This is a genomic window from Halorubrum salinum, from assembly GCF_024494575.1.
In the GTDB taxonomy this organism is placed as follows: domain Archaea; phylum Halobacteriota; class Halobacteria; order Halobacteriales; family Haloferacaceae; genus Halorubrum; species Halorubrum salinum.
This window is the reverse complement of sequence record NZ_JANHDO010000005.1, coordinates 1-54,662: the sequence shown is the minus strand read 5'-3', so window position 1 is coordinate 54,662 and position 54,662 is coordinate 1. Positions and strand designations below refer to the sequence as shown.

General features: G+C 63.8%; 62 protein-coding genes, 1 tRNA gene and 1 other RNA gene. 36 read left to right on the top strand and 28 right to left on the bottom strand.

Annotated elements, in window-relative coordinates; genetic code table 11:
* Window positions 1-98: 98 nt before the first annotated feature.
* From NO930_RS12540 to NO930_RS12530, 3 genes are all read right to left on the bottom strand, one after another.
* A complete protein-coding gene (locus NO930_RS12540; RefSeq protein WP_256403718.1) occupies window positions 99-872 on the bottom strand; it encodes a DUF4382 domain-containing protein in 774 nt (257 codons plus the stop codon).
* Window position 873: 1 nt separating this feature from the next.
* On the bottom strand, window positions 874-1,176 hold the full coding sequence (locus tag NO930_RS12535; protein ID WP_137784334.1) for a hypothetical protein: 303 nt from the start codon (window positions 1,174-1,176) through the stop codon (window positions 874-876).
* A 605-nt stretch (window positions 1,177-1,781) separates the two neighbouring features.
* Window positions 1,782-1,856 (bottom strand) — tRNA-Arg (locus NO930_RS12530).
* A 210-nt stretch (window positions 1,857-2,066) separates the two neighbouring features.
* On the opposite strand from NO930_RS12530, the gene NO930_RS12525 reads away from it, so the two are divergent.
* From NO930_RS12525 to NO930_RS12510, 4 genes are all read left to right on the top strand, one after another.
* A complete protein-coding gene (locus NO930_RS12525; protein WP_137784381.1) occupies window positions 2,067-2,669 on the top strand; it encodes an RAD55 family ATPase in 603 nt (200 codons plus the stop codon).
* Window positions 2,670-2,741: 72 nt separating this feature from the next.
* Window positions 2,742-3,164: a CoA-binding protein gene (locus tag NO930_RS12520; RefSeq protein WP_256403717.1), complete on the top strand. Its 423-nt coding sequence runs from the start codon at window positions 2,742-2,744 to the stop codon at window positions 3,162-3,164.
* 81 nt (window positions 3,165-3,245) lie between these two features.
* Window positions 3,246-5,234 carry a threonine--tRNA ligase gene (gene thrS, locus NO930_RS12515; RefSeq protein ID WP_256403716.1) on the top strand — a complete coding sequence of 663 codons (1,989 nt, stop codon included), beginning with the start codon at window positions 3,246-3,248 and terminating at the stop codon, window positions 5,232-5,234.
* 87 nt (window positions 5,235-5,321) lie between these two features.
* Window positions 5,322-6,494 carry a pyridoxal-phosphate-dependent aminotransferase family protein gene (locus NO930_RS12510; protein ID WP_256403715.1) on the top strand — a complete coding sequence of 391 codons (1,173 nt, stop codon included), beginning with the start codon at window positions 5,322-5,324 and terminating at the stop codon, window positions 6,492-6,494.
* A 178-nt stretch (window positions 6,495-6,672) separates the two neighbouring features.
* On the opposite strand, the gene NO930_RS12505 is transcribed toward NO930_RS12510, so the two are convergent.
* Both NO930_RS12505 and NO930_RS12500 read right to left on the bottom strand, forming a co-directional pair.
* Window positions 6,673-7,413 (bottom strand): SDR family oxidoreductase, encoded by a 741-nt coding sequence (locus NO930_RS12505; protein ID WP_256403714.1) that lies wholly within the window; start codon window positions 7,411-7,413, stop codon window positions 6,673-6,675.
* Window positions 7,414-7,540: 127 nt separating this feature from the next.
* Entirely contained in the window at window positions 7,541-8,245 is a 705-nt protein-coding gene (locus NO930_RS12500; protein WP_256403713.1) for a haloacid dehalogenase type II, read from the bottom strand.
* A 78-nt stretch (window positions 8,246-8,323) separates the two neighbouring features.
* On the opposite strand from NO930_RS12500, the gene NO930_RS12495 reads away from it, so the two are divergent.
* A complete protein-coding gene (locus NO930_RS12495) occupies window positions 8,324-9,349 on the top strand; it encodes an aldo/keto reductase (RefSeq protein WP_256403712.1) in 1,026 nt (341 codons plus the stop codon).
* A 42-nt stretch (window positions 9,350-9,391) separates the two neighbouring features.
* Here NO930_RS12495 and NO930_RS12490 read toward each other — a convergent pair whose 3' ends face one another.
* A complete protein-coding gene (locus NO930_RS12490; protein WP_137784167.1) occupies window positions 9,392-9,850 on the bottom strand; it encodes a DUF7992 family protein in 459 nt (152 codons plus the stop codon).
* Between the two features lie 115 nt (window positions 9,851-9,965).
* On the opposite strand from NO930_RS12490, the gene NO930_RS12485 reads away from it, so the two are divergent.
* From NO930_RS12485 to NO930_RS12475, 3 genes are all read left to right on the top strand, one after another.
* Window positions 9,966-10,379, top strand: a complete 414-nt coding sequence (locus NO930_RS12485) for a DUF7548 family protein (protein WP_256403711.1) — start codon at window positions 9,966-9,968, stop codon at window positions 10,377-10,379.
* A 48-nt stretch (window positions 10,380-10,427) separates the two neighbouring features.
* An RNA gene (ffs, locus tag NO930_RS12480) (signal recognition particle sRNA) lies at window positions 10,428-10,739 on the top strand.
* Between the two features lie 100 nt (window positions 10,740-10,839).
* Window positions 10,840-11,259, top strand: coding sequence for a TRAM domain-containing protein (locus tag NO930_RS12475; RefSeq protein ID WP_137784165.1), 420 nt, complete (start codon window positions 10,840-10,842; stop codon window positions 11,257-11,259).
* A gap of 24 nt (window positions 11,260-11,283) precedes the next feature.
* Here NO930_RS12475 and NO930_RS12470 read toward each other — a convergent pair whose 3' ends face one another.
* On the bottom strand, window positions 11,284-12,051 hold the full coding sequence (locus tag NO930_RS12470; RefSeq protein ID WP_256403710.1) for a class I SAM-dependent methyltransferase: 768 nt from the start codon (window positions 12,049-12,051) through the stop codon (window positions 11,284-11,286).
* 254 nt (window positions 12,052-12,305) lie between these two features.
* Between NO930_RS12470 and NO930_RS12465 the strand changes: the two genes are divergently transcribed.
* From NO930_RS12465 to NO930_RS12430, 8 genes are all read left to right on the top strand, one after another.
* Entirely contained in the window at window positions 12,306-12,578 is a 273-nt protein-coding gene (locus tag NO930_RS12465) for a MarR family transcriptional regulator (RefSeq protein ID WP_137784247.1), read from the top strand.
* Between the two features lie 97 nt (window positions 12,579-12,675).
* On the top strand, window positions 12,676-13,686 hold the full coding sequence (locus tag NO930_RS12460; RefSeq protein WP_256403709.1) for a glycosyltransferase family 2 protein: 1,011 nt from the start codon (window positions 12,676-12,678) through the stop codon (window positions 13,684-13,686).
* 46 nt (window positions 13,687-13,732) lie between these two features.
* A complete protein-coding gene (hisF, locus tag NO930_RS12455; protein WP_256403708.1) occupies window positions 13,733-14,551 on the top strand; it encodes an imidazole glycerol phosphate synthase subunit HisF in 819 nt (272 codons plus the stop codon).
* 125 nt (window positions 14,552-14,676) lie between these two features.
* Entirely contained in the window at window positions 14,677-14,859 is a 183-nt protein-coding gene (locus NO930_RS12450; RefSeq protein WP_137784700.1) for a DUF7511 domain-containing protein, read from the top strand.
* 109 nt (window positions 14,860-14,968) lie between these two features.
* Entirely contained in the window at window positions 14,969-16,063 is a 1,095-nt protein-coding gene (hisC, locus tag NO930_RS12445; protein WP_256403707.1) for a histidinol-phosphate transaminase, read from the top strand.
* Entirely contained in the window at window positions 16,060-16,629 is a 570-nt protein-coding gene (locus NO930_RS12440) for an adenylate kinase family protein (protein WP_137784714.1), read from the top strand. Before hisC ends, NO930_RS12440 begins: the two co-directional genes overlap by 4 nt.
* On the top strand, window positions 16,626-17,228 hold the full coding sequence (locus NO930_RS12435) for a CDP-alcohol phosphatidyltransferase family protein (RefSeq protein WP_256403706.1): 603 nt from the start codon (window positions 16,626-16,628) through the stop codon (window positions 17,226-17,228). The genes NO930_RS12440 and NO930_RS12435 overlap by 4 nt, the downstream gene beginning before the upstream one ends.
* Window positions 17,229-17,284: 56 nt before the next feature.
* Entirely contained in the window at window positions 17,285-17,521 is a 237-nt protein-coding gene (locus tag NO930_RS12430; RefSeq protein ID WP_049982502.1) for a DUF7120 family protein, read from the top strand.
* A 34-nt stretch (window positions 17,522-17,555) separates the two neighbouring features.
* Here NO930_RS12430 and NO930_RS12425 read toward each other — a convergent pair whose 3' ends face one another.
* Complete coding sequence (locus NO930_RS12425; protein WP_256403705.1) at window positions 17,556-18,740, bottom strand: MFS transporter; 1,185 nt, start codon at window positions 18,738-18,740, stop codon at window positions 17,556-17,558.
* A 105-nt stretch (window positions 18,741-18,845) separates the two neighbouring features.
* Window positions 18,846-20,027 (bottom strand): M24 family metallopeptidase, encoded by a 1,182-nt coding sequence (locus NO930_RS12420; protein WP_256403704.1) that lies wholly within the window; start codon window positions 20,025-20,027, stop codon window positions 18,846-18,848.
* A gap of 305 nt (window positions 20,028-20,332) precedes the next feature.
* On the opposite strand from NO930_RS12420, the gene NO930_RS12415 reads away from it, so the two are divergent.
* From NO930_RS12415 to NO930_RS12405, 3 genes are all read left to right on the top strand, one after another.
* Complete coding sequence (locus NO930_RS12415) at window positions 20,333-21,304, top strand: transcription initiation factor IIB (protein WP_256403703.1); 972 nt, start codon at window positions 20,333-20,335, stop codon at window positions 21,302-21,304.
* 170 nt (window positions 21,305-21,474) lie between these two features.
* Window positions 21,475-21,948 (top strand): NUDIX hydrolase, encoded by a 474-nt coding sequence (locus tag NO930_RS12410; RefSeq protein ID WP_137783977.1) that lies wholly within the window; start codon window positions 21,475-21,477, stop codon window positions 21,946-21,948.
* A 92-nt stretch (window positions 21,949-22,040) separates the two neighbouring features.
* Complete coding sequence (locus NO930_RS12405) at window positions 22,041-24,302, top strand: DUF7527 domain-containing protein (protein ID WP_256403702.1); 2,262 nt, start codon at window positions 22,041-22,043, stop codon at window positions 24,300-24,302.
* A 74-nt stretch (window positions 24,303-24,376) separates the two neighbouring features.
* On the opposite strand, the gene NO930_RS12400 is transcribed toward NO930_RS12405, so the two are convergent.
* The gene (locus tag NO930_RS12400; RefSeq protein WP_004045854.1) at window positions 24,377-24,682 is read right to left on the bottom strand and encodes a hypothetical protein; all 306 of its coding nucleotides are present in this window, start codon (window positions 24,680-24,682) and stop codon (window positions 24,377-24,379) included.
* Between the two features lie 278 nt (window positions 24,683-24,960).
* Between NO930_RS12400 and NO930_RS12395 the strand changes: the two genes are divergently transcribed.
* Complete coding sequence (locus tag NO930_RS12395; RefSeq protein WP_256403701.1) at window positions 24,961-26,313, top strand: adenylosuccinate synthase; 1,353 nt, start codon at window positions 24,961-24,963, stop codon at window positions 26,311-26,313.
* A 16-nt stretch (window positions 26,314-26,329) separates the two neighbouring features.
* Here NO930_RS12395 and NO930_RS12390 read toward each other — a convergent pair whose 3' ends face one another.
* Window positions 26,330-27,193 (bottom strand): aldo/keto reductase, encoded by an 864-nt coding sequence (locus NO930_RS12390; RefSeq protein WP_256403700.1) that lies wholly within the window; start codon window positions 27,191-27,193, stop codon window positions 26,330-26,332.
* Window positions 27,194-27,311: 118 nt separating this feature from the next.
* Between NO930_RS12390 and NO930_RS12385 the strand changes: the two genes are divergently transcribed.
* Window positions 27,312-27,710 carry an OsmC family protein gene (locus NO930_RS12385; protein WP_137784280.1) on the top strand — a complete coding sequence of 133 codons (399 nt, stop codon included), beginning with the start codon at window positions 27,312-27,314 and terminating at the stop codon, window positions 27,708-27,710.
* A 67-nt stretch (window positions 27,711-27,777) separates the two neighbouring features.
* Here the strand turns inward: NO930_RS12385 and NO930_RS12380 are convergent, their stop codons facing one another.
* Both NO930_RS12380 and NO930_RS12375 read right to left on the bottom strand, forming a co-directional pair.
* Window positions 27,778-30,348: a PAS domain S-box protein gene (locus NO930_RS12380; RefSeq protein ID WP_256403699.1), complete on the bottom strand. Its 2,571-nt coding sequence runs from the start codon at window positions 30,346-30,348 to the stop codon at window positions 27,778-27,780.
* 58 nt (window positions 30,349-30,406) lie between these two features.
* The gene (locus NO930_RS12375) at window positions 30,407-30,592 is read right to left on the bottom strand and encodes a hypothetical protein (RefSeq protein ID WP_256403698.1); all 186 of its coding nucleotides are present in this window, start codon (window positions 30,590-30,592) and stop codon (window positions 30,407-30,409) included.
* A gap of 146 nt (window positions 30,593-30,738) precedes the next feature.
* Between NO930_RS12375 and NO930_RS12370 the strand changes: the two genes are divergently transcribed.
* The 3 genes from NO930_RS12370 to NO930_RS12360 all read left to right on the top strand — a co-directional run bounded on the left by NO930_RS12370 (window position 30,739) and on the right by NO930_RS12360 (window position 34,159).
* A complete protein-coding gene (locus tag NO930_RS12370; protein ID WP_256403697.1) occupies window positions 30,739-31,284 on the top strand; it encodes a hypothetical protein in 546 nt (181 codons plus the stop codon).
* 68 nt (window positions 31,285-31,352) lie between these two features.
* The gene (locus NO930_RS12365) at window positions 31,353-32,951 is read left to right on the top strand and encodes a tryptophan--tRNA ligase (RefSeq protein ID WP_256403696.1); all 1,599 of its coding nucleotides are present in this window, start codon (window positions 31,353-31,355) and stop codon (window positions 32,949-32,951) included.
* 140 nt (window positions 32,952-33,091) lie between these two features.
* Window positions 33,092-34,159, top strand: coding sequence for a type II glyceraldehyde-3-phosphate dehydrogenase (locus NO930_RS12360; RefSeq protein WP_137784497.1), 1,068 nt, complete (start codon window positions 33,092-33,094; stop codon window positions 34,157-34,159).
* A 100-nt stretch (window positions 34,160-34,259) separates the two neighbouring features.
* Here NO930_RS12360 and NO930_RS12355 read toward each other — a convergent pair whose 3' ends face one another.
* From NO930_RS12355 to NO930_RS12345, 3 genes are all read right to left on the bottom strand, one after another.
* Window positions 34,260-34,436 carry a hypothetical protein gene (locus NO930_RS12355; protein ID WP_256403695.1) on the bottom strand — a complete coding sequence of 59 codons (177 nt, stop codon included), beginning with the start codon at window positions 34,434-34,436 and terminating at the stop codon, window positions 34,260-34,262.
* Window positions 34,437-34,556: 120 nt separating this feature from the next.
* Entirely contained in the window at window positions 34,557-34,886 is a 330-nt protein-coding gene (locus NO930_RS12350) for a WNWW family protein (RefSeq protein ID WP_486608172.1), read from the bottom strand.
* Entirely contained in the window at window positions 34,883-35,842 is a 960-nt protein-coding gene (locus tag NO930_RS12345; RefSeq protein ID WP_256403693.1) for a hypothetical protein, read from the bottom strand. Before NO930_RS12345 ends, NO930_RS12350 begins: the two co-directional genes overlap by 4 nt.
* A 131-nt stretch (window positions 35,843-35,973) precedes the next feature.
* Here NO930_RS12345 and NO930_RS12340 point away from each other — a divergent pair, with 131 nt between their 5' ends.
* The gene (locus NO930_RS12340; protein ID WP_256403692.1) at window positions 35,974-36,336 is read left to right on the top strand and encodes a DUF5518 domain-containing protein; all 363 of its coding nucleotides are present in this window, start codon (window positions 35,974-35,976) and stop codon (window positions 36,334-36,336) included.
* A 270-nt stretch (window positions 36,337-36,606) separates the two neighbouring features.
* Here NO930_RS12340 and NO930_RS12335 read toward each other — a convergent pair whose 3' ends face one another.
* The 5 genes from NO930_RS12335 to NO930_RS12315 are packed head-to-tail and all read right to left on the bottom strand — an operon-like array spanning window position 36,607 to window position 38,999.
* Window positions 36,607-37,632, bottom strand: a complete 1,026-nt coding sequence (locus NO930_RS12335) for a tyrosine-type recombinase/integrase (RefSeq protein ID WP_256403691.1) — start codon at window positions 37,630-37,632, stop codon at window positions 36,607-36,609.
* Window positions 37,629-37,937 (bottom strand): hypothetical protein, encoded by a 309-nt coding sequence (locus NO930_RS12330; protein ID WP_256403690.1) that lies wholly within the window; start codon window positions 37,935-37,937, stop codon window positions 37,629-37,631. Before NO930_RS12330 ends, NO930_RS12335 begins: the two co-directional genes overlap by 4 nt.
* Complete coding sequence (locus NO930_RS12325) at window positions 37,934-38,248, bottom strand: hypothetical protein (RefSeq protein ID WP_256403689.1); 315 nt, start codon at window positions 38,246-38,248, stop codon at window positions 37,934-37,936. Before NO930_RS12325 ends, NO930_RS12330 begins: the two co-directional genes overlap by 4 nt.
* Window positions 38,245-38,658 carry a hypothetical protein gene (locus NO930_RS12320; RefSeq protein WP_256403688.1) on the bottom strand — a complete coding sequence of 138 codons (414 nt, stop codon included), beginning with the start codon at window positions 38,656-38,658 and terminating at the stop codon, window positions 38,245-38,247. Before NO930_RS12320 ends, NO930_RS12325 begins: the two co-directional genes overlap by 4 nt.
* Window positions 38,658-38,999 carry a PadR family transcriptional regulator gene (locus NO930_RS12315; RefSeq protein ID WP_256403687.1) on the bottom strand — a complete coding sequence of 114 codons (342 nt, stop codon included), beginning with the start codon at window positions 38,997-38,999 and terminating at the stop codon, window positions 38,658-38,660. The genes NO930_RS12320 and NO930_RS12315 overlap by 1 nt, the downstream gene beginning before the upstream one ends.
* Window positions 39,000-39,491: 492 nt before the next feature.
* On the opposite strand from NO930_RS12315, the gene NO930_RS12310 reads away from it, so the two are divergent.
* From NO930_RS12310 to NO930_RS12290, 5 genes are all read left to right on the top strand, one after another.
* On the top strand, window positions 39,492-39,746 hold the full coding sequence (locus NO930_RS12310) for a winged-helix domain-containing protein (protein ID WP_256403686.1): 255 nt from the start codon (window positions 39,492-39,494) through the stop codon (window positions 39,744-39,746).
* 227 nt (window positions 39,747-39,973) lie between these two features.
* On the top strand, window positions 39,974-40,414 hold the full coding sequence (locus NO930_RS12305; protein WP_256403685.1) for a hypothetical protein: 441 nt from the start codon (window positions 39,974-39,976) through the stop codon (window positions 40,412-40,414).
* Between the two features lie 26 nt (window positions 40,415-40,440).
* Complete coding sequence (locus NO930_RS12300) at window positions 40,441-40,644, top strand: hypothetical protein (protein ID WP_256403684.1); 204 nt, start codon at window positions 40,441-40,443, stop codon at window positions 40,642-40,644.
* A gap of 73 nt (window positions 40,645-40,717) precedes the next feature.
* Window positions 40,718-40,921, top strand: a complete 204-nt coding sequence (locus NO930_RS12295; protein ID WP_256403683.1) for a type II toxin-antitoxin system HicB family antitoxin — start codon at window positions 40,718-40,720, stop codon at window positions 40,919-40,921.
* On the top strand, window positions 40,918-41,169 hold the full coding sequence (locus tag NO930_RS12290; protein ID WP_256403682.1) for a type II toxin-antitoxin system HicA family toxin: 252 nt from the start codon (window positions 40,918-40,920) through the stop codon (window positions 41,167-41,169). Before NO930_RS12295 ends, NO930_RS12290 begins: the two co-directional genes overlap by 4 nt.
* Before the next feature lie 5 nt (window positions 41,170-41,174).
* On the opposite strand, the gene NO930_RS12285 is transcribed toward NO930_RS12290, so the two are convergent.
* From NO930_RS12285 to NO930_RS12270, 4 genes are all read right to left on the bottom strand, one after another.
* Window positions 41,175-41,444, bottom strand: a complete 270-nt coding sequence (locus NO930_RS12285) for a hypothetical protein (protein ID WP_256403681.1) — start codon at window positions 41,442-41,444, stop codon at window positions 41,175-41,177.
* A 207-nt stretch (window positions 41,445-41,651) separates the two neighbouring features.
* Window positions 41,652-41,975 carry a hypothetical protein gene (locus tag NO930_RS12280; RefSeq protein ID WP_256403680.1) on the bottom strand — a complete coding sequence of 108 codons (324 nt, stop codon included), beginning with the start codon at window positions 41,973-41,975 and terminating at the stop codon, window positions 41,652-41,654.
* A gap of 68 nt (window positions 41,976-42,043) precedes the next feature.
* Window positions 42,044-43,048: a Cdc6/Cdc18 family protein gene (locus NO930_RS12275; RefSeq protein ID WP_256403679.1), complete on the bottom strand. Its 1,005-nt coding sequence runs from the start codon at window positions 43,046-43,048 to the stop codon at window positions 42,044-42,046.
* Between the two features lie 55 nt (window positions 43,049-43,103).
* The gene (locus NO930_RS12270; RefSeq protein WP_256403678.1) at window positions 43,104-43,418 is read right to left on the bottom strand and encodes a hypothetical protein; all 315 of its coding nucleotides are present in this window, start codon (window positions 43,416-43,418) and stop codon (window positions 43,104-43,106) included.
* A 475-nt stretch (window positions 43,419-43,893) separates the two neighbouring features.
* Here NO930_RS12270 and ftsZ point away from each other — a divergent pair, with 475 nt between their 5' ends.
* The 4 genes from ftsZ (at window position 43,894) to NO930_RS12250 (ending at window position 48,721) form a co-directional block, all read left to right on the top strand.
* Entirely contained in the window at window positions 43,894-45,042 is a 1,149-nt protein-coding gene (gene ftsZ / locus NO930_RS12265; RefSeq protein WP_256403677.1) for a cell division protein FtsZ, read from the top strand.
* A gap of 169 nt (window positions 45,043-45,211) precedes the next feature.
* Window positions 45,212-47,245 (top strand): KAP family P-loop NTPase fold protein, encoded by a 2,034-nt coding sequence (locus NO930_RS12260; RefSeq protein ID WP_256403464.1) that lies wholly within the window; start codon window positions 45,212-45,214, stop codon window positions 47,243-47,245.
* Between the two features lie 244 nt (window positions 47,246-47,489).
* On the top strand, window positions 47,490-48,287 hold the full coding sequence (locus NO930_RS12255) for a hypothetical protein (protein WP_256403465.1): 798 nt from the start codon (window positions 47,490-47,492) through the stop codon (window positions 48,285-48,287).
* Between the two features lie 68 nt (window positions 48,288-48,355).
* Window positions 48,356-48,721 (top strand): hypothetical protein, encoded by a 366-nt coding sequence (locus NO930_RS12250; RefSeq protein WP_256403466.1) that lies wholly within the window; start codon window positions 48,356-48,358, stop codon window positions 48,719-48,721.
* 116 nt (window positions 48,722-48,837) lie between these two features.
* On the opposite strand, the gene NO930_RS12245 is transcribed toward NO930_RS12250, so the two are convergent.
* Both NO930_RS12245 and NO930_RS12240 read right to left on the bottom strand, forming a co-directional pair.
* Complete coding sequence (locus tag NO930_RS12245) at window positions 48,838-49,083, bottom strand: hypothetical protein (RefSeq protein WP_256403467.1); 246 nt, start codon at window positions 49,081-49,083, stop codon at window positions 48,838-48,840.
* A gap of 493 nt (window positions 49,084-49,576) precedes the next feature.
* On the bottom strand, window positions 49,577-52,642 hold the full coding sequence (locus NO930_RS12240) for a restriction endonuclease (protein WP_256403468.1): 3,066 nt from the start codon (window positions 52,640-52,642) through the stop codon (window positions 49,577-49,579).
* A 190-nt stretch (window positions 52,643-52,832) separates the two neighbouring features.
* Here NO930_RS12240 and NO930_RS12235 point away from each other — a divergent pair, with 190 nt between their 5' ends.
* Complete coding sequence (locus tag NO930_RS12235) at window positions 52,833-53,420, top strand: site-specific integrase (RefSeq protein ID WP_256403469.1); 588 nt, start codon at window positions 52,833-52,835, stop codon at window positions 53,418-53,420.
* Window positions 53,421-53,769: 349 nt separating this feature from the next.
* Here NO930_RS12235 and NO930_RS12230 read toward each other — a convergent pair whose 3' ends face one another.
* The gene (locus tag NO930_RS12230) at window positions 53,770-54,036 is read right to left on the bottom strand and encodes a DUF8053 family protein (RefSeq protein WP_256403470.1); all 267 of its coding nucleotides are present in this window, start codon (window positions 54,034-54,036) and stop codon (window positions 53,770-53,772) included.
* A 245-nt stretch (window positions 54,037-54,281) separates the two neighbouring features.
* Here NO930_RS12230 and NO930_RS12225 point away from each other — a divergent pair.
* A partial coding sequence (locus NO930_RS12225) for a hypothetical protein (protein WP_256403471.1) occupies window positions 54,282-54,662 on the top strand: 381 nt, incomplete at its 3' end.

The window sequence follows — 54,662 nt, the reverse complement described above, 5'->3', positions numbered from 1 at the left end:
CGAGGGGCGCACACCTCGTTCGCGGAGTGCAGACGAGACGCTCGCGGCCGACGCGACTCGACCGCGAGCGTGCCGCCGCGTCCGCGAGCGCGCCGGCGTCAGCTCTCGTTTCCGTCGGTGTCGCCGCCGTCTGCGTCTCCGTCGCCGCTTTCGGTGTCGTACGAGACCTCGATCCCGCTCGGGACGGGACGGAGCAGATACGAGCCCGTGCCCCGGCGGACGGGGGCGAAGTCGGCGGTGAAAGTCGTCTGGGTGTTCTCGCGCACCTCGAACGTCTCGTTGAACGTGAGCGGGGCGTTTCCCGGGAGATCGACCGTCGCCTCGTCGCCGCCGGAGAGCGTTCCGTCGACCGCCGAGACGTCGAGCTGGAGGAACTGATAGGTGCCGACCGACAGCTCGCGCTCGTCGATCAGCCGCGTCTCGCCGTCCTGTAGCCGGACGAGATCCGCCTCCTGTGGCTCGTCGAACTCGAGGTACTCGCGGCCGGCCGGTTCGCTCTCGTCGTCGCCGTCGTCCGTCTGATCTCCGCTGTCGTCCGTCTGATCTCCGCTGTCGTCCGTCTGATCTCCGCCGTCGTCCGTCTGATCTCCGCCGTCGTCCGAGTTGGCCGCACCGTCCGCGTCGCCCGTCTGGTCTCCGCCGTCGGCACCGCTTTCCGCGCCTTCGGGACCGAGCCAGATTCCCTCGATGGTGACGACGAGCGACTCGAAGTCGGCGATGTCCGCCGGCTGGTCCGTCACCCGAGTCGCCAGCGTCCCGGTCGCCGTGCCGACGCAGCCGGCGAGGCCGGCGGTCGCGAGCGCGGCGGCACCGGTGGCCTGCAGATAGCGCCGCCTGCCGAGCCCGTCGGCGGCGAGCGGTCGATCAGACACGCTAGGCACCCCCGTCGTCCTGCTCGTCGCCGGGGGCCGCGTCACCCGCGATGTCGCTCACGGTGTCGCCGAGACCGTCGACGTCGCCGGAGAGGAAGTCGGTGACGCCGCCGAGGATCTCACCGACGAAGTCGGGGACCGGATCCGGGAGGTCGCTCGGCGGGCCGGCGGCGGTCGCGTCCGCCCCGCCGCCCGGGGCGTCGGAGGGCCCGGGCGCGGCAGCGACGGCACCGGCCGCCACGCCGGCTCCGATCAGTGCGGTCGCGGCGAGCGCGGCGAAAAGCGTCGTTCGGATAGCGTTCATGTGCACCTCCCGCTCGGGGCGCTACCACCTTCAATACCGCAAGCCGTTCGCCCGATTTTCGCCCGATTAACTCGGTTTAACGGTTAAAACGCGGGCGAACGCACGATCGAGCGGATCCGGTCGCGAAACTCCCCGGGTCGCGGGCGCTGCGATCCCCTCCGCGCGGTCGCGTCCGAGCCGCGGCCGCGGCGGGGGTCACCGACCTCCGAGTCGGTCGGCGGGCTCGGTAGGATATCCGCAGTCGCATGTCAAGACCCTCTCTCGATCAACAGCAGGCGGAGTTGGACACCGGGGAGCGCGAGCACCTCGAAGACGTCGTCGCCGAGATGCGCGAGCGCGAGGACCTCCACGGCACCACACCGCTGGGTCGAGCTGTTTTCGGACCGTTAACGGTAACTGACAGTCGGAAGTGGACCCCGAGCCGAGACTCACCGCAGATCGCCCCGATTTGCGGAGTGAATCGCCGGACTGCGAGGTGCCGTTTTGTAGGACCAATTGGTCGCACAAAATACGGCGAATTTGAGGGACGCGAATCGGCCGAATTGGGAGCTATGGACGGCTCTAAAAGCGGATTTTATTTTGCTCCAATCCGACGTAATTTCGGATGGGCGCTGCAGGATTTGAACCCGCGACAGCTTGGTCCGAAGCCAAGCACTCTATCCAGACTGAGCTAAGCGCCCCTGTATCCGGTACTTGCTGTGTTGGTGTTAAGTCCCGCGATTTTGTATGGATCCGGGGTGGGTGGTGTCGGTCGTTCCGGCCATCGCTGGCGATCAAAAAGAATATTATTCGTACTGGGGATTATTCCTGTAGTTAGATGTGTCTTGGTCGTACGGCGTCACAGCCGAATGAGCGGCCCGAATTTCTTCAGTCGTCCCTGAGGTGCGCCCATGTATGACCTGAGGCCCCACTTCGAGGAAGAAGTGGAACTCGGCACGAATCTTCTGTTGATGGGGCCGCCACTGAGCGGCAAGCGGTCGTTGATGTTGGATATGTTGGCAGACGGAACTGACGACGGGGACGGAGCCATCGTCGTCACGACGAAAGACGGGGGTGAGCGCGTTCTGAAAGACTACGCGAAGCGGACGCCCTACGAGGGGAAACCCGTCGCCGTCGTCGACTGCGTGACTCGCCAACAGGGCGTGAGCGATCCGGGTGAGTCGGACCGGATCAAATACGCGTCGTCGCCCGTCGACATGACCGGGATCGGGATAAAGCTCTCCGAGTTCTTACAGGCGTTCGGCGACCGCGGCATCGACCGAAACCGCGTGATGGTACACTCGCTGTCGACGCTGTTGATGTACTCGGACTTACAGACCGTGTTCCGGTTTCTTCACGTGTTCACCGGCCGGATCCAGAGCGTGAACGGGCTCGGACTGTTCAGTATCGACTCGACCGCACACGACGATCAGGCGATGAACACGATAAAACAGCTCTTCGACGGCGTCATCACGCTTTCAGAAGACGGCGAACCCGAGATCCGGCTCGCCTGAGGCTCGGGCCGACAGGCCGGGTGACGTCGAACCTCGGGATGATTTACGGTGTCGCAGTGCGTACCCCGACGCATGCCCATCACTGATGACGCCGAACTCGACGCCGTGTTCGACGCCGACACTATCGCCGTCGTCGGCTGTTCGACGACGCCCGGCAAGGCCGCCCACGAGGTGCCGGCGTACCTCCAGCGAGAGGGGTATCGCGTTATTCCGGTGAACCCCTTCGCCGACGAGGTTCTCGGCGAGCCCGCCTACGACGCGATCGGCGACGTCGACGCCGAGATCGACGTGGTCGACGTGTTCCGCCCGAGCGACGAGGTGCCGGAGATCGCCGCGGCCGTCCGCGACCGGCACGCGGCGCGGGGCGACGCCGGAACGATGTGGCTCCAGCTCGGCATCAGCCACGACGAGGCGGCGGGCGAGACGGAGGCGGCGGGGATCGACGTGGTCCAGGACCGGTGTATGAAGGTCGAACACGAGCGGCTGCGCGGCTGACCGCAGAGCGGACCTCGCCGGGAAGCGGCGGCAAAAACCGCGTCACGAACCGGTCGCCGAAACCGCGGATCGAACACACTTATGCCGTTCGTCCGGCTTCGAAGAGGTATGAGCGAGACCGATGCGGAGGCCGATGACGCGGCCGCGGTGACGGTCGTCCTCCCGGACGGATCAGAACTCGACGTGCCGGCGGGGGCGACTGTCGAAGACGTCGCCTACGAGATCGGCCCCGGACTCGGCCGCGACACCGTGGCGGGGAAGATCGACGGCGAACTCGTCGAAAAGCACGCGACGGTCCACGACGGCGCACAGATCGAGATCGTCACGGACCAGTCCGACGAGTACCTCACCGTGTTGCGCCACTCCGCCGCCCACGTGTTCGCGCAGGCGCTCCAGCGGCTCCATCCCGAGGCGACGCTCACCATCGGTCCCCCGACCGACGAGGGGTTTTATTACGACGTGACCGACGTCGACCTCGACGAGGACGACCTCGACGCGATCGAAGCCGAGATGGAGGCGATCATCGAGGCCGACTACGAGATCGAGCGCGAGGTCCGCTCGCGCGAGGACGCCAAGGCGATCTACGCCGACAACGAGTACAAACGGCAGATACTGGAGGAGGAGGCCGACGACGAGGAGGTCACCTTCTACGTGCAGGACGGCTGGCGGGACCTCTGTCAGGGGCCGCACGTCGACTCGACCGGCGAGATCGGCGCGGCGACCCTACTGGAGGTGTCGGCCGCCTACTGGCGCGGCGACGAGGACAACGACACCCTCACCCGCGTGTACGGGACGGCGTTCGCCTCCGAGTCCGACCTCGAAGAGCACTTGGAGCTGCGCGAGCAGGCCAAAGAGCGCGATCACCGGAAGATCGGACAGGAGATGAACCTCTTTTCGATCCCGACGGTGACCGGTCCCGGACTCCCGCTGTATCACCCGCCGGGGAAGACGGTGCTCCGCGAGCTGTCGAACTTCGCGAACGAGCTGAACCGCGAGAACGGCTACGAGGAGGTCGAGACGCCGCACGTGTTCCGGACTGAGCTGTGGAAGAAGTCCGGCCACTACGAGAACTACAAAGACGACATGTTCCTCCTCGACGTCAACGACGAGGAGTACGGCCTGAAGCCCATGAACTGCCCGGGCCACGCGACGATCTTCGATCAGCAGTCGTGGTCGTACCGCGACCTGCCCCAGCGCTACTTCGAGAACGGGAAGGTGTATCGGAAAGAACAGCGCGGCGAACTCTCCGGGCTCTCCCGGGTCTGGTCGTTCACCATCGACGACGGGCACCTGTTCGTGCGACCCGACCAGATCCGTCAGGAGATCGAGTCGGTGATCGAGATGATCTTCGAGGTCGTCGAGACGCTCGATCTCGAGGTCGAGGTCGCGCTGGCGACCCGACCCGACAAATCCGTCGGCGGCGACGAGATCTGGGAGTCCGCCGAGGACCAGCTCCGCGACGTGCTCGAATCCGGCGGCTACGACTACGACGTCGAGCCGGGCGACGGGGCCTTCTACGGCCCGAAAATCGACTTCGGCTTCGAGGACGCCCTCGGTCGCGTCTGGGACGGGCCGACCGTCCAGCTCGATTTCAACATGCCGGAGCGGTTCGACCTGACCTACACCGGCGAGGACAACGAGGAGCACCAGCCGGTGATGATCCACCGGGCGCTGTACGGCAGCTACGAGCGCTTCTTCATGGTGCTCATCGAGCACTTCGACGGGGACTTCCCGCTGTGGCTCGCCCCGGAGCAGGTCCGCATCCTCCCCGTCTCCGACGAGACGCTGGGGTACGCCCACCGCGTGAAAAACGAGTTGGAGGACGCGGGCTTCCGCGTCGAGGTCGAGGACCGCGACTGGACGGTCGGCCGGAAGATCCGCGCGGGCCACGACGACCGGCTCCCGTACATGGTGATCGTCGGCGACGACGAGCAGGAGGCGGGAACCGTCTCCGTGCGCGACCGCTTCGAGAACCAGCGCGGCGACGTCGACCTCGACACCTTCGTCGACCACCTCGTCGACGAGCGCGACGAGAAGCGGACCGATCCGGACTTCGTCGACGCGGCCTAGCCCCGTCTCGTCCGTCCCCGTGGTCCGGTGTGGCACGGGAACGCTCGTTCCGCTGAACTTTTGACGGTCACCGCCGCGATATCCGGTATGAGCGAAACGCCGCAGATCGACCCCTCGATCGAGGCCGCGCCCGAGGTCGACGAGCTGACGCCGCCGGACCGAACGCTTATGGGTCCCGGCCCGAGCGACGTCCATCCGCGAGTGCTCAGGGCGATGAGCACGCCGCTCGTCGGTCACCTCGACCCGGCGTTCATCGAGATCATGGACGAGGTACAGGAGCTGCTTCGATACACGTTCCGGACCGATAACCGGTGGACGATCCCCGTCTCCGGTACCGGTTCCGCGTCGATGGAGGCCGCTATCGGCAACCTCGTCGAACCCGGTGACACGATGTTGGTGCCGACGAACGGCTACTTCGGCGGTCGGATGCGGTCGATGGCGGAGCGCGCCGGCGGCGACGTGGTCACGGTCGACGCGCCGTGGGGCGAGCCGCTCGACCCCGTCGACGTCGAGCGCGCGTTCGACGAGCACCAACCGGACGTGTTCGGGTTCGTCCACGCCGAGACCTCGACCGGGGTGTTACAGCCGAACGTCCCGGAGCTGACAGATATCGCTCACGCTCACGACGCTTACGTCATCGCCGACTCGGTCACGTCGCTCGGCGGGGTCGAACTCCGGGTCGACGACTGGGACATCGATGTCGCCTACTCCGGCTCGCAGAAGTGCCTCTCGTGTCCGCCCGGCGCGAGTCCGCTCACGCTCAACGACCGGGCGATAGACAAGGTTCTGGACCGCGAGGAGCCGACCAAGTCGTGGTACCTCGACCTCTCGCTGCTCGAAGGGTACTGGGGCGACGAGCGCTCGTATCACCACACCGCGCCGATCACGAACGTGTACGCGCTCCGCGAGGCGCTCCGGCTCGTCGCAGAGGAGGGCATCGAGGCGCGGTGGGAACGCCACCGCGAGGTCGCCGGTGAGCTGAAGTCGGGGTTACAGGACCTCGGCTTGGAGATGAACGCGGCAGACGAGTACTGGCTCCCGAGCCTGAACGCCGTGCAGGTTCCCGACGGCGTCGACGACGCCGCGGTCATCGACCACTTGCTCGCCGAGTACGACATCGAGATCGCCGCCGGCCTCGGTGACCTCGCCGGCGACGTCTGGCGGATCGGCTGCATGGGCTACTCCGCGCGCCCGAAGAACGTCCAGTACGCGCTCTCCGCGCTGGATGACGCACTCGCCGCCCAGGGACACGAGGCGTAGACTCCCGATCACCAGATTCGGCGACGCGTCCGAGCCGGATCTTTTTGTTTCGGGCCCGCGTCCGGACCGAGTATGGGCGACTCGGTCTGCGACCGACGGTTCTGTCCGGCCTGCGACCTGGCCGTCTCGCGTGAGCGGGACGCCTGTCCGGAGTGTGGCGCGCCGATCCGGGAGTGAGTCACCCCATCGTGTCGGCGTACTTGTCGCGACGGTAGAGGTCGATCTCCTGAGCCGTCGACCCCGGTCGCGACGCCGCGAAGGCGATCGCCTCGGCGATCTCTTCGGGCTCCGTCACCGATCCCGGTTCGAACCGCTCCTCGAACGGCTCGCCGTCCTCGCTCCCGAACTCGGTGCGGACCTCGGAGGGGTTGACCACGCTCACGGCGACGCCCTCGTCGCCGACTTGCGCCGCGACGCTGTGGGCGAATCCGCGCACCCACCACTTGGTCGCGGCGTACACGGGGTTGAACGGGCGGGGGAACTTCCCGGCGAAGCTCCCGACGAAGACGAGCGACCCCTCGCTCGCTTTCAGGTGTGAAAGCGCCTCTCGGGTGAGAAAGAACGTTCCGTCGACGTTCGTCTCCTGCATCGCCGCGTACGCCTCGTCCGTCATCGTCTCGACGTCGCCGCCGCGGCCGAGTCCGGCGTTCGAGACGACCACGTCCAGTCCGCCGAACGCCTCGACGACGGCCTCGACCGCCGCCGCGGAGGTCGCCCGATCGCGGACGTCTCCGGGAACGACGAGGGCCCGTGCGTCGTACTCGGCTTCCAGCTCCTCGGCGATCGATTCGAGCCGCTCCTCGCGACGGGCCAGGAGGGCGACGTTCGCGCCGCGCTCGGCGAGCGCGTGCGCCGTCGCCTCGCCGATCCCCGAACTCGCGCCCGTCACCAGGACCGCCGCGTCGTCGAGCGTCGTCATGTGCGGACGGTCACGCACCGCGGTCATAAAAGCCGCGCCGTCTGCGCCACTCGCGTCCGTGCCGGCGACTCCGTCCGTGCCACCCGCGTCCGCGCTCAGACGTCTCCGGCAGGTCGGCGAAGAGGGCTCACTCCAGTCGGTCGGCCAGATCGTGGAAGTCCTCGATGACGATGTCCGGCTCGGGGCCCAGCTCTTCGGTCGGAAGCTCCTTTCCGGGACGGGACACCCACGCCGTCGACATTCCGGCGTGTTTCGCGCCCCACACGTCGCGCATTCCGCCGCCGGAGGCGTGTAACACCTCTTCGATCGGCGTGTCCGTCCGGTCGGCGGCGTGCTCGTAGATCGCCGCGTCCGGCTTGTACGTCTCCACCTCGTGCGCGCTGATCGCGTCCGTCACGATGTCGCCGAGGCCGGCGGCCGCGACCAGGTGGTCCAGCATCTCGGGCGAGCCGTTCGAGACGATGTACACCTCGTAGCCCGCGTCGGTGATCCGCTCGATTCCCGCCTCGACGTCGTCGAAGATGGACAGTTCGTCCTCGTACACGGTACGGCGGATCTCGTCGCGGGTGGCCTCCGGTACGTCGTACCCGTTCGCTTCGAGGGCGTAGCGGAGACCCTGTCCGATGAGGTCCCAGAACGGCTCGTAGGCGTCGATGTCGTTCGCGATCATCGAGTACTGGAGGTACTGCGCGCGCCACAGCTGTGAGACGGCCTCCGCGTCGTCCAACCCGTCGACGTGCGCTTCGAGCACCGCCTCCTGTGAGCCGATGTCGACGAGCGTGCTGTACGAGTCGACCGTGACCGTCGAGATGGAATCGTACTCCATGCGCACGCTACTGCGTCCCAGATGATAACCGTGGCGTCCGCCGCTGCCGCCACGATTTATAAACCGCAGACTCGAGGTGGGCGTATGGACTACCGACGGCTCGGCAACACGGGACTGTCCGTCTCGGAACTCTGTTTCGGGACGTGGCGATTCGGACGCGAGACGAACGGCGTCGTGGAGACGGGCCGCGAGGAGGCCCACGAACTCCTCGACGCGGCGGAGTCTCACGGGATCAACTTCATCGATACGGCGAACGTCTACGGGACGCCGAACGGGACGAGCGAGAAGTACGTCGGCGAGTGGCTCGACGAGCGCGACCGCGAGGACTACGTGATCGCCTCGAAGGTGTACTTCCCGTTCGACGGCCGCGGCGAGCCCGGCCCCAACGACTCGGGGCTCGGCCGCAAGCACATTCGGGCGCAAGTCGAGGGGACGCTCGACCGGCTCGACACCGACTACCTCGACATCTACTACATCCACCGCTTCGACGAGGAGACGCCCGTCGAGGAGACGATGCGCACCCTCGACGAGCTGGTCTCGGCGGGGAAAGTGCACTACCTCGGCGCGTCGACGATGGCGGCGTGGCAACTGACCAAGGCGCTGTGGACCGCCGACGCCAACGACTACGCGGGGTTCGACGTGGTCCAGCCGCTCCACCACGCCGGCTACTACGAGGACGTCAAAGAGTACCTCGACGTCTGTATCGACCAGGACATCGCCGTCTGTCCGTACTCGCCGCTGGCCGGAGGGTTCCTCACCGGGAAGTACGAGCGCGCCGACCCGGACGACCCGGAGCAGGTGATCGCGCCGGACGGGTCGCGGGCGAGCCTCGACGACCGGTTCGAGCGGTTCTATCTCTCCGAGCGCGGCTGGAAGGTGCTCGACGCGGTCCGCGAGGTCGCGGCCGATCTCGACGCGACGCCGGCGCAGGTCGCGCTCGCGTGGCTCACCGAGTGGGACGAGTTCACCTGCGTCCCCATCGTCGGCGCACGTACGACGGAACAGCTCGCAGAGAACGTCGCGGCGACGGACCTCGAGCTCTCGGACACACAGTGGGACCGGATCATGGACGCGCGGTACGACCCCGACGGCACCCTCTGGGGTCACTGATTCTCGGCTGACGACCGCGAAGCGGCGCGGGCCGTAGGGGATCTACTCTCCGAAATCCGGCAGGTCGTCCGGGGCGTCGAACTCGGCCTCCCAGTCGATGTACTCCGATTTGAGCGTCTCACAGACGATCTGTCCGAGCTCCGTGAGTCCGGCGTTGATCGCGGAGACCGTCCCCCACGAGTTCAACTCGGGGTGGAGGTCGCGCTCCTTCCAGTCTTCGGGGAGCCCCGGCGCGTGGTAGCCCACGCGGTCTGCGAAGTCGTCCCAGAAGAAGTCGAACCGAGAGACCAATCCGAGGTCGACGGCGATCCGCCAGTCGTCCTCGTCCATGTCGCTCGTCGCTGCCCACTCGCCGAACGCCTCCTCCCACGCGCCCTCGCGGAGGAACGCCTCCAACTCGTCGCGACGGTACTCGCCGCCCGCGACCTCCGCGTCCTCGTACTCGTTCGGGTCGACGGCGGCGAGTTCTGGCGGGTCCGGTGGGTCGACGTCGAGGCTCATGTACGGCGATCCGCGCCGCCGACCCAAAACGGTGCGGGTCGCAGTCGCTCCACGCGGTCTCCGCAGTCGCCGCCGATCCGGGCCTTTTACCGCCGTGCCGGTCGGACGGTTCGACATGAACGTTCGAGCGACCGCCCGTCGGACGGCGATCGCCGCCGCCGTCGCGACCGTGCTCGTGCTCGGTGCGCCGTACGCGATCCTGGCGGGATCCGGCGGGGCCGACCAGCTCGCTGCCTACTACGCGTCGGGGACCGTCGGCGGTGCCGGAATCGTGCTGTTCGCGCTCTTGAGCGCGGTCGTCGTAGGATCGATCGAGCAGGGGAACCTCGATCCGGGGACGCTCGCCGGGGTCGCGGTGATGCTCGGCGTCGCGACGACCGCGAGCGCGGCGTTCTGGGCGCTCGCCATCGAACCCAGTCCGCTGTTCCGAGAGAACCTCTGGCTCGTGTGGCACGCCCGCGCCGTCGTCGCCGTCTCGGTGCCGGTTCCGGTCGCCGCCGCGGTGCACGCGCGCGAGGTGCTGTCGTAGTTCGAATCGGGCGAACGAAAGGCCCTTAAGGTCCTGTCGTGTAGCCGGGAATGGACTAGGTCGGGCGGTTAGGCCCCGCTCGTCACCCGTGAGGTAGTCTTCAGCGGGGACCGAACAGCGGGCGCGTCCGGTCAGACCGGCACGGGCCCCGAGAGCCAACGTGGAAACCTCGTCCGCCGGGGACAGCGGTCCGCGGCGCCCGCTCGCAGGAGCGGTCCGTCGCGGTTCGTCGGCGACACCGGGTCAGGCGCGGAAGCGAGCAGCCCACCGCCGAACGCCCGTCGCTCGTCGGGTCGCGGGGTGGAGAAGGCAACCGGGACACCCCGTGACGGAACGCCGGGCCACCCCGCCCGTCCACCATTCATACCGGTCGAGACGACACGGACGAGAGTGACGTCTCTCTGCGCGTCCCGGCGGTACAACTATACAGATCCGCCTCGACGTTCCGGTGGAGTCTACTATGGAAATTTCGGAGAAGCTCCTCTGTCTGTTCAGCGCCGACATTCGTGAGGAAGACGGGGAATACGTGGTCGACGTGCCGCGTCGCGAGGTCGAGACCGGCTCTCTCGAACCGGGCGAGACGTACCGCGTCGCGCTCGTCGCGCGGTCCGAGTCCGACGAGTCTGCCGCGACGACCGACGGCGACGGCGACATCTCTGCCTCCCGGTCGGACGACGGGCCACAGCCGCCGGTCGAGCCCGGCGAGATGCGGTACGTCGAGATCGAAGACCTCGGGAAGCAGGGAGACGGGATCGCCAGAGTCGAGCGGGGCTACGTCATCATCGTACCCGACACGGAGGTCGGCGAGCGCGTGAAAATAGAGGTGACGGAAGTGAAACCGAACTTCGCGGTCGGGGAAGTCGTCGACGACGCGGTGTAGCTACCGCCGCCGTTCGAGTCCCGTTCAGGAGTCCGTATCGGACGCGTCGCCCGGCGGACGACTCTCCTCTCGGCCGTCGCCGAGCGGGATCCGCGCGTCCCAGTACGAGACCGACGCGACGTAGTCGCCGGGGATGGTGTTGCCGACGAGCCTGTCGAGCACGCGGAACGGCTTCGCGATGGGGCCCGGAAGCTCGCGGTAGAACCCGTACGGGAGCACGAAGTCGTGAGACTCGCCCGCGAGCGTGAGCCCCGCCTCTCGGAGCATGTCGGCCACTTGGTCCTCGGAGTAGAGCCGGGATCCCATCGGGAGAAGCCACGTGTACAGCGTCCGCAGGCTCCGACCGTTGAACGTGTCGAAGAACACCTGATCGGCGCTGACGCGGCACAGCTCTTCGAGGAACGGCGCGGGGTCGTCCATCAGGTGGAAAAATCGCATCGCGATCACCGTGTCGAAGTGGTCGTCCGGGAACGGGAGCCGCGAGGCGTCGCCGCGAACGAACTCGACCGTGTCAGAGATTCCGGCCTTCGCGGCCTTCGCGCGCCCCTGTTCGAGCATCTCCCGGGAGATGTCGAGGCCGACGATGTCGGCTCCGCGGTCGGCGAGCATGGTCGTGAACCGACCGGTGCCGCAGGCGACCTCCAGCACGCGGTGGCCCGCTTCGATCGGTCCGAGCGCGGAGAGCACCGCCGCCTTCTCGCGCCGATCGATGAGTTCGCCGCCGCCGGAGAATCGCACGTCCTCGTACTCTTCTGCGACCTCGTCGGCCTGGTACCAGTCCTGTCCCTTCACGTTGCCCGTACTGAACGCCGGACCGACAAAACCGTACTGGATGCGACCGAGACGCGACCCGACCCGAGCCCACCGCCACCGCCGAACGAGACGACGGCGTCCGCGAGCGACTCGCATCGTCCGACCGACAGAATATATTAATCATTCATGAATGATTGTAGGCCGAGAGGTGATATTAATACATTATATTGTTCCAATCGGATTCCCCTATATGTAGCTAACCTTTACCACTAAGAAGGGGCTTGATAGGAGATATGAGTACCAGTCACGCGGAGACCGCCGACCAAGACCGCCTTTCGGAATCCGAGTACCGCGACCGCTTGCGCGAACTTCCGCCGAGCGCCAAGCTCGTCGCCAAGGTACTGGAGGGCGACGCGCCGCTGTCGCAGGGCGGGCTCGCCGAAGAGTCGCTCCTGCCCGACCGGACCGTCCGCTACGCCCTCAATCGGCTCGAAGAGGAAGGCCTCGTCGACTCCCGGTACAGCTTCAAGGACGCGCGCAAGCAAGTGTACTACCTGACGGTCTAGACCGCCACTGATCCGCGTCGCGGGGTCGCACCGGCCCGGCGCGTCCGCGCGCTCTCGCACGGAGCCCTTTTTATCCCTCCGCCCGGTATCGGCGGGTATGGATCTCTCGGTTGTCGTGCCGACCCTCAACGGGCGGGACCGGTTGGCCGCCTGTCTCGACGCGCTTTCGGCACACGCCCCCGAGGCGGAGGTGATCGTCGCCAACGGTCCCTCCGCCGACGGCACGACCGGGATGGTACGCGACCGCGACGACGTGGACGTGTTAGTCGAGATATCCGACCGGACGGTCAACGTCGCCCGCAACGCCGGCATCGAGGTCGCGACCGGTGACGCGGTCGCAATCGTGGACTACGACCACCGGATCGGCGAGTCCTGGGCGGACGGCGTCCGAAGCGGACTCGGGGAGGCCGACGTCGTGACCGGTCCGGTGACGCCGGTGGACGCACCGACGGCGGCGGACGGGAACGACGACCACGAAGGCGGCGTCTCGGGCGCGACGGACGCTCCCGGTGTGTCGCCTGATCCCCCCGAAGAACCGCCGGACGGTCCCGAGCGGCGAACGATCGCGGGGCACGACGTGACGTACTTCGAGAGCGGCAACGTCGCCTTCCGGAGCGAGACCCTCCGCGACCTCGACGGCTTCGACGAGTACCTCCACACCGGCGGCGCTCGCGACGCCGCACACCGGCTCGCGCGGATGGGCTGTGAAGTCGCGTGGCGCGGGGACCTCGCGGCGGTCAAGCGACTCCCGAGCCCGACCGCAGCGGACGGAGGGCGGACGGCCCGCGAGTGGGGCTGGAAGTACCGCGCCCTCTCGTACCGGCTCTGTAAGAACTACGGGGTGCGCCCGACCGTGCTCGTGCGGACCGGCTCGCACGCGCTGACGGACGCGGTCGACGTCGCGCGCGAGGTCGTGCGCGGCGAGTCCACCCCGTCCCGGTGGGTCGCCACGGGCCGCGACGTGCTCGTCGGCCTCACCGGCGGGAGCTCCGACGGGCTCGTCGCCCGTCGCCGCGACCGAAGCCCCGCGCGGAACCCGAACGGGATTTCGACGCGCGCCGACCGCGCCGTCGCGCGGTACGACGGGCGAGACGCCGACGGGGAGTGAGCTCCCGCGCATTTTAACCCCGGGCGACGTCAACTGCCGGCAACAGATGGGACTCACGAAGCGGATCATCCCCTGCATCGACGTCGACCTCGACGACGACGGGGACGCGGCGGTGTACACGGGCGTCAACTTCGAGAATCTTGAGTACACCGGCGACCCGGTCGAGCTGGCGAAAAAGTACAACGCCGCCGGCGCGGACGAGTTCGTCTTCCTCGATATCACGGCGAGTGCGGAGGGTCGCGAGACGATGCTCGACGTGGTGAACGCGGTCGCAGACGAGTGTTTCATCCCCCTCACCGTCGGCGGCGGCATTCGGACGAAAGCCGACATCAAAGAGACGCTGCGAGCCGGGGCGGACAAGGTCTCCATCACCACCGGGGCGCTCGATCGGCCCGAACTCATCGAGGAGGGCGCGGCCGCCTTCGGCTCCCAGTGTATCGTCATCTCCGTCGACGCGCGCCGACGGCACGACGACGCCGGCGACCACTTCTACGAGGACGCAGACGGCGAGGAGGTGTGGTTCGAGTGCACGAAGAAGGGCGGCCGGGAGGGAACCGGCATCGACGCCGTCTCGTGGGCCAAAGAGGCCGAAGAGCGCGGCGCGGGCGAGCTGTTCGTCAACTCGATCGACATGGACGGGACGAAAGACGGCTACGACATCCCCCTGATGAAGGCGATCTGCGACGCCGTCTCGACGCCCGTCATCGCCTCCTCCGGCTGTGGCGGCCCCGAAGACATGTACGAGGTGTTCACCGAGGCGAACGCCGACGCCGGCCTCGCCGCCTCAATCTTCCACTTCGGGGACTACTCGATCGAGGAGACGAAGGCGTACCTCGACGAGCGCGGCGTTCCGGTCCGGCTCTGAGCCGTCCAACGAGACGGGAACGTGGTACTCCGAGCGAGTGAGTATCCCGGATAGAACGCGCTGTTGTTCTCCTTTTCCGTTCCAAAATCAACAGTTATTATGTGATTGCGAGCGAATCGGTACGTATGTCCACGTCACCGACGCGTGTGCGCGCCGAGCCCCCTGAGCTCGTCTGCAAGCGGACCGACGACGCCGACGCCGACGGGGAGGTGACGTTCTTCGAGCGGGATCGCGACCCGGACGACCGGACGACGCGCTGGATCACGGTACGAGAGTCGGACTGCGTGCCGCGGTCGGAGTGGCGGTAGCACTCGGGACCGGCGTCACGGTCGGGGCGGATAGCGGCGACGAGGGAGCGACCGCGCTTCGTTGATCCGTTCGGCCACCCTTAAGAGCGCCCCGCTCGGATACGTCCCCATGCACCCACGGGATCTCTCCGATCACTCGCCGTACGTGCCCGGCCGGGGCGTCGAGGAGGTGGCCCGCGACCGCGGGCTCGACCCCGACGGCCTGATCAAGCTCTCCTCGAACGAGAACCCGCACGGGCCGAGCCCGGCGGCCGTAGAGGCGATCCGCGAGCACGCAGACCGGGTCCACCAGTATCCCAAGTCCTCGCACACGGACCTGACCGCGAAGATCGCAGAGATGTGGGACGTCACACCGGAACAGGTGTGGGTCTCGCCGGGCGCGGACGGCTCCATCGACTACCTCTCGCGGGCGACGCTGTCGCCCGGCGACGAGGTGCTCGTCCCGAGCCCAGGCTTCGCCTACTACGCGATGTCCGCGCGGTACCACCACGGCGAGGTCGCGGAGTACGAACTGGACCCGGCCGACGGGTTCACACAGGACGCGGAGACCGTCCTCTCCGCGTACGGCGGCGAGCGGATCGTCTACGTCACCTCGCCGCACAATCCCACGGGCTCGACGATGCCGCTCGCGGCGATAGAGACCGTCGCGGACGCGACCGCGCCGGAGACGCTCGTCGTCGTCGACGAGGCGTACGGGGAGTTCGCCGAGGTCGACAGCGCGATCCCGCTCGTCGACGAGCGCGACGACGTGGCCGTCCTCCGCACGTTCTCGAAGGCGTACGGGCTCGCCGGGCTGCGGATCGGCTACTCCGTCGTTCCCGAGGAGTGGGGCGAGGCGTACGCCCGGGTCAACACGCCGTTCGCCGCGAACGAGCTGGCGTGTCGGGCAGCGCTCGCCGCGCTCGACGACGAGGAACACGTCGCGGAGTCGGTGGAGACGGCCCGGTGGGCGCGCGGGTACATCGCCGAGGAACTCGACGCGCCGACCGTCGACTCCGCGGGGAACTTCGTGCTCGCGCGCGTCGGCGACGCCGAGCGCGTCGCCGACGCGGCACAGGACCGCGGCGTCATCATCCGCGACTGCACCTCGTTCGGGCTACCGGAGCACGTCCGGATCTCGACGGGCACCCGCGACGAGACGCGCGAGGCGGTCGAGACGCTCAACCGAGTCCTCGCCGACCTCGACCTCGGTGTTCGCGCGTGACGGGCGAAACCGGAGACACCGGCGTGGCCGACCGCGTCGCCGTCACCGGAACGCCCGGGGTCGGAAAGTCGACGGCGACAGCGCTGCTCGAAGACGAGTACGACGTGATCCACCTGAACGAGGAGATAAAAGGCGACGAGGACCTGTGGACCGAGCGCGACGCCGACCGCGACACGCTCGTCGCGGATCTGGATGCGGTCCGCGAGCGCCTCGGCGACTGGTCGGGCGTGCTCGACTCCCACTTGGCACACCGGTTCGACGCCGACCGCGTCGTCGTGTTGCGCTGTCACCCCCGGACGGTCGAGCGGCGGCTTCGCGAACGCGGCGAGTCGGCCGCGACCGCCGAGGAGAATGCGGAGAGCGAGGCGCTCGACGTGGTCCTCTCGGAGGCGGTCGCCGAACACGGCACGGAGAACGTCTACGAGGTCGACGTGACCGACGCCGATCCGGAGTCGGTCGCCGCGGCGGTCCGCGCGGTGATCGACGGGGAGCGCGAGCCGAGCGCCGGCACCGTCGATTTCATCGAGTATCTGCAGGCCGACGGCGAGGGGCGAGCGGGCGGATGACGCTCGATAAGTACCGCTCGGTCGCGGACCGCCTGCTCGGTCCGTGGGTGACGGCGGCGGCCAAACTGGGGCTCTCGCCCGACCAGGTGAGCGTCGTCGCGTTCGGCGTGGCGGTCGCCGCCGGCGGCGCGTTCGCGGTCGGCACGGCGGCGTTCTACGCGGTCGGAGCCGTCTGCGTCTTCCTCAACGGGTGGCTCGACCTCGTCGACGGCGCGCTCGCGCGCCGGCTCGACGTCGCCTCCGACGGCGGCGACCTCCTCGACCACGTGCTCGACCGCTACGCCGACATCGCGGTCATCGCGGGGTTCACCGCGGGCGTCGACGCCTACGCGCTCGGCTTCCTCGCCGTGACCGGCGTCCTGATGACCTCGTACATGGGCACGCAGATACAGGCGGTCGGCATCGGCCGCGAGTACGGCGGTCTGCTCGGCCGCGCCGACCGCCTCGCGCTGATGGGCGTCGTCGGTCTCGTCGCCGCCGTCTACGCCGCGCCCGTCGTCGCCGGCTACTCCGTCGTCGGCCTCCTCCTCGCGCTGTTCGCCGCGGTGGGACACCTGACCGCCGTCCAGCGGTTCCTCGGCGCGTGGCGCGACCTGTGAGCGGTCGCCGTCACCGGCGAGGGAATATTTAAAAGGGTCCGGCCGGAACGGGGGGTATGCCCACCTTCGAACTCAACCTCTCCGACGACGTCTACGCGGAGTTCCAACAGCTCGCAGAACAGGAGTTCGTCTCCGAAGAGCAGGCCGCAGAGGACCTCATCGCCTCCGGGATCGAGGCGTACAACGTGAGCGTCGTCGACGACGACCCCCGCGACGAGATGCTCGACGGGGCGGAGAACAACATGTTCGACACCGCCCAGGACCCCGGCAGCCTCGAAGACGACACGCTCTAGCGCCAAGCGGCTCCGCACCCTCGCTGTTTTCGGGTTAGTACCGCCCGCCGAGCAGCCGGTTCGCTACCAGCGCGCACAGCGCGAGCGCCATCACGCCGGCGAGCAGGCCGAACGCGGGTGCCCACCCCGCGGTGTCGGAGACGAAGCCGACGACGACGCTCCCGGACGCGCCGAGCGTCATGTAGACCGTCCTGACGAGCCCGAACCCCGCGCCGCGTTCGGTGTCCGAGAGCAGGTCCATGAACCGCGACTGGACCGGCGCGCCCCACGACATCGCGACGCCGACGAAGCCGACGGCGACGACCGTCGGGGCGAGTCCGAGGTCGAAGCGCGCCGTCGCGACGAGCAGTCCGTAGCCGACGACGCCGGACCCCATCGTTATCATCGCGGTGGCGTCGCGACCGATCCGGTCGGACAGCGACCCCGTCACCGGCTGCGTACCGCCGTGGACGACGAAGTACAGCGAGAACAGAAGCGCGGACAGCGCCGTCGACAGCCCGCTGCCCACGTCGAGGAACGTCGGGAGGAAGGAGGCGGTGGCCTGCCACGAGAACGCGCCCATCGTCGCGAGCGCGGTCGTGTACCGGATCGACGGGCGCGAGAGGAGTTCGCGGAGGGGGCCGATCGCGATCCGGTCGCCGACGGGCTGGTCCGGGCGGACCGGTGACGTGGGGCGCACTCGCCACGCGAACAGCGCGAAGACGGGCACGGCGACGGCGGTTCCGAGGAGGATGCCCGCGCGCCAGCCGTACCGGGAGCCGACGAGCGCCGCGAGCGGCGGCGCGGCGAGACCGGCTATCGGCCCGCCGGCGACGTGGACGCCGATGGCCCGACCGATGTCGTCGAACTGCCGCGTGAGGTACGCGGACGCCACCGTGTAGTGGAGGCCCGCGCCCGCGCCGAGTACCACGGTAAACAGCGCGAACACGTGGATCGTCGGCGCGGCCGCGATCAGCACCGAGGCGACGGCGGTGGCACCCAGGGCGGTCAGGATGACTCGCCGCTCGCCGTATCGGTCACCGAGGAGCCCGGACGGGAACTGCGCGAGCGCGTACGCGAGCCACATCCCGGAGAGCGCGAGCCCGACGGTCGCGTTCGTCACGCCGAACCGCGTCGTGATCGCCGGGACGAGCGGGCTGATGGCGAGCCGGGCGACCATCGTCGCGGTGAACGCGAGCGTACAGAGCGCGAGCGCCGTGTGCTTGTACCGCCAGTTCACGGTCGACGTGCGACGCCACGCCGAAAGCCGGTTCCGATCGCGGCCAGCAGAGCCGGGTCTGGGCGGCGCGTCCGCTCGCCGCGGCGGGCCCGGCTCGGGGCTCGATCAGACGACGAACTCGACCGGGTAGTCGGTGCAGTTCTCGTAGCCGTCGTCGGTGACGACGACGAGGTCCTCGATCCGGACGCCGCCCACGTCGGGGTCGTAGAGGCCGGGCTCGACGGTGATCACGTGACCGGGCTCCAGCTCGTCGCCGCCGCTCGCGAGCCGGGGAGACTCGTGGACGTCGAGGCCGATCCCGTGGCCCGTCGAGTGGATGAACCCGGTCTCCGTCTCGGGGTCGGTCCGGAACGTCGGCTCGCCGGCGTCCTCGTACACCTCGCAGGCCGCCGCGTGCACGTCCTCGCCGGTGGCTCCCGGTTCGACGGCGTCGAGCGCGGCCGCGAGCGCTCGCTCGGTGAGGTCGTACCACTCGCGGAGCGCGGCCGGCGGCTCGCCGACGCAGAACGTCCGAGTCATGTCCGCGTTGTACCTCGTCGCCTTCGAGCGCGGGAAGATGTCGACGATGATCGCCTCGTTCGCGCGGAGCGGGCCGGAGCCGCGGTCGTGGGGGTCCGCGGCCTGCGCGCCGCCGGCGACGATCGTCTCGTCGAGCGCGCAGCCGTGGCGCAACAGGGTGACCTCGATCTCCTCGGCGACGCGCTCGCTCGTGAGCGGCTCGCCCTCGTGGACGAGGGTTCCCCGCTCGACATCGGAGCCGGGCGCGTCATCGCCCGCCACGTCGGCCTCGGCGAGGAGGCCCTCGGCGGCTCGCATCGCGGCCTCGTTGGCGCGCTGGGCCTCGCGGATCGCCCTGATCTCCTCGTCGGTCTTCACCGCGCGGACGTCGCCGAGCCGGTCGTCGCCGTCGACGGCGACGTCGATCCCGCGCTCGCGGAGCGCGTCGGCGGTGCCGACCGGCGCGCGCGGCGGCATCGACACCGACTCCGCGCCCTTGTCGCGGACGAAGGCGGCGTACATGTCGTGTCGCGCCTCGCGACCCCCGTACTCGTAGTCGTAGTCGGCGTGGCGCTCGACCGTGTCGGCCGCCGACTCGGAGCGCGCGCGGCCGTACTCCAGCCCGGAGACGAGCAGGTGGACGTCGCCGTCGGCGTACAGCGTCAAGAACGGGTCTGGGCCGGTGAAGCCGGAGAGATACAGCTGGTTGGCGTCGTCGCTGTCGGCGTCGAGGAGGTATCCGTCCGTGTCGAGGTCGGCGAGGCGAGCGTCGAGTCGCGTGCGGTTCATACCGCCTCTGCTCGTCCGACCGCCAAATCGGTTGCCCCGCCGAGGGACCGACACGCGGCACCGCCCCCGCGAAACCTATATATACCACACCTCGGTCTTCTCATCGAGATCGGCGGCCAGGGAGACGGCCGCTCTTTGGCGCACAAAAAAATCGGACGAACGAGACGTACAGCGTGTTCTGCGGCGTGTTATCGGATCTGGAATTGCAGGCGAAGTTTTAAATGCTTCGAGTCCGTATCCGTGTGTGAGGATAACCAACCGAGACGCGTCTCTCGGTCCCCTCGTTCCCTCCACCTACAAACCCAATGAGCGAAAACGTTCGAACGTATACGGCGGAGCAGGTACGCGACGAGTCGGAAACCGAATCGGCCGACGAGGAGCTACGCTGTCCGGAGTGTGGCGGTCAACTCGCGACCGACACGGAGCACGGCGAGACGGTCTGTGTCGACTGCGGGCTCGTCGTCGAAGAAGACGAGATCGACCGCGGGCCGGAGTGGCGCGCGTTCGACTCCAAAGAGAAGGACAGCAAGTCGCGGGTCGGAGCCCCGACGACGAACATGATGCACGACAAGGGGCTCTCGACGAACATCGGCTGGCAGGACAAAGACGCCTACGGGAAGTCGCTGTCCAGCCGGCAGCGCGAGAAGATGCAGCGGCTCCGCACGTGGAACGAGCGCTTCCGCACGCGCGACTCGAAAGAGCGCAACCTCAAGCAGGCGCTCGGCGAGATCGACCGCATGGCCTCGGCGCTCGGGCTCCCCGACAACGTCCGTGAAACGGCCTCCGTCATCTACCGCCGCGCGCTCGACGAGGATCTCCTGCCCGGGCGCTCGATCGAGGGCGTCTCCACGGCGTCGCTGTACGCCGCCGCCAGACAGGCCGGGACGCCGCGGAGCCTCGACGAGATCGCGGCCGTCTCGCGGGTCGAGAAAGACGAGATCGCTCGGACGTACCGGTACGTCGTCCGCGAGCTGAAACTGGAGATCCAGCCCGCGGACCCCGGCAGCTACGTCCCGCGGTTCGCGAGCGACCTCGGCCTCTCCGATGAGGCCGAGCGCCGGGCCCGGTCGCTCCTCGAAACCGCGAAGTCCGAGGGGCTCCATTCGGGGAAATCGCCGGTCGGCCTCGCGGCCGCCGCCGTCTACGCGGCTTCCCTCCTAGTGAACGAGAAGGTGACACAGAGCGACGTCAGCGACGTGGCGAACATCAGCGAGGTCACCATCCGGAACCGCTACCACGAGCTTCTGGAGGCCGAAGACGGCGTCGCGCTGAACTGAACTGAACCGAACCGCGACGCGCCCCTCTCCGCCGTCTCTTCGACGTTTCTCGCTTTTCCGACGTTTCCGGCGTCCGGACGATTCCTCCGTCCCGGAACTTCTCGCACCCCGACGGTTCACAGCGACGCGTCCGACCGAAACCGCGAAGAGCCGTCCGACCAAGCGGGCGTATGGAGACCACGCGTCACTTCACGGCGACGACGTACGTCGTCAACGACGGTGCGACAGCGCTCCACGCACACGAGCGGCTCGGCATCCGCCTCCCGCCCGGCGGGCACGTGGACCGCGACGAACTGCCGCACGAGGCCGCGCTGCGAGAGGTGCGTGAAGAGACGGGGCTCGCGGCGGAGCTCGTCGCGGACGAGTCGTCCGTCACGGGGCCGAACACCCGCGGGATTCCGGAGCCGACACACCTGATGCTTCACGACATCAACGTTCACGAGGACGGATCCGTGGGACACCAGCACGTCGATCACCTCTACTTCGCTCGCGTCGACTCGCGGGAGATAACGCCCAGCGGCGACGGCGAGGTCGACGCCGGCGAGTGGCGGTGGTACACCGCGGCGGAACTGTCGGAGAGCGACCTCCAGCCGGACGTGATCGACCTCGGTCGCGAGGCGATCGCGACCGTCGGAGACGCGTAACGGCGCGGGGCGATTCGCCCGCGATCCGGTGTCAGACGAGTGTCTCACGGTCCGGAAGCTATATGGGTCAAAGCGGGCGACGTACGCCCAAGATGGACGCACAGCGAAGATCGGAGATCACCGAGTGGGACGCTCGCGAGTTCTCGGACGGGTTCGCCGGGCTATCGCGTCTCGTCGACGGGGAGTTCTCCGGCGCGGTGACCGACGGTATGGCGTGGCTGTTCCTGTTCGAGGGGCGCGTGGTGGGCGTCGCCGACGGCGATCTCGACGGGTTCGCGGACGCGTCCGGGACCGTCTACGAGGCCCCGCAAGAGGTCCTGCCGGTCCTGTTCGCCATGCAGGAGCGGGGCGGCGAGCCGCGGGCGCAGTACTACACGAACGACACGTCGCTCTCGGAGGCCGACCGCAAGCTCTCACAGGGGGGGTTCACCGGCTACGTCGAGCTGTCGGAGAACGTGCTCTCGGGTGACTACTACGTCACGTACACGGCCGGAGAGTCGATGGCCGCGGCGTACGTGGGCAACTCGCGCCGGCTCGAAACCGGCGACGACGCGTTCGAACTCGCCGACGACGAGGTCGGGATCTACACCGTCTACGAGGTCGACCTCGACGTCCGCGACCTGCCGACGGGCGACACGGCGGCCGACGAGGCGACGGCTTCCGGTTCGGTCGGCGGCGAGAGAGAGACGACCGCCGCCGGCGCTGAGCCGGCCGTGGACGACGCGGAGCCGACCGCGTCGGCGGACGCGGACGACGCGCGGGGAGACGCCGGGTCGGCCGACGACGCGCCGGGGGGCGCGGACGACGCGAGCCCCGATCCGGTCGTGGCCGATCCGGCGGACGAGCCGGCGGGTGACGCGGCGCTCGACGCCGGCGAGGCGGACGGCGACGCCGGAACCGAACCCGACGCCGACACCGGCTCTGATACCCCCGGCGACGAAGACGGCCGCGACCGCGCCAGCGCGGAGCCGAGCCGGGCCGCGGACGCGGCCGGTGACGCGTCGGCCGCGGACCCGGAGCCGACGCGGAGACCGGACCGGGACGAGACGGGAGGAGAGCGCGACGACCGGGATCCGGACGACGGGCCCACACCGGCGCGAGGCGCGTCTCCCGACCGCGCGGAGGCCGGCGGTCGCGACGGATCGGCGTCGCCGGCTGACGACGACGTCTTTTCCGAGGAGGAGCAGTGGCGCGAGCAGAAGTCGATACCGGCGCTCGACCCGGACGAGGCGAGCCCGCCGCCGGAGCGCGGAGCGGAGCCCGGCGCGACGACCGGGGACCGGAACCGCTCGACCGACCGCCGGTCCACGGACCGGTCCGGGCCGAACGGCGCAGCGGTGGCACAGCAGTCGGAGAGCCGGGAGTCGGGTGCACCGTCGGTCGAGCGGGCCACGGCGCGGATCCGGGAACTCGAAACCGCGCTCGAAACGGCGACGGAGGCGCGAGAGTCGCTGGAGGCGGAACGAGACAAGCTCGCGGCCGAACGCGACGAGATCGCGGACGAGCGCGACGACCTCACCGCCGAGATCGACAGACTGGAGTCCGAGGTCTCGACGCTCCGCGAGGAGCGCGACCGGCTCCGCGAGGAACTGTCGTCCGTGCGCGACCGGCTCCCGGAGAGCGACCGGAGCCTGTCGGCCGCCGAAGCGCGCGAGGGGACGAACCTCTTCGTCCGGTACGACTCGAAGGGCGGTGCGACCCTCGAAGACGCCCACGACGGCGCGGTGGACCGGGACGCCCTGCGGGAGAACCTCCGGATCGAACACCACACGAGCTTCGAGACCGACGGGCTCGCCGTCGAGGGACGCCCGTACGAGGAGTTCCTGCGGGAGACGATCGAGTACGGGTTCACGCGGTGGCTCGTCGAGGACCTCCCGTTCGAGGTGAGCGAGACCGGCAGCCAGAGCGTGCTTCGCGACCTGTACGACGCGCTTCCCGAGATCGACCGAGCCGAGATCGGCGGCTCGGTGTCGATCGCGATCCGAGAGGGCGGCGAAGAGACCCGCGAACAGCGCTCGTTCGACCTCGTCTTACGCGACCGGATGGGGAACCCGCTCTTCGTCGCCGACCTCAACGACAGTCGCGACCCGACCGCGGAGGGGACCCTGGAGTCGATCGTAGCGAACGGCCGGGACATCGCCGAGTCGAACGACTCGTTCGCGGCGGCGTTCGCGGTGACGGAGAGCTTCTTCGAGCCGGGCGCGCTGGAGACGGCGAGCGACGCCGTCGGCGGCGGGCTGTTCAGCCGGTCGAAGCGCGCGAGCTTCGTGAAGCTCTCGCGCAAGCGCGGCTATCACCTCTGTCTCGTCGAGGCGCGCGACGGGGGGTTCCACATGACCGTGCCGGACCTCTAGGACCGGAACGCGAAAACGGAGGCGACATCGAAAGCTCCGTACCGCAGAAATCGAGACAGCGCGCGGCAGTCAGGTCAGTTTTCCAGTTCGGCGGCGTCGTCGATCCGCATGGATCCGAGCTTATCGACCGTCTCGTCGAGCTTCTCGTCGAGTTCGTCGACGAACTCGTGGGTCCGCTCGGTCGTGATCGCACCCTGACTGGACGGCTCGATGAGATTCTCCTCTTCGAGCACGCGCAGCGAGTAGCGGACCTTGTGGTGCGGGTAGCCCGTCTCGTTCGACATCTTCACGATACCGATCGGTTCGTTCTCGATGACCATCCGCAGAACCTGGAGGTGTCGTTCCAGCATGTCTACCTCCTTCTCTAGTCGATCTATCATGGCACATGTTAACTTGTCATGCCCCCGTTTAAAAGTTGCTGTCGGGAGCCGCCGGCCGCTTGATTCAACGGTTTGACGTGGGGGGAGTTAACGTGTTCGGTCGCGGATCCCGACGAGTCAGCCGGATACGCGCGACACTGGGGAAGCACGCACCCCCTCAGGCGTGCACAAACGGGGACACTTTGGAGGACAATGGAAACTACTGATCCACGTTCGTGCAATACTTTCGTCCGTGGACCGTAATCGGTTTTACCCCCCGAAGGGAACACAGCGGTCGTATGACACTCACCATCGTCGGCTCCCAGCTGGGTGACGAGGGCAAGGGCGCGCTCGTCGACCGGTGGGGAGGGGACGCGGACGTCGTAGTCCGTTATCAGGGCGGCGACAACGCCGGCCACACCGTCGTCGAAGGGGGCACGGAGTACAAGCTTTCGCTCGTACCGAGCGGCGCGGTCCGAGGCACGGTCGGCATCCTCGGAAACGGCTGTGTCGTCAACCCGAAAACGCTGTTCACGGAGATCGACGACCTGCGCGAGCGCGGGCTCGACCCCGACGTGCGCGTCGCCCGCCGCGCGCACGTCATCATGCCGTACCACCGCGTGCTCGACGGGATCGAAGAGGAAGTCAAAGCCGACGACGACGCCGGCGACGAGGTCGGCACGACCGGCCGCGGGATCGGCCCCACCTACGAGGACAAGGCCGGCCGGCGGGGAATCCGGATCGCAGACCTGCTTGCGCCCGACGTGCTCCGCGAGAAGCTCGAATACGCCGTGCCACAGAAGCGCGCGCTCGTCGAGGACGTGTACGGGCTCGACCTCGCTGAGGACGACCGCGCCGAGGCGTTCGACGTCGACGCCCTCCACGAGGAGTTCACCCGTATCGGCGAACGCCTCGCCGACGAGGGGATGACGGTCAACTGCTCGGATTACCTCAACCGCCGGAGCGACGCCGGCGACCGAATCCTCTTCGAGGGCGCACAGGGGACACACATCGACGTCGACCACGGCAACTACCCGTTCGTCACCTCCTCGAACCCGACGGCGGGCGGAGCCGCGGTCGGCTCGGGACTCGGAGTCACGACCGTCGGAGACGGCGAGGTCGTCGGCATCGTAAAAGCGTACCTCTCGCGGGTCGGCTCGGGGCCGCTCCCGACCGAACTCGACGGCGACGCCGAGGAGGAGGCGCTCGCCGACGACATCCGCGAGAAGGGCGGCGAGTTCGGAACGGTCACCGGTCGCCCGCGGCGGATCGGCTGGCTCGACCTCCCGATGTTACGCCACGCCGCGCGCGTCTCGGGGTTCACTGGCGTCGCCGTCAACCACGTCGACGTGCTCGCCGGGCTCGACGAACTGAAGGCGTGTACCGCCTACGAGCTCGACGGGGACGAACTGGACACGGTACCCACGACGACCGAGCGGTGGGAGCGCTGTGAACCCGTCTACGAGACGCTCGACACGTGGGAGCCGTTCGACTCGGCCGCGGTCGCCGAAGAAGGATACGACGCGCTGCCCGAGGCGGCCCGCGAGTATCTCGAGTTCGTCGCCGACGAGATCGACACGCCGGTGTACGCCGTCGGCGTCGGCCCCGACCGCGAGGAGACGGTCGAGCTGACGAACCCGTTCGACGAGTAGCCCGAGCGGGTCCGCTCTACCGCGGATCGATCGCGTCCAGTTCTCTCACGTCCTCGTCAATCAGCTCCAGCCGCGCGGCTCCGAGGTTGGCGTCGAGGTGATCGACGCTCGACGTTCCCGGGATCGGCAGCGTCACCTCGGAGTGTTGCAGGAGCCACGCGAGCGCGACTTGGTGCGGGCTCGCGCCGCGCCGCTCGGCGACCGAGTCGAGCACGGACCCTGCCTCGTCTTCGTCGACCGCGTACATCGGCCCCCACGGGATGAACCCGATACCGCGGTCCTCGCAGGCGCGGAGGACGGCCTCCTCGTCGCGGTTCCCCACGTCATAGCGGTTCTGGACGGTCGCGACGTCGACGATGTCTAGCGCCGTCTCCAGCTGGTCGACGGAGACGTTCGAGAGGCCGACGCGGTCGATCTGCCCGGCGTCTCTCATCTCGGCGAAGGCGTGAACGGACGCCTCGAAGTCGGTGTCGGGGTCGGGACGGTGGAGCTGGTACAGGTCGATCGCGTCGACGCCGAGCCGGTCGAGACTGCACAGCACCTGATTCTTGAGGAAGTCGGGGTCGCCGTGCGGGATCCAGTCGCCCTCGCGGTTGCGGAGCAGCCCGGCTTTCGACGCCACGAGCACCTCGGGATCGTCGCCGATCTCCTCGCCGATCAGCCGCTCGGAGACGCCCGGGCCGTAGGAGTCCGCGGTATCGACGAAGTCGACGCCGGACTCGACCGCGTGCCGGAGGACGCGCTTCGCCGCCGCCTCGTCGGGAGGCGCGCCGACGATGTCCTCGCCGGTGAGGCGCATCGCGCCGAAGCCGAGGCGATCGACGGTCGCGCCGTCGGCGAACTCGAACGTGTCGCTGTCGTCGTGGGGCGTGAGAGCCATCGCCGAACGGAGACGCGCCACGCTGAAACGGGTGCGGGTACCGGACGCACCGTCGCGACCCCGCGCCGTGCCGATGTCGGCAACCTTTATTCGGCCGCGACCGAACGCTAACCCGACCATGGCAGACATCGAGACCACTACCGTCTCCGAGGACGGATACGCCTGCACGAGCCAAGTCGGCGACTTCGACTTACAGATCGACGCGACCGACGAGACGGGTCCGAACCCGAACGCCGCGCTCGTCGCGACGTACGCCTCCTGTTATCTCCCCGCATTCCGCGTCGGGGGCAGCCAGCGGGGCGAAGACGACCTCGGAAAGGTACAGATCGACGCCGGCGCCGACCTCGACGACGACGACGATCTCGAAGCCATCACCTTCGACGTTCACGTCGAAGCCGACCTCGACGAGGAGACGGCAGCGGACGTCGCCGAGCGCGCAGAGGGCATCTGTCACGTCCACAGCGCCCTGCGCGAGGGACTCCACGCGGAGATCAGCGTCTACCCGAACGCGTTCTGAGCGTCGGGCGCTGAACGCGCCAATCCGCGTTGCATTCCGATCGGTAGCGCACTTTTTCCGCCGCGAACTACGGTCGCTCCACGCCGGTGAACTCGAACCGAGCGCCGCCCGATGCGGACGTCGTCAGCGTCACCTCCCACCCGTGCGCCTCGGCGATGCTCTGGACGATCGCGAGCCCGAAACCGGTTCCCGCACCCGACGTCGAGTAGCCGCTCTCGAAGACGGCGTCCCGGCGGTCTTCTGGGATTCCGGGGCCGTCGTCTTCGACGTAAAACCCGTCGGGGAGGTCGCCGACGACGACGCGGTCACCGCCGTGTTCGGCCGCGTTCCGCAGGAGGTTCCCGAGGATCCGTTTGAGGCGACCGGCGTCCGCGAACAGCGTCCGGTCGGCCTCGACCGTGACGTCTATCGAGACGTCGCCTCCGGTCCCGGGTTCGTCATCTACCACGGGTCCGTCGGTGGGGCCGTCTATCGGACCGAACTCGTCTTCGGCGTAGCGCGTCGCCAGTTCGCCGAGGTCGATCGGCTCCGCGTCGTCGACCGCGTCCCCCTGCCGCGCGAGCGTGAGCACGTCCTCTATCAGGCGCTCCATCTCGTCGAGCGCGCGCTCGCACCGCTCGTAGTAGTCGTCGTTACCGGTCTCCATAGCGAGGTGTAGATACCCGGAGAGGACGTTGAGCGGGTTTCGGAGGTCGTGAGAGACGATGCTCGCGAACTCGTCGAGCCGCTCGTTCTCGCGTTCGATCCGCTGTTCGTACGCCTTCCGCTCGGAGATGTCGCGGCTGCTGGCGAGGAACCGCGACTCCCCCTGCACGTCGATGCGACGGACGTGGACTTCGACGGGCAGCGACGTGTCGTCGGCGCGGCGAAACGTCGTCTCTAACCGGACCGTCTCGCCGGTCTCCAGCCCCTCCCAGATCTCGAACGCCTCCGTCCGGTCCATCTGTTCGTCGACGTCCCAGACCGCGAGGTCGGTGATCTCCTCGTGGTCGTAGCCGAGTTCGGTGAGCATCGCCCGGTTCGCGTCGACTATCTGTCCCTCGTCGTCGTGGATGTCGATCATGTCGGGAGAGCCCTCGTAAAGCGCCTCCAACCGCGCCGAGGTGCGTTCGAGCCGCTGTTGGCGGCGGCGCTCTGCGGTCACGTCGCGGGAGATGCTGAGGACGCCGTCGAACTCGCCGTCGATGAGGAGCCGCTGCAGATCGTAGTCCACGATGGTCTCCGGCCGGTCCGGCAGGTCGAGTTCCACCGTTCCCGACAGCCGTTCGCGGTCACCCGCGACGAGATCGTCGAACGGATCGCCGTCCGCCGTCTCGCGGATCCGCTCTACGAGCAGGCTCTCCCGTCCGGTGAGGTCGTCCGGTGACGCGCCGTAGACCGACGCGACGCGGTCGTTCGCGAGCGAAAACCGTCCCTCTGCGTCGTACTCGCAGACGCTCTCTGGAAGCTCATCGAGCAGCCGTCGGTACCGTTCGAGCGCGCGCTCGCGCGCCTTCTCGTCGGTCACGTCGATGTGGATGCCGACGGCGCGTACCGGCTCGTCGCCGTCGCGCTCGACGACTCGCCCGCGGTCGCGGATCCACCGCCAGTCGCCCCGTTTCGTTCGCATCCGGTAATCGCACTGGAAGTGCGCCGTCTCCCCGGCCAGATGCGCTTCCAACGCCTCCCAGACCCGGCCGATGTCGTCCGGGTGGACGCGGTCCTCCCACTCCGAGAGATCAAAGGCGATCTCCGACGGATCGTATCCGAGCATCGCCGCCCAGCGGTCGTCGAACTGCACCTCGTCCGTGCGGACGTTCCAGTCCCAAACGCCGACGTCGGCACCCTCGAGGGCGAGCTGGAACCGTTCTGACAGCTCTTCTAACTCGCGTTCGCGCTCTTTCCGCTCTGTCACGTCTCGGAAGTACGCCGACAGCCCGGTCGGCGAGGGGTACAGGTCGATCTCGAGGTCGGCGTCGATCAGGTCGGCGTGATACTCGAAAGTCGACGACTCCCCGGTCTCCATCGCCGAGCGGAGTTCCGATTCGAGGGCCGTCCCGTCGAGTCCCGGGAAACAGTCCCAGATCCGCCGGCCGAGGAGGTCGTCTGCGTCCCGATCGAGGAGTTCGGATGCGTGGGCGTTGAGGTACGTGAGCCGCCAGTCGTCGTCCAGCCCGCAGAAGGCGTCGGTCATTCGATCGAGATGGTCCGTGAGCTGTCGTTCGGCGCGGGCCCGCGAGACGGCGTCTTCGATCCGAGAGACGAGCGTTTCGAACGGGTCCGAAAACTCCCCCTTCGGTACGTACTCGTCGACGCCCGCGGAGACGGCCTCGCTCGCGACGGTCGCGGACCCGTCTCTGACGAACAGCACGAACGGGAGGTCGCCGTGCCGGTCACGGACCGTTTCGAGGAGGCCGATACCGTGACCTTCGGGGAGGTCGTGTTCGCTGACGACGCAGTCCACACCCTCGTTATCGAGCGTCCGGAACACCTCGTCGGGGTCCGCCGTCGCCGTGGCCGTGACGCGAGGGTCGTGCCGGCCGATCGCCGTGGCGGTCGCGTCGGCGGCGCGTTCGTCTCCGGCCACCACGAGAACATCGATCGGGGACCCGGCCGTCGGTCTCGCGCCGGCCGCCGACCCCTCCTCTCGTTCCGTCATTCGATAGTGTCCACGGGACTCAAAATCATAATCGTTCGCATATCGCAGCCCGCGGGCGTCACCCGCCCGCGTAAGAGACCACCGCGCTGGAGGCGGCGTAGCCGATGGCGGCGACGACGCCGCCCGCCGCGAGCGCGAGCACGAAGTCTCTCCCGAGCGCGTACGCCGACAGGAACCCCACCATGCCTGCCCCGTTCGCGCACAGGAGCCGGAGAGTTCGGTAGTTCGGTGTCCGAGAACTCACGCTTACGTTACGCGACGCGACGACAAAAACACCGCGTTGTGGTCGCGGTGCGTGCTCGCGAGGGCCGCGGAGACGGCCGACGACGACGTCGGTGACCGCGACGCACCGGGGATCCGTTTAGGACGGATACCGCGGCACCTCCCGGTATGCGACGCCAACGGAGAGCCGGCCGGAACCCGGGGATCGGCGGCCGGTCCGAGGACGGCCGGCGGCGACCACGCGGCCGACACCGGACACACGGCCACCGACGGACCACCGAACGACGACGGACGAACGCCCGGAGACGGCCGACCGACCGCCGGCTCCGGTGCCGCTCGCGTGGTCGCCGCCGGTCCGGTCGGGCGCGGCCGCGGCGGAGACGAAGCGGCGGCCGGCGGCGCCGAGCCGTCCGAGCCGCGGCGTTCGCGCTCGTCGCGATCGGAGCGTCGATCCCGCCGGCCGCCGGACTCGCGGCGGTCGCGGTCGCCGGACTCGGGGACGGAGGTGGGAAGACCGGGGCGGCGGGCGGGTCAGACGCGCTCGCGGCGGGGGCCGGTTGGGGCGTCGTCGAGCCGACGGCGGCCTTCCCGATCTGGGCTGCCGGCGGTGAGTGGTCGCTCCTCGTCGCGACCCTGCTCGTGGTCGGCGGGTGGGTGGCGTCTGCGGCGACGGCGGTGCGAGTCGCCGCTCGGATGGCCGCGTTGCGCGGGTGAGCCCCACCGCGGTCTGTCGCGACGGGCGCAAGCGAACGGTTTTTGCATCGACCGACGGGAGGAGGGGTATGGACGAGGACACCCCCGATGACGGCGGGAACGAGCGCGCGGACGGCGAACCGAGCGAGGACGTCGCGCTCGACCCGTGGGGGTCGGCGTCGGTCGGCGACTACGCCGACCTGTTCGCGGAGTTCGGCATCGAGGCGTTCGACGACGTCGCCGACGACGTGACCGATCCGCACTACCTGATGCGACGCGGCGTCATCTTCGGCCACCGCGAGTACGGCGCGGTCGCGGAGGCGATGGCGAACGACGAGCCGTTCGCCGCGCTCTCTGGGTTCATGCCGACGGGCGATCCGCACATCGGCCACAAGCTCGTCTTCGACGAGATCATCTGGCACCAGCGGCAGGGTGCGGACGCCTTCGGGCTGATCGCGGATCTGGAGGCGCACTCCGCGCGCGGGATGTCGTGGGACGAGATCGACGAGCACGCCCGGAACTACTTGCTGTCGCTTTTGGCGCTCGGCTTCGACGCCGAGGAGGGAGAACTCTACCGGCAGTCCGACAACCGCGCGGTCCAAGATTTGGGGTTCGAACTCGGCTCGAAGGCGAACTTCTCCGAGTTCGAAGCGATCTACGGCTTCGACGGCGAGACGAACATCTCACACATGCAAAGCGTCGTGACCCAGACGGCCGACATCCTCTACCCCCAGCTCGTCGACGAGCCGAAGCCCACGGTGATCCCGGTCGGTCCCGACCAGGACCCGCACGTGCGACTCACTCGCGACCTCGCGACTCGGGTACGCTACTTCAAGGTGAGCGAGGCGTTCGCGAGCTTCGAGCTCGACGACGACGAGCGACGGCTCGTGCGGGCGGCGTACGACGCGCTCGCCGACGACGCCGACGACGCGGAGACCGACGTGCGCTGTGAGGACGCCGCCGACTGGCTCGCGGACTACGAGCCGCCAGAGGCCGACCGCGAGAGCGTGGACCTGACGGCGGCGAAGCAGAGCGCGCTGGACAAGCTTCGCGCCGGCGGGAAAGAACCGCTCCGGCCGCGAGTTCGCTTCTTCGATCGAAACGCCACCGAAGAGGCGTTCGAGGCGCTCATCGAGGCCGTCGACGGTGAAAAGCGCGTCTTCGAGGGACACGTCGACGCCTTCGATCTCACACGGGGCGAGGCCGAGTCGCTCGCGCGGGAGGTCGAGATCGATACGGGCGGGTTCGGGTTTCGGCAGCCCTCCTCGATCTACCACCGGTTCATGACCGGGCTCACCGGCGGGAAGATGTCATCCTCTGTCCCCGCGAGCCACATCTCGCTTTTAGACGACCCCGAGGACGGCTACGACAAGGTGAAGGCGGCGACGACGGGCGGGCGCGACACGGCCGACGAGCAGCGTGAAAGAGGCGGCGAGGCCGACGAGTGTCCCGTCTACGAGCTGTACGCCTATCTGCTCGCCGGCGACGACGACGAACTGACGAAGACCGTCTACTCCGAGTGCGTCAACGGCGAACGCCTCTGTGGCGGTTGTAAAGAACAGGCGGCCGATCTGATGCGCGAGTTCCTCGAAGACCACCAAGCGAAGCGCGAGGAGGCTGAGGCCCTGCTCGACGACCTCGATATCGATCTCGACTCGGACCGGCGCGGGACCGGCGGCGAACACTAGATACTACTTCGTTTCGGAACGTAGTTATTTACGTCCGCTCCGGATCGGCGTCGAATTAACCGACGGATTACTCATGCCGTAGTTAATTTCGATTTGCGGTTCTCGAAAACATTATGCGGGACCCCGCTCGAATAGGAGATATGACACGCGTGGGCGTCAACGGGTACGGTACGATCGGCAAGCGGGTCGCGGACGCGATCGCGGCCCAACCCGACATGGAACTCGTGGGCGTGACGAAGACCAGTCCCGACTACGGTGCGGAAGCGGCGATCCGGCGGGGGTACGACCTGTACGCCGCGATCGACGACCGCGCCGACGAGTTCGAGACGGCCGGACTCGGCGTCTCCGGGACTCTCAGCGACCTGCTCGACGGCGTCGACGTGATCGTCGACTGCGCACCCTCCGGGATCGGCGAACAGAATCGCCCGGTATACGAGGCACACGACGTCCCCGCCGTATATCAGGGCGGCGAGGACGCGGACATCGCCGACGCCTCGTTCAACGCCCGCGCGAGCGGCGACGAGGTGACCGGTGCGGACTCCCTCCGCGTCGTTTCGTGTAACTCCACAGGCCTCTCGCGCATCCTCGCGCCGCTCGACGAGGAGTTCGGGGTCGAAAAGGCTCGCGTCACGCTCGTCCGCCGCGGCGGCGATCCGAGCGAGACAGACCGGGGTCCGATAAACGACGTGATCCCGGACCCGGCGACGGTTCCCTCACACCACGGCCCGGACGTCAACGAGATCCTCCCCGACATCGACATCGACACCGCGGCGCTCAAAGCGCCCGTGACCGGGATGCACACCCACAGCGTCAACGTCACGCTCGAGGCGGAGCCGTCGGCCGCGACCGTCCGGGACTTGCTTTCCGAGCAGTCTCGCGTATTTCAGATCCCCGAACGCGCCGGTATCGACGGGGCGGGAACGCTCAAAGACTACGCCTCAGACCTGGGACGACCGCGGGGCGACCTCTGGGAGAACTGCGTCTGGGAGGAGTCCGTGAGCGTCGAGGGTCGGGACCTGTACCTGTTCCAGAACGTCCACCAGGAGGCCGACGTGGTCCCCGAGAACGTCGACGCGGTCCGCACGCTCGCGACGGACGTGTCCCGCGCGGAGTCGGTCGCCCGCACGAACGAGACGCTCGGAGTGGGACTCGACAGTCTCCTCTCCGATGGTGGCGCGGTGCAAGCGCCGATGGCGGCCGACGACTGACCGGATCTCCCTCTTAGACCGGCTACGGATCACGACCGGATGTTCGCCGGAGTGCCCACACTCGACGCCACTGTCGTCGGCGTGCTATGTCGTCGGCGTGCTATGTCGTCGGCGTCGTGACGAGGAACGCCCGGCCGCCGCGTCGCTCTAAGTGGACCTCGCTTCCGCGGACGCGGTTGGCTCTGATCCGGTCCGCGATGCGATCCGTTCGACAGTCGGTGACGTCCACACGCGTCGCGGTCGCGTACCGCGGGCCGTCATCGCTGCTCACGCTCATGTTCGACTCGAGGAGCGCACCACCAGTATAAGCGAGCCATCCGCAGAGTGAAACTGAAAGTGGTCGCGTCACGCCGTCTTCCGGAAGTGTGTAAGCCGACGCGTCGTCCGAACTCTCCGGCTACCGGCGGTTTCCGCCGTCGTCGTCCGCGACGACTCGGACCGCGAAGTAGTCGTACCCGCCGTACGCGACGTCGAGCGCTCCGATCCACCAGTTCCAGCGGTCGACGACCGACAGCCCGTCGGGCGCGTCTTCGAGGTTCGCGACCACCCCGGGCACGGTGAGCGCGTGTCCGCGGTCGCGAGAGGGTTGCCCCGAGTCGGCGAGGTCGGTCGCCGCGCGGGCGACGGCCCGTCTCGCTTCCGGGGTCCCACCGAACGCGTCCGCCAGTTCCCGTTCGAGCCGGCGCCTGTCCATGCCTCCGCTACGGTGGGGCGGTACTTGAGTCACAGCCGCGCCGCGAGCGCGAGAAACAGGAGGCTGAGGGGCGCGGTCAGGAGCGCCAGAAACAGCCCGGCGGCCCCCTCGCCGGACGCGACGGCGATCACGACGCCGACGACGAGCGAAGCCGACCCGAGCAGCGCGAGGGTGACGCGCTCTGGCACTGTCGCCCGCTCGGGGCCGTCGCCGCGAGAGAGTGCATCGTCGAGGGCCGATTCGACCGCGTCGGCCAGTTCGTCTGGAACGATCAGCCACGGCGTCGACCGGTACCACGCGTTCCCGCGGTACGCGAGCAGGAAGAGCGTCGTCTCCACTCCCGGGAGGTCGAGCCGACGCGTCCGGACGACGGCGCGTAAGTCGTCGCGTCGAGTTCGATCGGTCGCGTGGTTCTCTCGCTCGACCGTCGGTTCGTCCGGGTCAACGCGCACCGTCGTCCCCCCGGACCGGAGGAGCTGAGGAAGCACGAAGAGCACCGACGCGAGCGGCCAGAGCGCGCCGCCGACGTCCATCGGAACGGCCGCGAATAGCCCGACTGCGGCGACACCACCGCCGAGGATCCACCGCGGTCGAAGCGACGAGAGGTCGATCACCTCTCGCAGCGATCCGGACTCGGTCGACCACTCCGAGCGTGCGACTGCTACGACCGGCACCAGCGAGATCACCGTCGCCGCGACTAGGAGCACGCCGAGCGCGATCGCGGACGCTCCGATCGAGGAGGCGCTCTCGGCGCCGCCGGCCGTGAGTCCCCCCACGAGGGCGAGACCCAGCGCAGCGAGAGCCGTGACGACCGCCGCGGCGATCACGGCGGCGACCCCGAGGGTCACAGAACGGAGCCGGTCGTATCTGACCGGACCCCACTCGACCGTGCCGGTGGCCGCGCCGTCGACTTCTGGTATCTCGTCACGCGACGGGGCGGCGGAGCCAGTTCGCACGCTCGTCGTCGGGGCGCTCCGTCCGGAGGGCATACCACTCGTTTCGAGTCGGACCGACATAAATCGTGGTCGGGGCGTCGATGTCGGCTATGAGCCCGGAGAGCGTCGACGCCTCGACCGCCGGACCGCGAGAGGCTTTTGTACGCGCCCCGTGGAGGGACCGCATGACTAACTGGCGCGCCGTCGGCTACGGGTTCGTCGTGATGATCGTCGCCGGACTGCTCGCGACGTTCGCCCCGATTGTCGGTCACGTCGGGGCGGGACTGATCGGTGGATTCGTGGCCGGCTACGTCGCGGGCGGCGGACTCGGATCCGGCCTCTGGCACGGGCTGCTCGCGGGTTCCGTCGGCGGCGTCGTCGTCACGCTGACGCTGGCCGTGATCGGCGGGCTCGTCGGGCTCGTCGGTGGACCGCTCGGGAGCCTGCTCGGCGGTGCTGGCGTCCTCGTCGTGGGCCTCTTCGTAACCCTCCTACTCGCCGTCGACTCGGCGCTGGCCGGAGCGATAGGCGGCGTGCTCGGCGACTAGGCGACATCTGGGAGACGTGGACGACCCGCGCCAAGTGAAACGCTAGGAAAGGCGGGAAACGAACGAAGTGAGTGGACTCGCGGGGATTTGGACCAGAACCAGACGTGCTCGCTCGCTTCGCTCGCTGCGCGCGACTGGTAGGGTTCAAATCCCGCCCGCTGAGAATTTGCGCCACTCGCGATGGTGCTCGCGGCGCAGAATTATGGACTCGCGGGGAGAGCAGCTTCTGGGCGGTACCGTCTGTGTCGATGTGCTGCTGAGTGTAGTGTTTCATAGGTCCTTGATCAGGTCTCGTCGGTTCCGCATCTTCTCGCGCTCCGACCGCTCGTCGTAGTGCTGCTCGATCACGTCGCGCGAACTGTTCATCCGGTCCGAAACGACCTCCTCCGGCGTCCCGTCGCGGAGATGCTTCGTGATCGCACCACGGCGGATACCGTGTGGAGATCTCGACGACGGGCAATCGCGCAGCTGCTCGCGCTTCCGGAACTCGCAGGTGTTCGGATCCTCGTCGTGGGGACAGTCTCCCCATCGACAGGGCTGCGTCCACCGGTAGGCAGTCAGCCGAATCGGCGACTCTGACAGGCGACCATGCGTGCTCGCGAACAGCGGCTCCCGGCCGTACTCGTCGGTCACGTCCGGTCGGTTGTACTCGATGTAGTCTTGCAGGACACCAACATCGTACTCGCCGAGTGCGATCGAGCGCTCCGCTGCACTCCCGTTCTTCAACGGCGTCCCCTGATCCGGTCGGTGACAGATATCGAGACAGCGTTCGTCGGTGTCCAGATCGTCGACATCGAACGACCGGAGCGTACCGAGCCGGATTCCGGTGTGCCAGAGGATCGAGAGAATCGCGTGTTCGCGGCTGGCGTACCGGAACTGCTCCAAGTACGTCAGCATCTCCTCGGCGTTCGCTTCTCCGAGCTTCTCGTTGCGAGAGATCTCTTCGGAGTTCAGCTTAGGAACTCGAACGCGCTCTCGAAGCCCCTCCTCGACAGCATCGATGCTCGCACAGAACTCCAAGAAGACCCGGAGCGTTGCGAGGACACCCTTCAGCGTGACCTTCGCGACCTCATCGTAGTCGTCGCCTTCGCCGTCCGACCGCCAGATCCGGAACTCGTGGATCGTCCGCCCGGTGACCTCGTTCATGTTCTCGATACCCTGCTCGTCACAGAACGCGATCCACGAGTCCAACCGGTAGCGGTGGTTCTCCTGGCTCTTCTCCGACAGCTCCATCTCTCGATCCGCGAGGTAGAGGCGCACGGCTTCGCGCGGCGTAATCGGCTGAAGGTCGCTCACCGCTCACCTCCGAGCGCGCGGATAGCGTCTTTCAGCATCTCCTCGTCCGCGCCGTTCGCGAGTTCGACAAGCCGCTTCACCAGCAGGTCAGCCTCACTCGGTGTCGGCGGGTCCGGCCACGGCGTCCCGCGGACCTCCGTCCAGAGCAGGTACATCACATCCTCATCGAACTCGACTTCGAGCGGACCCTCCGCCGTGATCAGCGTGAGGACGTAGCCGTCGGCGTCGACCGCGGGCCCGTACGTTACCCCCGTCAGTGGGCGCTCCGCGTCGACGACACGGTGCTCGACTCCGTGTCCGCTCATCGCTCTCCCTCGTCCACCATGATGTCCGAGAGATCACCCGCGTCCGCGCCGTCGCTCTCGGCTTCCATCTCCTCGGTGAACGTCTCAACCTCCTGCCGGAACAGGCGGAAGAATTCGCGAGTCGAGTCCTCCGACCGCACCTGCGAGTGCTGCTTTGTGATCGCGTTCACCATCGACTCGAAGACCTGTCCCTCGTCTTCGAGCACGTTGATCCCGTCCGAGAGACGCCGGTACGCGAGTGCCTTCTGGAACATCTTCGTGTTCACGACCGCCTCGATCTCCTCGTCGCTCAGCTCGTCGAGGTCGATCACGCCGACTCACCTCCGTCGACGCGCGGGATCATCGCCCACTGGAGGCGCTGGTCCATCGCGATCGCGACGCCGCCGAGCCTGCCCACGTCCGGGTAGAAATCGGCGCTCGCGACCTGCGGCGCGTCTTCTGGATCGCGACACCACTCCGGCGTCAGGTTCTCCTCCGCGTTCTGGAGCAGCACCTCCGGGAAGCGGTTGAACAGCCGGCGCTCGATCTCCTCCATGTCGATCTCGGGCGAGATCTCCTCGACCGTCTCCTCGCCGAGCGCCTCCTCATCGATCCACGCGTGCAGACCCTGCTTGTTCCGGTGCAGCGTGATCGGCACCTCGACGACCCGCGGCTCGTCGCCGTCTGCCGCCGCTTTCGCGAGCTGGTGCGCGACCATTCCGGCGTGCTCGTTGTCCGCCATCACGCACCTCCGTCGACGGCGACGTCCAGGTGGTCACGACGCTCCGCGAGCAGCCGGAATCCCGACTCGGTGACGCGGTAGGAGTTCGACCGATCGTCGATCGTGCCCTTCTCGATGAGCCCGCTTTCCGCGAGATCGTCGAGGTTGGGGTAGAGCCGGCCGTGGTTCACCGCCTCGCCGCAGATGTCTTCGAGGCTGTCCTTGATCGCGAGCCCCTTCACGTCCGTGAGCGAGGCTTCGAGCCGCGCGGTCACGGTCAGGAGATCGATTTGGAATGTCGACAGATCGGTGTGGTGTGGCGTGCTGTGCGTGTCGGTCGTGCCGCTAGTCGTGGAACTCATTGGGTTAGGTACTGCGAGGTAGTTCGGCCGAGCGCGTCGACGATGTCGCTCGCGGGGACACCGCTGACATCGAGGCCGCACGGGGACAGCATGGCGCGGCGGCCGCCGTCGAGCGCGTGGCTCGCGAGCGGTCGACCGCAACCCGGACAAGCGTCGCTGTCGCCGTTGAGAACGATACCGCCAACCGCCGTGCCGGGACTTTGATATGGTCCCGACGGGTTTGCTGACATGGCTTTCGTGCCTGACTCACGGAAGCCCACGCGGACCCGAGTCCCTAGCTCGGGGTCCGCATTTGTTCTGCGAGAGGACCCATCGGCGAGCGACGGGTCCGCGAGAGTGCTTCCGTAGCTACACCTTCTGGAGGGTAGGGACTTAACTGTTAGGCTATTCAACCTAATAACTGAGTCATATGAGTTATTCAGCGTCCAGAACCTCCCCTAATAAGCGGTATGAACCGAGTTATCACCCGAAATGCGACCGCGACCGTCGTGGATGACTCTAAGTGATTCCGTCGTGCTTGAGTTCCTAGCACGGCACGATCTGGAGCTTCCGCCCAAAGCCCTCCACGCGAACCTACGCCGGCACGGTCACGATATCGGATACTCGACGGTACAACTGCGCATCTCCGAGCTCGAAGACCACGGTTTCGTCGATAAAGCCGATTCCGGGTACTACCAAGTCTCTGAGAAAGGCCACCGCTGGCTCGACCACGATCTTCCCGAAGACGAACTAGATAATAACGAGTAGAGGTCTCTACGAATCCTCCAGCCGTGGACCCTCGTTCGTCGCTGACAAGATCGACTCTCAAGAGATCGAGTGACCTCACATCCGTTCTCTTTCGAACCGAATGCCGATATCGACCAGTTGATCTGCTCAGTGTGAGCGTTTCCGTGCCGCTCCGATCGAGTGCCTTTATAGGTGATACTTCCCTTCCGGATGATATGTCGTGTTGGACTGAGGAGGTGACCGCGTGAATGACTTCATTTGCTCTCTCAGTCCTAGAGATCACCGCAATTTCCGTTCCCCTAGTCGCAATTCTGGTGATCCAGATCCTCCGTACGGACGAACTGAACGAGTTCGTTCCCGATGAGCTTCTGAGGTATGTGAATCGGCTTCTTATTGCGACGAGCTTGCTCTTCGTACTGGCAATCGTCTCTTCAATGAGCCTCGCGTTTGAGTCTGGACTCTCTCTGCTTGGACTTGCGAGCGTGACATTCCTTGGGGTAGGGTTGTCTCTGTTGGCGATCGTGGTGCTGTTCTTCCCGCTGGTGGCGCTGACCCTCTTCGGAGAAGAGACGGAACAAGCGACGCTCTCGGAGACGGCTGACGAAGGGGATAATCGTGAGGAAGATTTAGGACCCCAGCGAAAAGAGGGATCAACTGAGAAGACAGCCGAACCGGAATCAGAAACGTAGATTCGGGTCGGCTGAAGAGCCCGACCATGGCGATAAAGACGCTCAACCCGCGCGATATCGACGAACTGTTCCAGTCGGTAGTCTGGGCAGCGTCGATCCTCGCTGGTGGAGTTGTTCTCCTCGCAATTGGGGCGTTTACTGGGGTTAGCGCGGTGAATTTCGTTGGGTACCTGTCCATCGTCATTTCGATTCTGATCCTCATCTTGGCTAGCCGGCCAGCTTGGAGATAGCTGTCTCAACGAGGCGGTCTCACCGACCTGTAGCGACAGAACGCTTATTCCGTGATGACCACTACCACCACCTATGAGCACAGGACGCGAGATCCGCCTGATCGAGGAGGATGACGGCGGTTGGTCGGCGATCGACCAGGAGTTAAACGTCGCCAGCCAAGGCGAGACGCGCGAGGAGGCGCTCGCGAACCTCGACGAGGCGGTCAAACTAACCGAGGAGGCCCGCGAGGCGGACACGCCCGCACCGGAACCGGACGCTCCCTGGTTCGAGGGATGAGCGGTCCGCCGCGAAACTTCTCCGGCCGAGAGATCGTCAACGTCCTCACCTCGTTCAACTACCGCAAGGACCGTCAGCGCGGGAGCCACGCAGTTCTGAAGTACACGAACTCCGACACCGGCGAGGTCCGAACCGTCACCGTCCCGTTGCACGACAGGGTGAAGATCGGGACGCTTCAGTCGATCGCCGAGCAGTGCGGCGCGGAGGACTTCGACGCGTGGTGCTACTGGATCGACGAGCATCGCTGACACGCTCACACATCCACCTGTCCGGTTCGAACTGCCCGAATCCCGATCCGCGAGAGGGTGGGCTCGATCCACTCGGGCAGCTCTCCGATCTCCCAGCGCGAGTACGCGATCTCGTCGCTGATCGCGAACTCCCACGTGTCGTCGTTGCCGTCGACGACGATGCGGCTGTCCGGGTCGTCGAAGATGATCACACTGACCGCGTCGACGTCGTCGTCTTCGGGGTCGATTCGGATGAGGTCACTCGCCTCGGTCGGCTTCGAAGGTGCTCGACTCATACAGCAAAGCCGACACGAGATTCAGTAAAAGCGGAACCGGGGAGCATATCGAAAGACGACTCGAAACGTCGATTTTCAGCGCGTAGGTACACTGAAGCCGCCCGCATCGGCGAAATATCGAATATATCGAAAGCGACGCCGTACAGCGATTATCGGAATATCGAAAGACGAAGACTGAGAAAAAACGTCGGTGAATCAGAAATGTATTTAATCCAGAATATCGTTCGGTTTTTCTCTCTTCTCATCTTGTGATTCACTCTCTGAATCATCTGCCGATTCACTTTCTGAATCGCCTGCGGATTCAGTCTCGGACTTGTTTTTTGACCCACCTTCGGCAAGTGTTTGCACAGGCCCTGCTAGAAATACTGCCCACATCGTCCAAGCGGTCAATTCCATGACCGCATCCTGTGAGATCGTGTTTGTCTGTGCTAGTGTGAATAGTGCCGTGAGATAAATTATGAGAAATATATTGTGCCGATTCCGCGGCGAGACTAGATTAGTGACGAATCCCCAAATTTCAGACATAACCATTATCTAACGAAACATTATCACGAACTAAAAGGGTTCCACTTTTTGAATCAATGGACTACTGCTGGAAGTCAGGGTTCGCTGTATCGGTACCGGCGATCGCGAGTCGAGCCGGTCGACTCGATCAGCTCGTAGTGTTCCAGCGATTGCAGGTACTTCCGTCGCGTGCTCTTCACACGAGGATCGGCGACACGCTCCTCGTAGCGCCGGTGTAGCTCCGAGGCGCGAATCTCTCCGGCGTCCTTGATGATCTCGTAGAGGTGTCGCTGGTGCGTCCCGAGCGTGTCAACGTGGCGCTCGTGGATCTCCTCGCGGGCCTCCCCACGGACCGGCTGCACGTTCTCGACGGTCAGGTTCTCGTCGCCGTGCTCGACGGCGTCGCGGACCGCCCGCCTGAGTAGCGTGATCGCGTGGCGGGCGTCGCCGGCCGCGATGTCGGCGATCGTCTCGACGGCCTCCTCCTCGACGACGCCGGTCGCGAGAGCGGCGTCGATCCGGCTCCAAAGGATATCAACGAGTTCGTCATGGTGGTAGCGTTCGAGACTCACTTTCGTCGCGCCCCGAATTCGAGAGGCGACGCGCGAGTCCAGGTCGGCGAAGAAGTCGTCCTCGTCGACGCAGATGAGAACGAGGGTGACGTTCGGGATCTCCCAGAGCGCTTGGATAGTCTGTTCGTCGTCGAGGACATCGACCTCGTCGACGATCCCGACGAAGTGCTCGTCCAAGTCACGGAGGCGATCGAACATCGTCGACGTCGGCGTGCCCTTCTTCCGGAGATCGTTCGCGCGGCCGGCGTCACGCACGAGTGAGTAGACTACCGACGACATCGACGTCTCCGAGATGCAGTTCACGTACCCCCAGCGGATACCGAGGACCTCCTGGTCCAGCTGGCGGACGATGTAGTTCGCGATCGTCGTCTTGCCGGTGCCGCTGGAGCCTGTGATCATTACGGTTTCCGCTCCGAGACCGTGCGCGAGTGGCTTCAGCTGAGCAGAGAGATGCTGGAGGTGTCCCTCTCGGTGGTGGAGTTCCTGTGGGACCCAATTTTCCTTGAGGACACGGGCGTTTTGGATCACGCCTCGCCGTTCTCGATTCGGTGACTTGTAAGCGAGCCGTCCGGAGTGAAAGTAGTCAGTCCATCTGAATGCTGGGTTGAGGAACGTTGATGTTTATCCCTCTCTTCGGAACTTGGATCGTCTGTCTCGGGACGACCTGAAGACCAATACAGTAGCAGAACAATACCCCGAACACGGCATCTAAGATTTCAACAGCGACGCCTACGACTTCATCTATCTGCGAAAGGATTAGACCAAGTAATGGGACTAACGGCCGGACTGCACTACGTGGGGGCTCGACATCTTTCAACCAGTGAGCGATATTCGGAAGTGGCGCTGGTCCATCATCGTCGACGTACACGGTGCGTCCATCACGTTCAATCCAAGTCATATGTGCCTCTAACTCGGTATCACGTATAAACCTCCGATCGCGCGGAACGTCCGGGAACTGGGAGAGAACCGGACGGGAGCACATCTAAACCCATCCTGAGAGTTCGATGAAAATAATAGAATATGTTAATAGCCGAAAGTATTAGCACCCTGGACATAATACACCCCATAAGCACGCTTCGTCAAATATCGACTCGGGACCCGCTAATAAGAACAATGGCTGATATCTCCGATGGATACCGTTTAATTGACGGCTTATGCTCTAAGATCCTCGGAAATAGCTATTCAACGAACTCTGGGAGTATGTATACGAACTCTATTATCACGAAACGATTTGTCCATTCTGAGATCCTAACGGCCCCGAATTTCTCCACCAACTATCTACTTAGGCTAGTATTTGACTGGAAAGTACCCATAAACAGTGCCTCTCTAAATATAATCCACTCTGACACTGATCGCAAGTCTTGGTGTTCATAATGGAAGATCTCGTTCAAGATGCCCTCGACAACGCGGAGGCGGAGAAGCGCGAGATGGACGCCAGTATGGGTGACGACGAGTTCGGGGACCCCCGGATCGTCATCATCGGTGCCGGTGGCGCAGGAAACAACACGATCAACCGTCTGTACAACATCGGCGTCGACGGCGCGGACACGGTCGCGATCAACACCGACAAACAGCACCTCAAGATGATCGAGGCCGACACCAAGATCCTCGTGGGCAAGTCGCTCACGCAGGGGCTCGGTGCCGGCGGCGACCCCAAGATGGGCGAGCGCGCGACCGAGATGGCCCAAGGGACGATCAAAGAGGTGCTCGGCGACGCCGACCTCGTCTTCGTCACGGCCGGGATGGGCGGCGGCACGGGGACCGGCGCGGCTCCCGTCATCTCGAAGATCGCGAAAGACCAGGGCGCTATCGTCGTCGGGATGGTGTCGACGCCGTTCAACGTCGAGCGAGCCCGCACGGTGAAAGCCGAGGAGGGGTTAGAGGACCTCCGCAACGAGGCCGACTCGATCATCGTCCTCGACAACAACCGGCTCCTCGATTACGTGCCCAACCTGCCGATCGGGAAGGCGTTCTCGGTGATGGACCAGATCATCGCCGAGACCGTGAAGGGGATCTCGGAGACGATCACCCAGCCCTCGCTCATCAACCTCGACTACGCTGATGTATCTACGATCATGAACCAGGGTGGCATCGCCGTGATGTTAGTCGGCGAGACACAGGGCAAAAACAAGACCCAAGAGGTGGTCAACGACGCGATGAACCACCCGCTCTTGGACGTCGACTACCGCGGCGCGAGCGGCGGGCTCATCCACATCACGGGCGGCCCAGACCTGACGCTGAAGGAGACAGAGGGAATCGCGAATAATATCACCGAGCGGCTAGAGGCGGACGCCAACGTCATCTGGGGCGCGCGTATCCGGGACGAGTATAAGGGGAAGGTCCGTGTCATGGCGATCATGACGGGCGTTCAGAGCGCGCAGGTGCTCGGCCCCTCCACGCAGAAGCAGGCCGACAAATCACGAGCAGCAACAAAGAGAGAAACAGATGTTGAAACTCGGATGGATACAGCGGTAGATGGCGGAGAAGACGATGATAGTGATGACGGAGTTGACGTAGTTTGATAAGCTATTCAGGATACTATTTATCAAACCAAATCACATACATAATTAAAACCACATAATTATTTGGTTGAGAGTGAAAAAACAAGTAATTATTTAGACTAATTAAACTGAATCTCAGGGATATATCAGAGGACAACTGTTTTGTAACGTGTCAAGAAAGACATTGAGTATGGGTGAGGATGCGGCTGAGGATCCGGATGTTCATTTTGGCGCGACTGATGATCATCCAGCTGAGGTTGACCAACTTGGATTTCAGCCATATGTGACTGCGGTCAAATATTTCCTCACAAATGATGAAACGGAACCACCACTTACACTTTCTGTAGAGGGCGAATGGGGGAGTGGAAAATCATCTTTCATGAGTCAACTTCGACGAGAGTTGGAAGAAGAGGGAGAAACAACTATTGAATTCAACCCATGGAAGCATGAGCAGCAAGAGGCACTATGGGCATCTTTTGCACTAACATTTGTAGAGTCTCTCAAAAGTAGTGTTCCATGGTACAAGAGACCAGGGAAGTTTGCGATGATCAGTTGGCGCCGGCTTCTCTCTGAAACTAGCAACGGAGCACTAGCGAAGTTCGCAGCCATTCTTGCAATTTCAGTCGTTGTGGTTCTGAGTGGGCTTTGGTTTTGGTTAAACATCGGTATCGAATGGGTTAGCGCGAGTTCGGCAACGACAGGGTTAAACCTGCGATTCTGGCTAGGAACTAGTGGCGTTGTCGTCAGTATTCTTGCAACTGTAGATCTCAGCCGACGTGCGTACGGGGTATGGGCAACGTCTATAAATAGATCTTTTAAAAAACATTTAAACGACCCTTCCTATCGGGAACGGACGGAGTTTCTACAAGCGTTTCAGTCCGATCTTGAACGCATACTGGACACATATGCTGGTAATGATCCAGTTTACGTTTTTATGGACGATGTAGATCGATGTACCGTTCCAAAGGCAGCTGATTTGATGCGATCGATTAATCTAATGGTATCAAGCAATTCAGATCTCATCTTTATTATTGGATTAGATCGAGAGCGTGTTGCCGCCGGAATTGCTGCAAAGCACGAAACATTACTTAATCATATTAATGATGAGACAGAAGATGAGGCGATCGATTTCGGGTATCAGTATCTTGAAAAATTTATCCAAATACCATTTGTAGTCCCGGAGCCAAAAAAAGAAGACATCCAGAAACTTGTGCGGAGAGATGTGCTTAATAAGGAAATAACAAAGCACAATACAGGTGGAGATAATATCGAGTCAATCTGGCAAACAGAACTCTCACCGAGGTTTAAATCATCACTTGATGACGTGGTAAAGATGGCGGCACCGGCTCTTGAAAATAATCCGCGACAAATAAAAAGATTCATTAATTTATATCGTCTTAGGGCGGTTCTTGCGGAATCAGAGGGACTACTTGCAGGAAAAAATGAAGAACCAGCAGGGGATATGATAACACTCTTTCAACTTGCGAAGTTTGTCGTAATAAGTATTCAATATCCTACGTTTGTAACCGTCGTGGCAAACGATCAAACTGCTCTTAAACGGATGTCTAAGTTTGCTAATGACAACGAAGGAGATGTTTCTGAACATGAAGTACTGCAAGATTGGGGGAGTGTAGACCCACTTCTTGACCTACTGACGTACGGGGAAGGTGATCAATATCGAATGGATCAAGTTTCAGTTGTAGATCTCCAAAAGATCTCACCACGTGTTGATCGACCAATAGATACTGATCAGGAAGAGTCAGAGAAAACTGTCCAGATTGCATTCTTTGATAGCGCAGAATATGATCCTGATAAAATTCAATCGCAATTGCGGTCCGTCTCAGAAACGTTAGAGTTGGATCTACAACTAACTGTTTTTGAAAATGCGAAAGAGAAGCCGATTGCAGAGGTTGACGAGCTCTATTATTGTTTTATATGGATTGTTGATCCATCGCTTCTTGCAAAAACTTGGTTCCAGCGTCTTCGTGAAAATGCGCCAGAACAACTACAGGTTATCTCTCTAAGCCCTAACACGGAATTTATTGATTCACCGACCCCTCAAGATTTCTGGTCTGTTGATGGGCTTGACGAATTAACAGATGTTCTCAAACAGCGATTACAAACAATTGACGCTACTGATATGAGTGGGGGTTCCCGTTGGGAAGAATGGCAACGTTCCCTTTCGGGTCTTCAGAGTACTGACGACACTGAAATTATCGAATAAAAACCTCTATTGAGTTACTCGGAGAATTACAAATCGGGCTTTCGATCTAACATCTTGACAGGAAGACGTAATAGCACGATGGCGAGAAGCAGGCCCTTCTCGCCCCACTGGCGAGTAGACCTCATTTTTAATAGAACTAGGTGTGCCGGCGTCGATATGGGAAGCTCAACTGCCACCAATAGTATCGGACAGGACACTTTACGGCGGTAGCCTTTTCTCTCTTGTTTGTTCAGTCGTATAACAAATGAGCGGAGATAATCAACAAGAGAATGATGATCGTGAGAAGGGCTCAGTATCTGAAGAGGCGCTAAGACTAGAGTACGAAAACGCCAAACAGCGCCTAAGTACTCAGAAAGAGAGTATCAAGTCCTTTTCTAAGGAGGGAACGCGCTATTTTCAACTCGTTTTGATTCTTGTTGGAGTACCTGTTACATTACTGAGCGCCTTTGAGCCGACATCTCTTACCAGACTTGGAAGTTTGGTTCTGTCAGACAGATGTATATTTGATAGCGGGGGTTGTATTCCAATAAGATACCTTACAATAAGTGGATTCACATGCTTACTGATAACTGGTCTCGTTAATATAGGAGCAGGCGGGTATGAGGCATACAATACGCGTAGTATTTCCAACCCAAGCGACATACATGACCTAACTTCATTTGAAGATTCAACTCAAGAATATCTAAAGTCTCGACTTGAGGATTATAGAGATCGAATCGAACACAACGATCGACTAATCTTCTCTCTGGATCGGTGGCTAATGATTGGCAAGTTAGGACTTACTCTTTCAATGATGATCCTATCGGTGGTGGCATATACTCTCGCAGCAGGAGATACGGCCTCACCAATTGAGTTATTGGGTATCTTCTTTGGCATTGGAATGGTGTACCGGTTGTTGCTTCTTATTTTGCCTGAGAGCGTTTCTAACAGGGGCTCTATGCTAAGATTTGATCCGCCATACAGCCTTGAGTACATGAAAGAAATAGAGAAAAGAGATAAGGACACATCCAACAGTTCAGCAGTAGACGAAGAGGGTGAGTAGATATATCGCAACAACGCGATCCAATAGAATAATATTGGTTATCCATCATCAAGCACTAACTCCTACAAATGGCCGAGGTAACATCCGCGGGAAAGATTTTACTCATCACCGCTTTTGCGGCGGGGGCGAGCATCGTACCGGCCTTCGCGATTATGAACCGCTTCATACGCGAAAAAGAATCCAACTGGAGTACAAACCGTGGAATCGGTGTCATGATCATTGCCGGTCTACTATTCTCTGGAATGCTCACGGTCAATGGAATTGCTAATACATCGTACGCTCTTCTATCAACTGAAGCATTAGTTAGCCTCCTGATGATGCTCGTCGGCTCGTTCATCGGAATGGTAGTGATCGGAGCGTTCCTTGCGTACCCGCTCCATTGGTTCTTACAGTGGCAGGAACCGCCCGATGTGGTCAAAGAGTTTCAGCCATAATCACGCTGTATTCAAGAGAAGTGCTGAATCGCGCCGACAGGTGAGTGGTTCATCAGTACCTGTCCGGGAACTGGGAGAAGATCGGACGGCGTAGTTCGACATCAGGTGCGGATGAACTACTCTTTCAAATCCTCTGCCCAAAGCTCACTCAGACTAGCCTTCGGTGCTTCCTCGATGAGTCTCCGTTTCGCATCAACTGCGTTCGATATTGCGTTCAGCCGGTCAACATCAAGTTGTTCGTGCTCCTCATCGAATTCACCAGTCGCTATTCTCGCAGCCATCTCATTTATCGCTTTGTCGAGTGACTGGATCGTCTCTTCAATATTCAGATCATCTTTCACCGCTATGTCTGGATCTGCCATATTCTCTCAGATCATATCAAACGAATTAATATTTTGTGGCACGTCGATCATCAACAGCTGGACTCAGACATGGCGAGAAGCAGGTTCCTACCGCCCAAACAGCTCCCCCAAAATATTATACTGATAGTGAGGCAAACAAACAGCTATGAACGTCTCACTGACCGGTGCCAACTGCGGCTCCTGCGATGAACAGGGAACACTAGTTCCTGTGAATATTAGTGATCTAAGTAATGATGCGAACAGTGAAGACTGGGTTATTTCATGGAAATGTTCTTCCTGTGGTTCTGAAACCTCGTAGAGTTTTATGCGAAGTGTCTGAGCTTGATGTCCGACAATACGGAGAGAGTCGGACAGTTACAGGTCTGATACGGAACAACACCTCCGGATATTTTCAGACAGCAAGGGGGCTCAAGAGAGCTGTCGAATCAAGATCATCATCTGCTCAACTGTTTTGAGACATGTGGTGTGGAGTGTATCTGAGACTGATATGCCACTACAGGAGGGTTTCATACGCCTGCTGGACCTCCTCAAATTCTTCTCGTGTCCCACCTTGATCTGGGTGTACATCTGTCATGAGACTGCGATAGGCATCTTTAATTTCCGCATCGGACGCTCCAGGCGACAGGTCAAGTACATCTAATGCGTCTGCGCGGTCATATTCATTCACGCCAGTCGCTTCGTTGATGAGCTGCTTACACCGTGGACAACACTGAACTGTCTCTCCAGTAGGTGTTTCGACGGTCTCTAACTCAACTTGGAAGTACTGTTCACACACCATGCAGTAGGAGCCCGTGTGGTGGTTGTGAGAAGACGAACTGGTTCCGTTTGATTGCGAGTGAGACCTTCCACGCTGAGTTCGCTGGTTCCGCTGGCTCGAACGCGCACCAGTCTGGGACTGAATTGGAGGCGCTAGCCGAGAGTGAGAGAGCATTTCACGAAGCGTCTGGCCGTCGATCAACTCCATCTGATCGCCGTAATCCTGACTTGCATCGCGAGCGGTCCCAGTGAAGTTACTCGAAGTAACAACGACAGCTTTGTCAGCACCGAATTGGTCTCGGACTCCTGCTGTCTGCTGAATTGTCGGGCGTCCGATCTTGTTACCTGGAGAGTACTGCTTGACCTGAATGATGAGTTTCTCGCCATCATCAGTAGCAACGACGTCGATCCCACCGTCGCTTCCTTCCTCTGTCACCTCCGTCGAGTAGCCTAGATCCGAATACAGATCAGCAATCAAATGCTCAAACTCGTACGGAGAGTACGCGTGTAGGTGTTCGGCTTTCCACACGCCGCGTTTGAGATTTTGAAGATTCGTTGCGATTGCCTGCATCTCATTGACATCGATAGTCGCGAGAGCCTGCCTGATTGAGGCAGTGACCTCATCTGCAGTAAATCCGGTGTGAGAATAGTCGATATCGGTACGCGCCTGCTCTGCCTCCGTGGCTGCCGTGAGGAGTGAATCGAGCGTTTCGAATAATGGGACTCCAGAATCTGTCTTCATCGGGTCTGACTGAAGTGCTTGATTCAGTTGATCTCGGATTGGCGAGAGGTCATATGTCTCTAAGTGACGGCGTGAATTCGCATAGGTGGTTAGAGACTCCAGCCCAGCCTGCACATAGGCATCGACAGTGGCCGGCGTTTCAGCCGTCGATTGAACAGTAGTTATTGAAGAGTCGAAGCGGCTGAGATCGATTTTGCCCATTGGAAGTGCATCTTTGACCTCTGTGTACTGTTGTGTTCTTGAAATGGCCTGTCGACAGCGCGTAAGTGTATTCTCTTCGACTGTACCATCGGTAGTCAGTTGTTCTTCAAACTCTTTCCGCCACTGTTGTGTGTTGAGTTCGCCGGCAACCGACTCGAGTTCCGACGAGATCGTCTTCAAGTCAGTATGGACGTTATGAAGGCTTTCAAGCGTCTGTATGAGCGAACTATAGTCATCCTGCTGTGTTGCAAGCATTCGGAGTGCAGGGCCGAAGCGTGACTGCTGGATACTCTCCTCGGCAACCTGTGCCTGATCGAGAACTGCGTTCGGTGAAAGGCCTGCAAGCGCGCCTGATTCAATGGGATACTCATCTTGGAGCTGATCGAGTGCTGACTCTAATCGGCGGGCTTGCACTCTCTTGCCAGTTGTCCGAGCGCCACCGTACACGGCACCACCCGTTAGGAGTGTTGCTGTGGCTTCAACAGCCCCCTTGCGTTGATTCGCACTGTCAACGGCTGTCATCGCCTCCTGATAACGATTGTTCTCAATAGCGGTCTCTGCCCGCGAAAGGGCATTTTTTCTCCCGAGTAGGTTTGCGACTGCTGCTGTAGCAGTTCCTAGGCCATCGGTGTCTCGGGCGCGTCCTAATGCTGTCAGTGCCTTCCCTCGTTGTCCGGTATATCTAGAGACCCAATTATGAGAGAACAAATACAGATCTTCGTCGCTATATCGGATGAAACCATCACCATGCGGATGAGAATCTTCCCAGACAATCTCACCTGTTCCCGGATCGAGCGCGTAAAAATTTCCACCGTACGCGCCGATGAACACGAGGCCACCTGTATGTGATATATCGTATGGTCGGATGGTGGTATTCGTCCACGCTACCTCGCCAGTGGCGTACTCGATCGCTTGGATCTGGTCACCCGTTCCTACGAAAAGATGTGTCGGTCCAGCGTCATAATCTTCTACCTTCGGACCGACGTTTACCGTCCATTCTTCCTCTCCAGTATTCGCGTTGATCCCTCGGATTGCGTCGTCTCGAGTGTGCGCTACAACGAGATCGAACGGTGTTGAACGGATATTCCACACCTTGATATCTGGTGTTTTCCATTCGACATTTCCAGTCTCGATATCTCGAGATACTACCCGTCCGCTGGTGACAGTATAGTCACCTCCCTCACGGTACTCACTCCCCGCAATGTGGATGATTGAATCACCTTCCACATACGGTGATCGAAAGGATTCACCATTGACAGCCCACTGCTGGTTCCCGTCTGAGTCTAATAGTGTGAGCCGTCCATCCTCATAGGTATAGTCGCTCGGTCCGCTATCTCGGGAGGTCGCATTATATTCGTGGATTAAGAACCCATCTCGAGCCCATGCTGGGTCGCCAACGATATCCATGTCTGTGGTGTACTCCCACAGTGTCTCTGTCGCCATTTCAGCTGCTGGGTAGGCCTTGATATCAGAGAGTACTGAGACAACGAGTGTATCGTCAGTGACGACTGGTGGGGAAACGTAATTCCTTGCTGTCAACTCCCAGCGCTTAGAGCGGTCTTTTATATCATACGCGACAATCTTCGCTGGGTCAAACTCGGTTTCTTCCAACTTGAGGTAGTACGTATCACCGACTTGTGATCCGGGGGAAACTCTCGGACCACCAACCGCCTGAGAATCAGCGAACCCAAAGGTCCACTGCTGTTCTAGTGGGAGTCCGATCTCGTATTCTGAAGCGGAGTCGTCAGACTGCGCGGTAGCTGTCGTCACATTACCGCCTGTAGCTGTGAGCGCAGCGGTAGCAGTCAATACGTCCCGGCGAGTTGGAGAAAAAAAGACAGCACCATCGTCGTCATTCATATGATATGTAGCGATTACGAATTGATTTAATCGTAACGTATTTTCTAAGCCATGAACAGCTTTGCTGATTAACTAGTGTCCGAGAGTGAGACGAGAGTCGGACGCGATCGTGCTCGAACCCGCCCCGATCACGCCGGGAACCCACCTCGACCCGCACCTTTATGTCCGGTTGACGCACCAGCCGGACGCGATGAACCTACGACCTCACGACGAGCAGGACGGGAAGAAGGTGTGGCTCTCCGAGAGCGAGGTCTCGAAACTCGAAGCCATCGCGAGCGACACCGAGCAGACGATCGCGTTCGGCCTCGGCGCGCGCTCCGGCTTGCGCTCGAAGGAAATCCTCGACGTCGCCCCGCAGGATGTCGTCGAGACGGACGCCGGCTGGGTGGTCCGGGTCTGGGAGGGGAAGGGCGACAAGTTCCGCGAGACGCCGATCCCGAGCGACCTCGCGATGCGGATCGAAACGATCGGCGACATGCGCGACGCCGCAGGCGACGAGCCGGTGCTCTCGATCTCGTCGACGCGCTCGCTCCGGCGCTGGCTCCAGGACGCCCGCGAGCAGCTCGCCGACCAGGAGGACGAACGCGGATGGCTGTTCCTCAGTACGCACGACCTCCGGCGAACGTGGGCGAGTGCGCTCGCGGATGCGGAGGTGGACCCGCTGCTCGTTCTCGACTGGGGCGGCTGGGAGGACCTAGAGACGTTTCTAGATCACTACAACGGGACCTATAGCCCGGCGGCACAGCGCCGAGCGCGGGAGAAGGTGGAATGGCTCTGATGGTGGCAAATTCTTTAATACGATACCGGTTCTATTCAGAATCGCCTACGGGTGGAGACGCCGGTTAAGGGCGTACTCCACTACCTCAACATCTCGACCAGCTTTGCTGCTGTTCTCATCGTTTCCAGCACGAGTTTTGCTTCTCGTACTCGGTCGAGATGGGTTTGTTCCTCGTCGTCTTTATCGGAGTCTTCCTCCGATTCGTTAGCGTTGTCACTCATTGGGAGCGAACGCGCAAAACCCGCCGATACCCTGCCTACGGGTGGAGACGCCGGGTTTCTACGCATCAACGCCTTCGACGCTATCACCTAAAAAGGCTCGTGCAAGGGGTGCAAAGGCAAAGTCTTGCTCAGTCCGCCTGCGGTACGAACCGCCTCGCATCGAGATCGAGGGCGCGCTGCGCGGCCAGCCGTTCGACGAAGTCACACCGGGTCAGCTCGGGAAGCGTGCCGTCATCTTCAGGGATACGAACCACGTATGTCCGGCGACCCATCCGTTCGACATCGAGGTGCTGTTCGTCCGGAATCTCGCCGTCGTCGAGAACGTCGTCTTTCTGGAGTTCGTCGCGCGGGAGGGTGACAACACCCGATCCACCGTGGTCTTGGAGCTTCTGCATGGGCTGGCCGACCTGTCTGGGTTACTTAAATCTATGCCTGACATGGCTTCGAGGTTACTCTGTTCCATTTCAGCGGTGGGTTAAACACGGGGGGACAGGTCGCGCGTCTATCGGCCGCTCCGGCCGATAGACAGAGATGACCGACAGAGACCGGGTGAAAGAGACCCCCGATCCCTCCGGTAACGCGGAGGCCGACCGCAGCGAAGTACAGCACTTCCGAGACTGGCGACACGTCAACACCACCGATGCCTGACGGCGAGGTCGCCGTCCGGCAGAACGGCCACGAACACGCAGTCGACGCGCCGGACCTCGACGGTCAGGTGCTCGTCTGCCTCGACCACGGCCACGTCGAGGTTCCGGCAGGGCTCGACGTTCGGTACCAGGAGGACGCCGATGACGATCTCGAAACGGATGGCGGGGTGACCGCCGACAGAACGTCCGTCGAGATGCGCGGTGCTGGTATCGGTGGCGAACTGGCGATGTGGGCGCTCGTCGCGTCTGGGCTTCTGCTTATTTCGTCTGGTTACCTCTTCGGTGTCGACTCCACTGGGTCCGGACTGATCGCTGGAGCCGGCGGGATACTGCTCGCGTTCATCGCGGGTCCGGGATACTGGAGTGATCTCTCG

Coding starts and splice junctions, on each gene's coding strand:
- NO930_RS12535 (WP_137784334.1), bottom strand. CDS start 1,176: ATGAACGCTATCCGAACGACGCTTTTCGCCGCGCTCGCCGCGACCGCA.
- NO930_RS12525 (WP_137784381.1), top strand. CDS start 2,067: ATGTATGACCTGAGGCCCCACTTCGAGGAAGAAGTGGAACTCGGCACG.
- NO930_RS12520 (WP_256403717.1), top strand. CDS start 2,742: ATGCCCATCACTGATGACGCCGAACTCGACGCCGTGTTCGACGCCGAC.
- thrS (WP_256403716.1), top strand. CDS start 3,246: ATGCCGTTCGTCCGGCTTCGAAGAGGTATGAGCGAGACCGATGCGGAG.
- NO930_RS12510 (WP_256403715.1), top strand. CDS start 5,322: ATGAGCGAAACGCCGCAGATCGACCCCTCGATCGAGGCCGCGCCCGAG.
- NO930_RS12505 (WP_256403714.1), bottom strand. CDS start 7,413: ATGACGACGCTCGACGACGCGGCGGTCCTGGTGACGGGCGCGAGTTCG.
- NO930_RS12495 (WP_256403712.1), top strand. CDS start 8,324: ATGGACTACCGACGGCTCGGCAACACGGGACTGTCCGTCTCGGAACTC.
- NO930_RS12490 (WP_137784167.1), bottom strand. CDS start 9,850: ATGAGCCTCGACGTCGACCCACCGGACCCGCCAGAACTCGCCGCCGTC.
- NO930_RS12485 (WP_256403711.1), top strand. CDS start 9,966: ATGAACGTTCGAGCGACCGCCCGTCGGACGGCGATCGCCGCCGCCGTC.
- NO930_RS12475 (WP_137784165.1), top strand. CDS start 10,840: ATGGAAATTTCGGAGAAGCTCCTCTGTCTGTTCAGCGCCGACATTCGT.
- NO930_RS12465 (WP_137784247.1), top strand. CDS start 12,306: ATGAGTACCAGTCACGCGGAGACCGCCGACCAAGACCGCCTTTCGGAA.
- NO930_RS12460 (WP_256403709.1), top strand. CDS start 12,676: ATGGATCTCTCGGTTGTCGTGCCGACCCTCAACGGGCGGGACCGGTTG.
- hisF (WP_256403708.1), top strand. CDS start 13,733: ATGGGACTCACGAAGCGGATCATCCCCTGCATCGACGTCGACCTCGAC.
- NO930_RS12450 (WP_137784700.1), top strand. CDS start 14,677: ATGTCCACGTCACCGACGCGTGTGCGCGCCGAGCCCCCTGAGCTCGTC.
- hisC (WP_256403707.1), top strand. CDS start 14,969: ATGCACCCACGGGATCTCTCCGATCACTCGCCGTACGTGCCCGGCCGG.
- NO930_RS12435 (WP_256403706.1), top strand. CDS start 16,626: ATGACGCTCGATAAGTACCGCTCGGTCGCGGACCGCCTGCTCGGTCCG.
- NO930_RS12430 (WP_049982502.1), top strand. CDS start 17,285: ATGCCCACCTTCGAACTCAACCTCTCCGACGACGTCTACGCGGAGTTC.
- NO930_RS12420 (WP_256403704.1), bottom strand. CDS start 20,027: ATGAACCGCACGCGACTCGACGCTCGCCTCGCCGACCTCGACACGGAC.
- NO930_RS12415 (WP_256403703.1), top strand. CDS start 20,333: ATGAGCGAAAACGTTCGAACGTATACGGCGGAGCAGGTACGCGACGAG.
- NO930_RS12410 (WP_137783977.1), top strand. CDS start 21,475: ATGGAGACCACGCGTCACTTCACGGCGACGACGTACGTCGTCAACGAC.
- NO930_RS12405 (WP_256403702.1), top strand. CDS start 22,041: ATGGACGCACAGCGAAGATCGGAGATCACCGAGTGGGACGCTCGCGAG.
- NO930_RS12400 (WP_004045854.1), bottom strand. CDS start 24,682: ATGATAGATCGACTAGAGAAGGAGGTAGACATGCTGGAACGACACCTC.
- NO930_RS12395 (WP_256403701.1), top strand. CDS start 24,961: ATGACACTCACCATCGTCGGCTCCCAGCTGGGTGACGAGGGCAAGGGC.
- NO930_RS12390 (WP_256403700.1), bottom strand. CDS start 27,193: ATGGCTCTCACGCCCCACGACGACAGCGACACGTTCGAGTTCGCCGAC.
- NO930_RS12385 (WP_137784280.1), top strand. CDS start 27,312: ATGGCAGACATCGAGACCACTACCGTCTCCGAGGACGGATACGCCTGC.
- NO930_RS12380 (WP_256403699.1), bottom strand. CDS start 30,348: ATGACGGAACGAGAGGAGGGGTCGGCGGCCGGCGCGAGACCGACGGCC.
- NO930_RS12370 (WP_256403697.1), top strand. CDS start 30,739: ATGCGACGCCAACGGAGAGCCGGCCGGAACCCGGGGATCGGCGGCCGG.
- NO930_RS12365 (WP_256403696.1), top strand. CDS start 31,353: ATGGACGAGGACACCCCCGATGACGGCGGGAACGAGCGCGCGGACGGC.
- NO930_RS12360 (WP_137784497.1), top strand. CDS start 33,092: ATGACACGCGTGGGCGTCAACGGGTACGGTACGATCGGCAAGCGGGTC.
- NO930_RS12355 (WP_256403695.1), bottom strand. CDS start 34,436: ATGAGCGTGAGCAGCGATGACGGCCCGCGGTACGCGACCGCGACGCGT.
- NO930_RS12345 (WP_256403693.1), bottom strand. CDS start 35,842: ATGCCCTCCGGACGGAGCGCCCCGACGACGAGCGTGCGAACTGGCTCC.
- NO930_RS12340 (WP_256403692.1), top strand. CDS start 35,974: ATGACTAACTGGCGCGCCGTCGGCTACGGGTTCGTCGTGATGATCGTC.
- NO930_RS12330 (WP_256403690.1), bottom strand. CDS start 37,937: ATGAGCGGACACGGAGTCGAGCACCGTGTCGTCGACGCGGAGCGCCCA.
- NO930_RS12320 (WP_256403688.1), bottom strand. CDS start 38,658: ATGGCGGACAACGAGCACGCCGGAATGGTCGCGCACCAGCTCGCGAAA.
- NO930_RS12315 (WP_256403687.1), bottom strand. CDS start 38,999: ATGAGTTCCACGACTAGCGGCACGACCGACACGCACAGCACGCCACAC.
- NO930_RS12310 (WP_256403686.1), top strand. CDS start 39,492: ATGACTCTAAGTGATTCCGTCGTGCTTGAGTTCCTAGCACGGCACGAT.
- NO930_RS12305 (WP_256403685.1), top strand. CDS start 39,974: ATGACTTCATTTGCTCTCTCAGTCCTAGAGATCACCGCAATTTCCGTT.
- NO930_RS12300 (WP_256403684.1), top strand. CDS start 40,441: ATGGCGATAAAGACGCTCAACCCGCGCGATATCGACGAACTGTTCCAG.
- NO930_RS12295 (WP_256403683.1), top strand. CDS start 40,718: ATGAGCACAGGACGCGAGATCCGCCTGATCGAGGAGGATGACGGCGGT.
- NO930_RS12290 (WP_256403682.1), top strand. CDS start 40,918: ATGAGCGGTCCGCCGCGAAACTTCTCCGGCCGAGAGATCGTCAACGTC.
- NO930_RS12285 (WP_256403681.1), bottom strand. CDS start 41,444: ATGAGTCGAGCACCTTCGAAGCCGACCGAGGCGAGTGACCTCATCCGA.
- NO930_RS12280 (WP_256403680.1), bottom strand. CDS start 41,975: ATGGTTATGTCTGAAATTTGGGGATTCGTCACTAATCTAGTCTCGCCG.
- NO930_RS12270 (WP_256403678.1), bottom strand. CDS start 43,418: ATGACTTGGATTGAACGTGATGGACGCACCGTGTACGTCGACGATGAT.
- ftsZ (WP_256403677.1), top strand. CDS start 43,894: ATGGAAGATCTCGTTCAAGATGCCCTCGACAACGCGGAGGCGGAGAAG.
- NO930_RS12260 (WP_256403464.1), top strand. CDS start 45,212: ATGGGTGAGGATGCGGCTGAGGATCCGGATGTTCATTTTGGCGCGACT.
- NO930_RS12255 (WP_256403465.1), top strand. CDS start 47,490: ATGAGCGGAGATAATCAACAAGAGAATGATGATCGTGAGAAGGGCTCA.
- NO930_RS12250 (WP_256403466.1), top strand. CDS start 48,356: ATGGCCGAGGTAACATCCGCGGGAAAGATTTTACTCATCACCGCTTTT.
- NO930_RS12245 (WP_256403467.1), bottom strand. CDS start 49,083: ATGGCAGATCCAGACATAGCGGTGAAAGATGATCTGAATATTGAAGAG.
- NO930_RS12240 (WP_256403468.1), bottom strand. CDS start 52,642: ATGAATGACGACGATGGTGCTGTCTTTTTTTCTCCAACTCGCCGGGAC.
- NO930_RS12235 (WP_256403469.1), top strand. CDS start 52,833: ATGAACCTACGACCTCACGACGAGCAGGACGGGAAGAAGGTGTGGCTC.
- NO930_RS12230 (WP_256403470.1), bottom strand. CDS start 54,036: ATGCAGAAGCTCCAAGACCACGGTGGATCGGGTGTTGTCACCCTCCCG.